The sequence below is a fragment of the Tessaracoccus lapidicaptus genome (assembly GCF_001693815.1).
Classification (GTDB): Bacteria; Actinomycetota; Actinomycetes; order Propionibacteriales; family Propionibacteriaceae; genus Arachnia; species Arachnia lapidicapta.
The window spans coordinates 226,433-283,525 of record NZ_MBQD01000020.1 but is presented as its reverse complement, the minus strand read 5'-3'; the positions used below and the strand labels follow the sequence as shown (position 1 = coordinate 283,525).

52 protein-coding genes (2 of these 52 only partly in view) are annotated in these 57,093 nt (G+C 71.7%); 3 read left to right on the top strand and 49 right to left on the bottom strand.

What is annotated here, in order from left to right; translation table 11 throughout:
- A protein-coding gene (locus tag BCR15_RS06600; protein WP_068751386.1) for a proteasome assembly chaperone family protein crosses the window boundary here: on the top strand, window positions 1–696 show its 3' portion. Its footprint begins 141 nt before the window's first position; 696 of the gene's 837 nt are visible here — the last part of the coding sequence; the start codon falls outside the window, past its left edge; its stop codon occupies window positions 694–696.
- A 14-nt stretch (window positions 697–710) separates the two neighbouring features.
- Here the strand turns inward: BCR15_RS06600 and rpe are convergent, their stop codons facing one another.
- The 24 genes from rpe to BCR15_RS06480 form a co-directional block, all read right to left on the bottom strand.
- A complete protein-coding gene (gene rpe, locus BCR15_RS06595) occupies window positions 711–1,364 on the bottom strand; it encodes a ribulose-phosphate 3-epimerase (protein WP_068751385.1) in 654 nt (217 codons plus the stop codon).
- Between the two features lie 21 nt (window positions 1,365–1,385).
- A complete protein-coding gene (locus BCR15_RS06590) occupies window positions 1,386–2,690 on the bottom strand; it encodes an RsmB/NOP family class I SAM-dependent RNA methyltransferase (protein ID WP_228383409.1) in 1,305 nt (434 codons plus the stop codon).
- Entirely contained in the window at window positions 2,687–3,598 is a 912-nt protein-coding gene (fmt, locus tag BCR15_RS06585) for a methionyl-tRNA formyltransferase (RefSeq protein WP_068751383.1), read from the bottom strand. The genes BCR15_RS06590 and fmt overlap by 4 nt, the downstream gene beginning before the upstream one ends.
- Window positions 3,595–5,529, bottom strand: coding sequence for a primosomal protein N' family DNA-binding protein (locus BCR15_RS06580; RefSeq protein ID WP_068751382.1), 1,935 nt, complete (start codon window positions 5,527–5,529; stop codon window positions 3,595–3,597). The genes fmt and BCR15_RS06580 overlap by 4 nt, the downstream gene beginning before the upstream one ends.
- Window positions 5,530–5,531: 2 nt before the next feature.
- On the bottom strand, window positions 5,532–6,719 hold the full coding sequence (metK, locus tag BCR15_RS06575) for a methionine adenosyltransferase (RefSeq protein ID WP_068751381.1): 1,188 nt from the start codon (window positions 6,717–6,719) through the stop codon (window positions 5,532–5,534).
- Between the two features lie 93 nt (window positions 6,720–6,812).
- Entirely contained in the window at window positions 6,813–7,166 is a 354-nt protein-coding gene (rpoZ, locus tag BCR15_RS06570) for a DNA-directed RNA polymerase subunit omega (protein ID WP_068751492.1), read from the bottom strand.
- A gap of 29 nt (window positions 7,167–7,195) precedes the next feature.
- Window positions 7,196–7,750 carry a guanylate kinase gene (gmk, locus tag BCR15_RS06565; RefSeq protein ID WP_068751380.1) on the bottom strand — a complete coding sequence of 185 codons (555 nt, stop codon included), beginning with the start codon at window positions 7,748–7,750 and terminating at the stop codon, window positions 7,196–7,198.
- A gap of 25 nt (window positions 7,751–7,775) precedes the next feature.
- Complete coding sequence (gene mihF, locus BCR15_RS06560) at window positions 7,776–8,087, bottom strand: integration host factor, actinobacterial type (protein ID WP_078919565.1); 312 nt, start codon at window positions 8,085–8,087, stop codon at window positions 7,776–7,778.
- A gap of 92 nt (window positions 8,088–8,179) precedes the next feature.
- Window positions 8,180–8,989, bottom strand: coding sequence for an orotidine-5'-phosphate decarboxylase (pyrF, locus tag BCR15_RS06555; RefSeq protein WP_068751378.1), 810 nt, complete (start codon window positions 8,987–8,989; stop codon window positions 8,180–8,182).
- On the bottom strand, window positions 8,986–10,038 hold the full coding sequence (locus BCR15_RS06550) for a quinone-dependent dihydroorotate dehydrogenase (RefSeq protein ID WP_078919566.1): 1,053 nt from the start codon (window positions 10,036–10,038) through the stop codon (window positions 8,986–8,988). Before BCR15_RS06550 ends, pyrF begins: the two co-directional genes overlap by 4 nt.
- Window positions 10,035–13,337 (bottom strand): carbamoyl-phosphate synthase large subunit, encoded by a 3,303-nt coding sequence (gene carB, locus BCR15_RS06545; protein ID WP_068751377.1) that lies wholly within the window; start codon window positions 13,335–13,337, stop codon window positions 10,035–10,037. Before carB ends, BCR15_RS06550 begins: the two co-directional genes overlap by 4 nt.
- Entirely contained in the window at window positions 13,337–14,461 is a 1,125-nt protein-coding gene (gene carA / locus BCR15_RS06540) for a glutamine-hydrolyzing carbamoyl-phosphate synthase small subunit (RefSeq protein ID WP_068751376.1), read from the bottom strand. The genes carB and carA overlap by 1 nt, the downstream gene beginning before the upstream one ends.
- Before the next feature lie 19 nt (window positions 14,462–14,480).
- Entirely contained in the window at window positions 14,481–14,906 is a 426-nt protein-coding gene (gene nusB, locus BCR15_RS06535) for a transcription antitermination factor NusB (RefSeq protein WP_068751375.1), read from the bottom strand.
- Window positions 14,907–15,470 (bottom strand): elongation factor P, encoded by a 564-nt coding sequence (gene efp, locus BCR15_RS06530; protein ID WP_068751374.1) that lies wholly within the window; start codon window positions 15,468–15,470, stop codon window positions 14,907–14,909.
- A gap of 110 nt (window positions 15,471–15,580) precedes the next feature.
- The gene (aroB, locus tag BCR15_RS06525) at window positions 15,581–16,660 is read right to left on the bottom strand and encodes a 3-dehydroquinate synthase (RefSeq protein ID WP_068751373.1); all 1,080 of its coding nucleotides are present in this window, start codon (window positions 16,658–16,660) and stop codon (window positions 15,581–15,583) included.
- Window positions 16,657–17,154, bottom strand: a complete 498-nt coding sequence (locus BCR15_RS06520) for a shikimate kinase (RefSeq protein ID WP_068751372.1) — start codon at window positions 17,152–17,154, stop codon at window positions 16,657–16,659. The genes aroB and BCR15_RS06520 overlap by 4 nt, the downstream gene beginning before the upstream one ends.
- Window positions 17,151–18,347: a chorismate synthase gene (aroC, locus tag BCR15_RS06515; protein WP_068751371.1), complete on the bottom strand. Its 1,197-nt coding sequence runs from the start codon at window positions 18,345–18,347 to the stop codon at window positions 17,151–17,153. The genes BCR15_RS06520 and aroC overlap by 4 nt, the downstream gene beginning before the upstream one ends.
- Window positions 18,348–18,360: 13 nt before the next feature.
- On the bottom strand, window positions 18,361–19,176 hold the full coding sequence (locus BCR15_RS06510) for a shikimate dehydrogenase (protein WP_068751489.1): 816 nt from the start codon (window positions 19,174–19,176) through the stop codon (window positions 18,361–18,363).
- Entirely contained in the window at window positions 19,170–20,285 is a 1,116-nt protein-coding gene (gene mltG, locus BCR15_RS06505; protein ID WP_078919567.1) for an endolytic transglycosylase MltG, read from the bottom strand. Before mltG ends, BCR15_RS06510 begins: the two co-directional genes overlap by 7 nt.
- Entirely contained in the window at window positions 20,282–20,743 is a 462-nt protein-coding gene (gene ruvX / locus BCR15_RS06500) for a Holliday junction resolvase RuvX (RefSeq protein ID WP_068751370.1), read from the bottom strand. The genes mltG and ruvX overlap by 4 nt, the downstream gene beginning before the upstream one ends.
- Entirely contained in the window at window positions 20,736–23,387 is a 2,652-nt protein-coding gene (gene alaS / locus BCR15_RS06495; protein ID WP_068751369.1) for an alanine--tRNA ligase, read from the bottom strand. The genes ruvX and alaS overlap by 8 nt, the downstream gene beginning before the upstream one ends.
- A 25-nt stretch (window positions 23,388–23,412) precedes the next feature.
- A complete protein-coding gene (locus BCR15_RS06490) occupies window positions 23,413–23,646 on the bottom strand; it encodes a DUF6167 family protein (protein ID WP_068751368.1) in 234 nt (77 codons plus the stop codon).
- The gene (locus BCR15_RS06485; RefSeq protein WP_068751367.1) at window positions 23,643–24,017 is read right to left on the bottom strand and encodes a DUF948 domain-containing protein; all 375 of its coding nucleotides are present in this window, start codon (window positions 24,015–24,017) and stop codon (window positions 23,643–23,645) included. The genes BCR15_RS06490 and BCR15_RS06485 overlap by 4 nt, the downstream gene beginning before the upstream one ends.
- Before the next feature lie 33 nt (window positions 24,018–24,050).
- Window positions 24,051–25,421 (bottom strand): replication-associated recombination protein A, encoded by a 1,371-nt coding sequence (locus BCR15_RS06480; protein WP_228383410.1) that lies wholly within the window; start codon window positions 25,419–25,421, stop codon window positions 24,051–24,053.
- Between the two features lie 61 nt (window positions 25,422–25,482).
- Between BCR15_RS06480 and BCR15_RS06475 the strand changes: the two genes are divergently transcribed.
- Window positions 25,483–26,706 (top strand): multidrug effflux MFS transporter, encoded by a 1,224-nt coding sequence (locus BCR15_RS06475; RefSeq protein ID WP_068751365.1) that lies wholly within the window; start codon window positions 25,483–25,485, stop codon window positions 26,704–26,706.
- A gap of 182 nt (window positions 26,707–26,888) precedes the next feature.
- Here the strand turns inward: BCR15_RS06475 and aspS are convergent, their stop codons facing one another.
- The 3 genes from aspS to BCR15_RS06460 all read right to left on the bottom strand — a co-directional run bounded on the left by aspS (window position 26,889) and on the right by BCR15_RS06460 (window position 30,769).
- Window positions 26,889–28,676, bottom strand: coding sequence for an aspartate--tRNA ligase (aspS, locus tag BCR15_RS06470; protein WP_068751364.1), 1,788 nt, complete (start codon window positions 28,674–28,676; stop codon window positions 26,889–26,891).
- Between the two features lie 79 nt (window positions 28,677–28,755).
- Window positions 28,756–30,090, bottom strand: a complete 1,335-nt coding sequence (gene hisS, locus BCR15_RS06465; RefSeq protein WP_068751488.1) for a histidine--tRNA ligase — start codon at window positions 30,088–30,090, stop codon at window positions 28,756–28,758.
- 19 nt (window positions 30,091–30,109) lie between these two features.
- Window positions 30,110–30,769 carry an MBL fold metallo-hydrolase gene (locus tag BCR15_RS06460; RefSeq protein ID WP_068751363.1) on the bottom strand — a complete coding sequence of 220 codons (660 nt, stop codon included), beginning with the start codon at window positions 30,767–30,769 and terminating at the stop codon, window positions 30,110–30,112.
- A 30-nt stretch (window positions 30,770–30,799) separates the two neighbouring features.
- On the opposite strand from BCR15_RS06460, the gene BCR15_RS06455 reads away from it, so the two are divergent.
- Window positions 30,800–32,044: a DUF349 domain-containing protein gene (locus BCR15_RS06455; RefSeq protein WP_068751362.1), complete on the top strand. Its 1,245-nt coding sequence runs from the start codon at window positions 30,800–30,802 to the stop codon at window positions 32,042–32,044.
- A gap of 2 nt (window positions 32,045–32,046) precedes the next feature.
- Here BCR15_RS06455 and BCR15_RS06450 read toward each other — a convergent pair whose 3' ends face one another.
- The 22 genes in view from BCR15_RS06450 to dnaE are tightly spaced (at most 59 nt apart) and all read right to left on the bottom strand, a layout consistent with a single transcriptional unit that may run on beyond the window.
- On the bottom strand, window positions 32,047–34,320 hold the full coding sequence (locus tag BCR15_RS06450; protein WP_068751361.1) for a RelA/SpoT family protein: 2,274 nt from the start codon (window positions 34,318–34,320) through the stop codon (window positions 32,047–32,049).
- Window positions 34,321–34,357: 37 nt separating this feature from the next.
- Window positions 34,358–35,446 (bottom strand): potassium channel family protein, encoded by a 1,089-nt coding sequence (locus tag BCR15_RS06445; RefSeq protein ID WP_068751360.1) that lies wholly within the window; start codon window positions 35,444–35,446, stop codon window positions 34,358–34,360.
- Window positions 35,447–35,450: 4 nt separating this feature from the next.
- Window positions 35,451–35,984, bottom strand: coding sequence for an adenine phosphoribosyltransferase (locus BCR15_RS06440; RefSeq protein ID WP_068751359.1), 534 nt, complete (start codon window positions 35,982–35,984; stop codon window positions 35,451–35,453).
- Window positions 35,981–37,129 (bottom strand): protein translocase subunit SecF, encoded by a 1,149-nt coding sequence (gene secF, locus BCR15_RS06435; RefSeq protein ID WP_068751358.1) that lies wholly within the window; start codon window positions 37,127–37,129, stop codon window positions 35,981–35,983. The genes BCR15_RS06440 and secF overlap by 4 nt, the downstream gene beginning before the upstream one ends.
- The gene (gene secD / locus BCR15_RS06430; protein WP_408647364.1) at window positions 37,129–38,742 is read right to left on the bottom strand and encodes a protein translocase subunit SecD; all 1,614 of its coding nucleotides are present in this window, start codon (window positions 38,740–38,742) and stop codon (window positions 37,129–37,131) included. Before secD ends, secF begins: the two co-directional genes overlap by 1 nt.
- 2 nt (window positions 38,743–38,744) lie before the next feature.
- The gene (yajC, locus tag BCR15_RS06425) at window positions 38,745–39,149 is read right to left on the bottom strand and encodes a preprotein translocase subunit YajC (protein ID WP_068751357.1); all 405 of its coding nucleotides are present in this window, start codon (window positions 39,147–39,149) and stop codon (window positions 38,745–38,747) included.
- A gap of 29 nt (window positions 39,150–39,178) precedes the next feature.
- Entirely contained in the window at window positions 39,179–40,006 is an 828-nt protein-coding gene (locus tag BCR15_RS06420; RefSeq protein ID WP_068751356.1) for an HAD-IIA family hydrolase, read from the bottom strand.
- 26 nt (window positions 40,007–40,032) lie between these two features.
- Window positions 40,033–41,052, bottom strand: a complete 1,020-nt coding sequence (ruvB, locus tag BCR15_RS06415) for a Holliday junction branch migration DNA helicase RuvB (RefSeq protein ID WP_068751355.1) — start codon at window positions 41,050–41,052, stop codon at window positions 40,033–40,035.
- Window positions 41,052–41,657 carry a Holliday junction branch migration protein RuvA gene (gene ruvA / locus BCR15_RS06410; RefSeq protein WP_068751354.1) on the bottom strand — a complete coding sequence of 202 codons (606 nt, stop codon included), beginning with the start codon at window positions 41,655–41,657 and terminating at the stop codon, window positions 41,052–41,054. Before ruvA ends, ruvB begins: the two co-directional genes overlap by 1 nt.
- Window positions 41,654–42,166: a crossover junction endodeoxyribonuclease RuvC gene (ruvC, locus tag BCR15_RS06405; protein WP_197971776.1), complete on the bottom strand. Its 513-nt coding sequence runs from the start codon at window positions 42,164–42,166 to the stop codon at window positions 41,654–41,656. The genes ruvA and ruvC overlap by 4 nt, the downstream gene beginning before the upstream one ends.
- A gap of 20 nt (window positions 42,167–42,186) precedes the next feature.
- Complete coding sequence (locus BCR15_RS06400) at window positions 42,187–42,960, bottom strand: YebC/PmpR family DNA-binding transcriptional regulator (RefSeq protein ID WP_068751352.1); 774 nt, start codon at window positions 42,958–42,960, stop codon at window positions 42,187–42,189.
- Window positions 42,961–43,017: 57 nt separating this feature from the next.
- Entirely contained in the window at window positions 43,018–43,947 is a 930-nt protein-coding gene (locus BCR15_RS06395; protein WP_141680053.1) for a GNAT family N-acetyltransferase, read from the bottom strand.
- 20 nt (window positions 43,948–43,967) lie between these two features.
- Window positions 43,968–44,762: a hypothetical protein gene (locus BCR15_RS06390; RefSeq protein WP_068751350.1), complete on the bottom strand. Its 795-nt coding sequence runs from the start codon at window positions 44,760–44,762 to the stop codon at window positions 43,968–43,970.
- Entirely contained in the window at window positions 44,759–46,279 is a 1,521-nt protein-coding gene (locus tag BCR15_RS06385) for a lactate racemase domain-containing protein (RefSeq protein WP_068751349.1), read from the bottom strand. Before BCR15_RS06385 ends, BCR15_RS06390 begins: the two co-directional genes overlap by 4 nt.
- Before the next feature lie 16 nt (window positions 46,280–46,295).
- Window positions 46,296–48,644, bottom strand: a complete 2,349-nt coding sequence (locus BCR15_RS06380; protein ID WP_078919569.1) for an HAD-IB family hydrolase — start codon at window positions 48,642–48,644, stop codon at window positions 46,296–46,298.
- Window positions 48,637–49,374: a bifunctional 1-(5-phosphoribosyl)-5-((5-phosphoribosylamino)methylideneamino)imidazole-4-carboxamide isomerase/phosphoribosylanthranilate isomerase PriA gene (gene priA, locus BCR15_RS06375; RefSeq protein ID WP_068751348.1), complete on the bottom strand. Its 738-nt coding sequence runs from the start codon at window positions 49,372–49,374 to the stop codon at window positions 48,637–48,639. The genes BCR15_RS06380 and priA overlap by 8 nt, the downstream gene beginning before the upstream one ends.
- A 59-nt stretch (window positions 49,375–49,433) precedes the next feature.
- The gene (hisH, locus tag BCR15_RS06370) at window positions 49,434–50,045 is read right to left on the bottom strand and encodes an imidazole glycerol phosphate synthase subunit HisH (RefSeq protein ID WP_068751485.1); all 612 of its coding nucleotides are present in this window, start codon (window positions 50,043–50,045) and stop codon (window positions 49,434–49,436) included.
- Window positions 50,042–50,650: an imidazoleglycerol-phosphate dehydratase HisB gene (gene hisB, locus BCR15_RS06365; protein WP_068751347.1), complete on the bottom strand. Its 609-nt coding sequence runs from the start codon at window positions 50,648–50,650 to the stop codon at window positions 50,042–50,044. The genes hisH and hisB overlap by 4 nt, the downstream gene beginning before the upstream one ends.
- Complete coding sequence (locus tag BCR15_RS06360; RefSeq protein ID WP_068751346.1) at window positions 50,647–51,738, bottom strand: histidinol-phosphate transaminase; 1,092 nt, start codon at window positions 51,736–51,738, stop codon at window positions 50,647–50,649. Before BCR15_RS06360 ends, hisB begins: the two co-directional genes overlap by 4 nt.
- A complete protein-coding gene (gene hisD, locus BCR15_RS06355; RefSeq protein WP_068751345.1) occupies window positions 51,735–53,036 on the bottom strand; it encodes a histidinol dehydrogenase in 1,302 nt (433 codons plus the stop codon). The genes BCR15_RS06360 and hisD overlap by 4 nt, the downstream gene beginning before the upstream one ends.
- 11 nt (window positions 53,037–53,047) lie before the next feature.
- Window positions 53,048–53,617, bottom strand: a complete 570-nt coding sequence (locus BCR15_RS06350) for a hypothetical protein (RefSeq protein WP_078919570.1) — start codon at window positions 53,615–53,617, stop codon at window positions 53,048–53,050.
- On the bottom strand, window positions 53,614–57,093 hold the 3' portion of the coding sequence (gene dnaE / locus BCR15_RS06345) for a DNA polymerase III subunit alpha (protein ID WP_068751344.1). It continues 66 nt past the right edge of the window; only the last 3,480 of its 3,546 coding nucleotides appear in the window; its start codon lies off the right edge, out of view; its stop codon occupies window positions 53,614–53,616. Before dnaE ends, BCR15_RS06350 begins: the two co-directional genes overlap by 4 nt.

Sequence of the window (57,093 nt, the reverse complement as noted above, 5' to 3'; positions counted from 1 at the left end):
GACGACGAGCGCTTCTACGACTTCCAGGCCACCCGCCCCATGCTCCATCGCGCCGCCGACGGCCCGTGGGTGGAGTGGCCCGGGGTGCGGATCCGGGTCGTCAACCACCCCGATCGCGACCTGGTCGTCATGATCGGACCCGAGCCGAACCTGCTGTGGCGCACGTTCGCGGCCGAGCTGATCGGCCACGTGCAGCGCGTCGAGCCGGACATCGTGGTGTTCCTGGGGGCGATGCTGAGCGACACGCCGCATTCCCGCCCCCTCCCCGTCGGGCTCTACACGTCGGACCCGGGGGTCGAGCAGCGCCTGTCGATCCAGCCCAACGACTACACGGGCCCCACCGGCATGATCGGCGTGGCCAGCCAGCTCATGCTCCACGCCCGCATCCCTGCGGCCTCGCTGTGGGTGTCGGTGCCGCACTACGTGGCCGCTCCCCCGAATCCGAAGGCCCAGGAGGCGCTGCTCACCGAACTCGAGGGCGTGCTGCGGGTCGCCTTGGACCACAAGTCGATCCCCGAGGAGGCGGAGCGTTGGTCGACCGCGGTCGATCAGCTGAGCCAGCAGGACCCGGACATCGCGGAGTACATCGAACAGCTTGAGGAGGCGCGGGACCAGGAAGAGGTCCAGGAGGCCACCGGCGACACCATCGCGGCCGAGCTGGAGAAGTTCCTGCGCCGCCGGGGCCACGAAGGCTGAGGCGGCGCCCGGGCTCAGTGCCGGTGGGCGGCGAGCGCCGTGTCGCGCAGGGCGGTGACCATGGCGTCGGCGTCGTCGGCGCTGTAGACGGCCGAACCGGCGACGAAGGTGTCGGCACCGGCCTCCGCGCAGCGCCCGATCGTCTCGAGGCTCACGCCGCCGTCGACCTGCAGCCAGATGGGGCGGCTTCCGATCAGCGCGCGGATCCGGCGGATCTTCGGCAGGACGAGATCGAGGAACTTCTGTCCCCCGAAGCCCGGCTCGACCGTCATGAGCAGCACCATGTCGAGCTCGCCGAGCACGTCCTCGTACGGCTCGATGGGGGTGACGGGCTTCAGCGCCATCGACGCCCGGGCGCCCGTGCGGCGCAGCTCGCGGGCCAGGCGCACCGGGGCCTTGGCGGCCTCGACGTGGAAGGTCACCGACTCGGCGCCCGCCTCGGCGAAGGCCGGCGCCCACCGGTCCGGGTCCTCGATCATGAGGTGGATGTCGAGCATCTGATCCGTGCAGCGGCGCAGCGACTCCACCACGGGCAGCCCGATGGTCAGGTTGGGCACGAAGTGGTTGTCCATGACGTCCACGTGCACGGCGTCGGCGCTCGGGATGCGGGCGATCTCGGCGGCGAGGTTGGCGAAGTCCGCGTTGAGGATGCTCGGTGTGATGCGCATGGCCGTCACCCTATCGCCCGCTCAGCGGGTGAGGAGGGCGAGGTACATCGCGTCGGTGCCGTGCCGGTGCGGCCAGAGCTGGACGTCGTCGCCGAGTGCGCAGTCAGGGACCTCCGGCAGCAGATCCGGGGCGTGGAGGCGGCGCGCGTCGGGCATCTCGGCCAGCACGTCGTCGACCACCTCGACCGTCTCCGCGCGGTGCGGCGAGCAGGTGACGTACGCCACCACCCCGCCGGGCCGCAGCGACTCCACGGCGTGCCGGAGCAGGGAGCGCTGCAACCCGCCGAGCGCCGTCACGTCGTCGGGTGAGCGCCGCCAGCGGGACTCGGGGCGCCGGCGCAGCGCCCCCAGGCCGGTGCACGGCGCGTCGACCATGATCCGGGCGAAGGCGGCGTCCCACGCCGGGGCGGTCCCGTCGGCGGTGATGGTGACGGTGCCGTCCGGGTAGGCGGACAGCGCCTGCCGCACCAGGCGCGCCCGGTGTTCCTGCGCCTCGCTGGCCAGCAGCCAGCGTCCGTCCCGACGCGCCAGACCTGCCAGGAGGGCGGCCTTCCCGCCGGGCCCGGCGCACATGTCGAGCCACGGCCCCTCGGGCGCGTCGGCCCGGGCCAGCGCCCAGGCCACCAGCTGCGACCCCTCGTCCTGGACGCCCGCGCGGCCATCCCGGACGAGCGGTTGCTCGCCGGGCGGCCGGGTCGATGTGGCGCCGAACGGGGAGAACGGAGTCGGGGTCGCGTCGAGCAGGTCGGCCACCTCGGCGAGGCCCGGACGCACGACCAGCGTCGGCGTGGGGTTGACGTTGTTGGCCGCCAACGCGGCCGGCAGTTCCTCGGTGGGCAGCAGGGCGGCGTACGCGTCCACGATCCATCGCGGATGATGGCCGCGCAGGGCCAGGGCCTCGCGCTCGTCCGCGCCCGACGCGAGGTGGTCCGTCCACTCGTCGAGGGTGCGCGCGGCGACCTTGCGCAGGATGGCGTTGACGACGCCGGTCACCCGTTGTCCGACCGTGCCGCGCGCCAACTCCACCGTGGTCCCGACCGCGGCGTGTCGTTTCACGTCCATGCCCAGCAGCTGGTGGGTCCCGAGGCGGAGGAGGTCGACGACGGCGGGCTGCAGCGAGCCCAGCGCACGGCCGCCGGCGGCCTCGATGATCCGGTCGTAGGTCCCCATGAGGCGGCAGGTCCCGGCGACGAGCTCGGTGACGAGCGCCGCGTCACGGGAGTCGAGGCCGGCCACGGCCAGCCGCTTGGCGAGCGCGAGATTGGCGTAGGCACCCTCGCCGGTGACCTGGCGCAGGACGTCGAACGCGACGCGACGCGCGCTCACGACAGCACCGTCCCGGTGGGCAGGGCACGCGCCCAGTCGGCGGCCGGCATGCGGCGCTTGCCCGCGGCCTGGACCTCGAGCAGTTCGAGGGTCCCCTCGCCGGTGCCGACCGCGACGGCGGACCGCGTGACAGCGAGCTCGCCGGGGGCCAGCTCGGCGGGTTCCGCCGCCCGGGCCCGGAACACCTTGAGCCGCTGGCCGGAGACCTCACACCAGGCGCCCGGGTCGGGCGAGCAGGCGAGGATGTGCCGGCGCAGCTCATCCGCGGGCCGGGCCCAGTCGATGCGCGCCTCCTCGACGGTGATCTTCGGAGCGACGGTGACGCCATCGGCCGGCTGGGGGGTGGGCTCCCGCCCCTCCGCGACCATGTCCATCGTCGCCACCAGCTGTGCCGCCCCCGAGTCGGCGAGCATCGCCAACACCTCCCCGGCGGTCGCCTCAGGCAGCGGGCGGGACTCCATGCTGTAGACGTCCCCGGCATCGAGCTCCCGGACGATCCGGAAGCACGCCGTGCCGATCAGGTCGTCGCCGGCCATGATCGCCCGCTGCACGGGCGCGGCCCCGCGCCACCGCGGCAGGAGGGAAAAGTGCAGGTTGATCCAGCCGTGGGCCGGAATGTCGAGTGCGGTCTGCGGCAGCAGGGCGCCGTAGGCCACGACGGCGCAGGCTTCCGGGGCGATCTCGCGCAGGCGGTCCTGGAATCCGGGGTCGCGCGGGTGGGCAGGGGTGAGCACCTCGAGCCCCAACTCCATGGCCCGGGCGGCGACCGGGGAGGGAGTCAGGCGGCGGCCGCGGCCGGCCGGCGCGTCCGGCCGGGTGACGACGGCCACGACCTCGTGAGCCGAGCGCAGCAGTGCCTCCAGCGACGGCAGCGCCACCTCGGGCGTGCCGGCGAACACGATCCTCATCTGTCCTCCAATGCCTCAGGGTCCACGTGGATCCCGAGCAGTCCCCGCTCCTTGCGCGCGGACCGGATGGCCGCCGCGCTCTTCACCCGGGCCGTCAGGTCCCTGGCCTGTGCCATGGGGACACGCAGCAGCGCCGCCCACCGGTCGGGGCCGACCTCGGTGGGTCCGAGGATATCCACCCCGGCCCAGTCGTCGTTGTCGAGGAAGTCACGCAGGGCCTCGGGCTGGCCGACGAGACGAACCAGCTTGACGGCCGGGGTGAGGCCGGCGTCGGCGCGGTCGGCGAGCTCCCGCTCGGCGAACCCGACGGGGTCCGCGCGGACCAGGGCCTGGACCGCCGGATGCTGCGGCGGCCCCACGATCAGCACCGACCCGCCGTCGCGCGGGCCCCGGGCCAGGGCGGCCGCGTTGGTCCATCGGCGCACCGCCTCCTCCGCGGCGCGGAGCTCGGCGCGTGCCAGCGTCACCTCGCCGTCGAGGATCAGCACGCCCGCATAACCGGTGGGCGCCGCCGGTTCGGCGCCCGGGGTCGCGACGACGATCGCCGGCTCGTCGGGCACCTCGTCGCGGATGCGATCGGCTGAGCTGTTGACCGCCAAGACCCCGGGGAAGGCGCGGGCCAGCTCCTCCGCGGTGCGGGCCGCGCCGGGGAGGGGCGCCCGGAGGGTACCGGTGTGGCAGTGCGGGCACGTCCAACGCACCGGGCGATGGCCGCAGACCGCGCACTGCGGCTCGCCCTTGGCCCGGGCACGCAGCGGGCCCCCGCATGCGCCGCACACCGCCCGGTTGAGGCACCGGGCACAGTCGAGGGCCGCGTCATAGCCGGCCATCGGCACCTGGACGAGCACCGGGCCGGTGGCGAGATGGTCGCGCAGGAACCGGAACGCTACCGAGGGCACCCTGAGCGCGATGGCGGCGGGGTCCCGCTCGCGGTCCCGATCGTCGACGGCCCTGGCGGGTGCGATGAGACGCCGCGCCTCGGCCGGCGGCAGCGACAGGTCCCGCAGCCAGCCGCGCGCCACCAGCGCCTGGGCGTCGGTGCTGCGCGCGTGGGCGGCGAGCAGGAGCGCGGTGTTCTGCCGGGCCGCCCGGACGACGGCGACCGCGCGGCTGTGCGGGTGCGGGGCCCGGAGCTCGGCGTGGGCGTCGTGACCGTCGTCGATGACGGCGATGAGTCCCGGGTTCGCCACGGGCGCGTAGGCGGCGCTGCGGGTGCCCACGACGATGCGCGCCTGCCCGCGGCTCGCGGCGAGGAACGTGCGGTAGCGGGCGGAGCGCCCGTTCTCGGCCGCCAGCGCCCCGACCGCCCCATGCCCGAAGACCTGCCGGAACCGCCCCAGGACGTGAGCCAACTCGCGGGCGGTGGGGACGACCACCACGACGGACCTGCCCGAGCGCAGGGTGGCGTCGGCCGCCTCGATCACGCCGCCGACGAGGTCGCCGGGGCCGTTGCACACCGGCGCGACCTGCCAGGCCACCCGTGGCGCGTTGCCCGCGGCGAGGGTGCGCAGCAGGGCGTCGCCGTCCGGGTATGCCGGCAGGACCGTCGCGTCCGGGGCGGCGCGGGGGGCGGGCCATTCGCGCTGCGGCGCCTTCTCCGTCGCGGCATGCCGGGGCGGGACGGCGAGGCGCGCCACGTCGGACCAGGAGCCCGCGTAATGATCGGCGACGGCGCGGATCAGCCCGTGCAGTTCCGCCGACAGAAGCGGCTCGGACGACACGACGCGGTGCAGCTTCGCCAGGGAGGCGAGGTCGCTGCCGTCGGCCAGCTCGATGAGCCAGCCGTCGCGCATCGTGCCGGCGAACGGGACCTTCACCCTGGCGCCTGGCACGGCGGCCTCCGCCAGGGAGTCGGGGACCTCGTAGTCGAACAGGCGGTCCAGATGCGCCAGCGGAACGTCCACGGCGACCCGCGCCACCCGCGGGGACATCGTCAGGCCCGCACCGCCGCCGCGAGCGCGTCGGCCCGGTCGGTGCGCTCCCAGGTGGCGACCGGCAGTTCCCTGCCGAAGTGCCCGTAGACCGTCACGTCGCTGTAGATGGGGCGCAGCAGGTCCAGGTCCCGAATGATCGCGCCCGGGCGCAGGTCGAAGGTCGCCAGCACCGCGTCGCGGATCCGGTCCTCGGGCACGGCGGCGGTGCCGAACGTGTCCAGGTAGAAGCCGACGGGGTGCGCCGTCCCGATGGCGTACGCGACCTGCACCTCGCAGCGCTCGGCGAGACCGGCTGCCACGACGTTCTTGGCCACCCAGCGCATGGCGTACGCGGCCGAGCGGTCCACCTTCGACGGGTCCTTGCCCGAGAAGGCGCCGCCGCCGTGGCGGGCCATGCCGCCGTAGGTGTCGACGATGATCTTGCGCCCGGTGAGACCAGCGTCGCCCATGGGCCCGCCGATGACGAACTTGCCGGTGGGGTTCACCAGGAGCCGCCGCGGGGCGTGGAACCCGTACCGCTCGAGCACCGGGCTGATGACCTCGCGTTCGATGTCGGGCTGGATGCGCTCGGGGCCGACGTCGGCGCTGTGCTGCGACGACACCACGACGGTGTCGATTCCCACGGGGCGGCCGTCGTCGCCGTACTCCACGGTCACCTGGGTCTTGCCGTCGGGGCGCAGGTAGTCCAGCACGCCGGTCTTGCGGACCTCGGTGAGTCGCTCCGCCAGCCGGTGCGCCAGGTCGATGGGCAGGGGCATCAGCGTCGGCGTCTCCGTGCAGGCGTAGCCGAACATCAGGCCCTGGTCGCCGGCGCCCTGGAGGCTGAGCGAGTCCTCCTCCGAGCCGAGGCGGTGTTCGTAGGCGTCGTCGACGCCCTGCGCGATGTCGGGAGACTGGCTGCCGATGGCGACGGTCACGCCGCACGACGCCCCGTCGAAGCCCTTACGCGACGAGTCGTAGCCGATCTCGAGGATGCGACGCCGCGCCAGGTTGGCCACATCGACGTATCCCGTGGTGGAGACCTCGCCCGCGACGACGACGAGGCCGGTGGTGACGAGCGTCTCGACGGCGACGCGCGCCCCGGGATCCTGCTCCAGGAGGCCGTCGAGGACGGCGTCGGAGATGGAGTCGGCGATCTTGTCCGGGTGGCCCTCGGTGACGGACTCGGAGGTGAACAGACGGCTCATGGGAGCACTCCTAGCGCGGCGACAAGCCGCATCGTGGGTTGGTCATGGCGGCAACAAGCCGCCCCCGTGGGTGTGAGAGCGCGAGCGGCGATCTCAGGACGCGGAGTCGGGCTCCGGCGTGTCGGCGAAGGGATCGACGAAGGTGAACGCCGGGTCGGCGTCGGCGGCGGTCCGCTCGGCGGCCTCCTGCTCCGGGTCGATCTGCGTGTACTGCAGCAGACCCTCGTTCATCTCGCGCAGCGCGATCGACAGCGGCTTCTCCTCCGGTGCCGCGGGCACGAGCGGGCCGACGTTCTCCAGGAGGCCCTCGCCCAGCTGGGAGTAGTACGCGTTGATCTGCCGCGCGCGCTTGGCGGCGAACAGCACCAGGCGGTACTTGGAATCGATGTTCTCGAGCAGCGAATCGATCGGCGGGTAGGTGATGCCCTCTGGCTGAGTGTTCAAGATGATCCTTCGAAAGAGTCCGGGCGGCCCGGTCACAGGCCCATCAAGCTTACCAAAGCCGCGACGGTTTCCTCGATGTCGGCGTTCTCCACGACGAAATCGGCCTCGTGCTGGGCCTCCAGCTCGAGACGGGCGGTGGTGAGGCGCCGCTCCTGGGTGGCCTCGTCCTCGGTTCCGCGACCGCGGAGGCGTGACACGAGTTCGTCCCACGACGGGGGCGCGAGGAACACCAGGCGGGCGGACGGGAGGTTGCGCTTGACCTGACGCGCGCCCTGCAGGTCGATCTCCAGGACGACGGGACGCCCGTGTGCGACCGCGGCCAGCACCGGCCCACGGGGCGTGCCGTAGTAGTGCGTGCCGTGGACGACGGCCCACTCGAGGAGTTCCCCGGCTTCGATGAGGCGCCGGAACTCGTCGACGTCGACGAAGTGGTAGCTGACCCCGTCGATCTCACCCGGCCGCGGCGGCCGGGTGGTCATGGACACGGAGTAGAACGGGTCCGGGTACAACTCGCGCAGCCGGGCACACACGGTGCCTTTGCCGACCGCGCTCGGGCCGGAGATCACCCAGACGTCTGAGGAGGTCACCCGCCCGAGCTTAGGGAGAGATCAGTCAGCTGAACAACTCGTTGAGCCGGTCGATCTGATGGCGGCCGAGGCCGCGGATCCGCCGGTTCGGAGCGATCTGGAGGTTCTCCATGATCTCTGTGGCGCGGGTGACGCCCACCCGCGGCATCGCGCGGAGGAGGTCGATGACCTTGATCCGCGACAGGGTGTCGTCGCCCACGGCTCTGCCCAGCGCGTCCGTGAACGACACCGTGCCGTTCTTGACCTGTTCCTTCAGCTCGGCGCGGGCGCGTCGCGCCTGCGTCGCCGCCTCGCGGGCCGACTCGAGCTGAGCGCTGCTCAATTGAGGAATCGCCATGGGAGGTCCCTTCACCCTCTGACTGTCCACCCCTGGTGGGGTTGGGTGAAATGTACCGCGAACTGCGCCGTAGCTTGGGGATACGCGTCGATTCAGTCCAGAGCGGCCACGGCGTCGAGCAGCCGGCCGGCCCTCGCGGCCAGCTCGGCGGCTCCCGCGCCGATCACCTCGCGGCTCGCGGTGGGCAGAACCAGCCGCAGCGCGGGGCCGAACACATCGGCCAGGCCCTCGACCGTGCCGCCCTGCGCGCCGATGCCGGGCACCAGGATGGACCCGTTGAACGCGCCCAGGTCGCAGCCCAGGCTGGCGTGGGTGCCCCCGACGACGAGGCCGAGCGCATTGTCGGATGTGTCGTTGAGCCCCGCGCAGGTGTCGACGACGTGCTGGGCCACCGTCGACCGGCCGCTGGTGGCCAGCTGTACCGGGGCGCCCTCCGGGTTGGAGGTCCGCGCCAGCACGTAGAGGCCCTGTCCGCCGGCCACGGCCGCCTCGATCGCAGGAGTCAACGCCCCCACCCCCAGGTAGGGGCTCACCGTGATCGCGTCGGCCCGCAGCGGCGCGTCGTGGCCGAGGAACGCCGCTGCGTAGCCGGCCATGGAGGATCCGATGTCGCCGCGCTTGACGTCGAGGAGGCTCAACGCGCCGGCGGCACGGATGTCGGCGAGCACCGACTCCAGCACCGCGACACCGCGGGACCCGAACGCCTCGAAGAAGGCCGACTGCGGCTTGAAGACCGCGATCCGCTCCCCCAGCGCCTCGACGATGCCGCGGGCGCAGCGCTCGAGACCCGACACGTCGTGGGGTAGGCCCCAGGCGTCGAGGACGGCGGGCATGGGGTCGATCCCCACGCAGAGCCGTCCCCTGTCGGCGGTGGCGGCGGCGAGCCTGGTCGCGTAGCTCATCGGGACCTCCTCAGGTCGTGCAGGCCGCGCACGAGCGCGACGCCCTCGTAGATGAAGCCGGTGTAGAGCTGGATGAGGCTGGCGCCCGCGTCGAACAGGCGGGCGCCGTCGCGCGGGCTCATGACGCCCCCGACCCCGATCACCGGCAGGTCGGTGCCCGCGGCGAGGTGCTCGACGAAGGCGAGGGAGCGGGCGGTGAGCGGCGCCCCGCTCAGGCCCCCGGCCTCGCCCGCGAGCGCGGCGTCGGCGGGGGCGAGCCCGTCCCGGCTCAGGGTGGTGTTGGTGGCGATGATCCCGGCCGCGGCGGAGCTGTTCAGGACAGCGATCGTCTCGGCGAGGTCGGAGCCTTCGAGGTCCGGGGCGAGTTTGACGAAGATGGGCACGGGCCGCGGCGACAGCCGCGTCGCCTCGTCGGTGAGCTGTCCGAGGAGCGAGGCGAGCTCCCGGGCCGCCTGGAGGGACCTGAGCCCCGGCGTGTTGGGGCTGGACACGTTGACCGCCACGTAGTCGGCGTAGGGCGCCAGCAGCCGCAGCGACGTCAGGTAGTCGTCGGTGGCGCCCTCGAGCGGCACCGCCTTGGTCTTGCCGATCGAGATCCCCAGCGGGATGCCGAGCGCCGAGGTGCCCCGCTCGACGCCCTTCGCGCGCAGCGTGGCCGCGAGGGCGGCGGCGCCGGCGTTGTTGAAGCCCATCCGGTTGACGATGCCCCGCGACGCGACCGCCCGGAACACCCGCGGCTTGGGGTTGCCGGGCTGCGCCTGCGCCGTCACGGTGCCGAGCTCCGCGAACCCGAACCCGAACCGCACCCATGCCTGCGCCGCGTGCCCGTCCTTGTCCAGGCCCGCGGCCACGCCGACCCGGTTCGGGAACCGGACCCCCGCGACCGTGACCGGATCCACCACGGTGGGCCGGCCGCCCGCCGGGACCCGCGCCAACGCGCCGATCATGGCCTCGTGCACGCGCTCGGGGTCCCCGCCCGCGTAACGGAACAGCCCGGCGCGCAGGCCGTGGTATCCCGCCCGGAGGGCGCGCGTGCCCAGGCCGGTCACCGGCGCGCCCAGTCCTGGAGCGACCGGACCTCGAGCTCCCCGCGCTGCAGCGCCTCGATGCCCTGGGTGGCCGCGGCCAGCCCGGGCACCGTCGTGATGACGGGGATGTCGGCGAGCACCGCCGCCGTGCGGATGAGGTAGCCGTCCTCGCGGGTGGTGGCGCCCGACGCGGACCCCTCGGGCGTGTTGAAGATCAGGTCGATGCCGCCCGAGATGATGAGCTCCACGATGCTCGGCTGGTCGTCGTCCTCGCGCACCTCGGAGAGCTTGCGCACCTCCTCGGCCGCGACGCCGTTGCGGCGCAGCACCGAGGCGGTGCCCCGGGTGGCCAGCACCTGGAAGCCGAGGTCGACCAGCCGCTTGATCGGCCAGATCGCGTGCCGCTTGTCGCGGTCGGCGATGGACACGAACAGCTTGCCGGAGGTGGGCAGCGGGCCGCCGCCAGCGTCCTGGGACTTGGCGTAGGCGGTGCCGAAGTTGTCCGACAGCCCCATCACCTCGCCCGTGGAGCGCATCTCGGGGCCGAGCAGGGTGTCGACGAAGGCGCCGGTGGCGGTGCGGAACCGGTTGAAGGGCATCACCGCCTCCTTGACGGCCACGGGGGCCCCGGGGCGCGGGGTGGACCCGTCGCCGGTGGCCCGCAGCGCGCCCGACGCCCGCAGGTCACGGATGCTGCGCCCGAGCATGATGAGTGCCGCGGCCTTCGCCAGGGCGGTGTCCGTGGCCTTCGACACGAACGGCACGGTGCGCGACGCGCGCGGATTGGCCTCGAGGACGTAGAGGGTGTCGCTGTGCAGCGCGAACTGGATGTTCAGCAGCCCCCGCACGCCGACGCCCTCGGCGATGGCCCGCGTGAAGTGCCGGATCTGCTCGATCACGGCGTCACCGAGGGTGATCGGGGGCAGCGCGCAGGCGGAGTCGCCCGAGTGGATGCCCGCCTCCTCGATGTGCTCCATGATGCCGCCGATGTAGAGCTCCTCGCCGTCGAACAGGGCGTCGACGTCGATCTCCACGGCGTCGTCGAGGAAGCGGTCGACCAGCACGGGCTGGTCCTCGCTCACCTCGGTGGCCTTGGCGACGTAGGTCTCGAGCGCCTCGTCGGAGTAGACGATCTGCATGCCGCGCCCACCCAGGACGTAGCTCGGACGCACCAGCACCGGGTACCCGATCTCGCCGGCGATCGCCTTGGCCTCCTCGGCGGTCGTGGCCATGCCGTGCTTGGGGGCCGGCAGCCCGGCCCGCGCGAGGACGCGCCCGAACGCGCCGCGCTCCTCGGCCAGGTTGATCGCCTCCGGGGACGTGCCGACGATCGGCACGCCCGCGTCCTTGAGCGTCTGAGCGAGCTTGAGCGGCGTCTGGCCGCCGAGCTGGCAGATGACGCCCGCGACCGGGCCCGCCTGCAACTCGGCGTGGTAGATCTCCAGCACGTCCTCGGCAGTCAGGGGCTCGAAGTACAGCCGGTCGGAGGTGTCGTAGTCGGTGGAGACCGTCTCCGGGTTGCAGTTGACCATGACGGTCTCGTAGCCGGCCTCGCGCAGCGCCATGGTCGCGTGCACGCACGAGTAGTCGAACTCGATGCCCTGCCCGATGCGGTTGGGGCCCGAGCCCAGGATCAGGACGGCCTCCTTCGTGCGCGCCGGCACCTCCGTCTCCTCGTCGTAGGACGAGTACATGTAGGGGGTGGCGGCGGCGAACTCGGCGGCGCACGTGTCGACCGACTTGTAGACCGGGCGGATGCCCAGCGCCCAGCGGACCCCGCGCACCACCTCGGTGGTGAGGTTGCGCAGGGCCGCGATCTGGGCGTCGGACAGGCCATGGCGCTTCGCGCGCCGCAGCAGCTCGGCCGTCAGGTCCGGCGCGTCGTGCACCTCGCGGGCCATGTCGAGGATGATGCCCATCTGGTCGAGGAACCAGGGATCGATTCCGGTGGCCTCGAACACCTGCTCGGTCGTGGCCCCGGCCCGCATGGCCTGCATGACCAGCTGGATGCGGCCGTCGTGCGGCACCGACGCACGCTCGAGCAGGTCGGCGACCGGCTGGAGCGGTGCGGTGAAGTCGAACGGGGCGCGCGGGTCCTCGAGCGAGCGCAGCGCCTTGCCCAGCGCCTCGGTGAAGTTGCGTCCGATGCCCATGGCCTCGCCGACGGACTTCATGTGCGTGGTGAGTGTGGGGTCCGCGGCGGGGAACTTCTCGAACGCGAAGCGGGGCACCTTGACGATCACGTAGTCGAGGCTGGGCTCGAAGCTGGCGGGCGTCTCGCGGGTGATGTCGTTGGGGATCTCGTCGAGCGTGTAGCCGACGGCGACCTTGGCGGCGATCTTCGCGATCGGGAAGCCGGTGGCCTTCGACGCCAGCGCCGAGGAGCGCGACACGCGCGGGTTCATCTCGATGACGATCATGCGGCCGTCGTCGGGGTTGATGGCGAACTGGATGTTGCAGCCTCCGGTGTCGACCCCCACCGCGCGGATGATGCCGATGCCGACGTCACGCATGCGCTGGTATTCGCGGTCGGTGAGCGTCATGGCGGGCGCCACCGTGATCGAGTCGCCGGTGTGGACGCCCATGGGGTCGAAGTTCTCGATGGAGCAGATGATGACGACGTTGTCCGCCTTGTCGCGCATCACCTCCAGCTCGTACTCCTTCCATCCCAGGATCGACTCCTCGATGAGGACCTCGGTCACCGGCGACGCCGACAGCCCGGCCCCCGCGATCTGCCGCAGCTCGGCCTCGTCGTGCGCGAAGCCGGACCCGACGCCGCCCATCGTGAAGCTGGGGCGGACCACGACGGGATAGCCGAGGTCGGTGGCGGCCGCGAGGACCTCGTCCATGGAGTGGCAGATCCGCGACCGGGCCACCTCCGGGTTGCCCCCGGCGATGTCCGTCATGGACAGCACGATGTCCTTGAACTGCTCGCGGTCCTCGCCGCGGCGGATGGCCTCGACGGAGGCGCCGATCAGCTCGACGCCGTAGCGGGCGAGCACCCCGTTCTCGTGCAGGGAGATGGCGGTGTTGAGCGCCGTCTGACCGCCGAGCGTCGCGAGGACGGCGTCGGGGCGCTCCTTGGCGATGACCCGCTCGACGAACTCCGGCGTGATGGGCTCGACGTAGGTCGCGTCCGCGAAGTCGGGATCGGTCATGATCGTGGCGGGGTTGGAGTTGACCAGGACGACGCGGAAGCCCTCCTCGCGCAGCACGCGGCAGGCCTGCGTGCCGGAGTAGTCGAACTCGCAGGCCTGGCCGATGACGATCGGTCCGGACCCGATCACCAGGATCGAGGAGATGTCGGTGCGACGGGGCATCAGGCGTCCTTTCCGGCCATGACGTCGACGAAGCGGTCGAACAGGTAGTTGGCGTCGTGGGGGCCGGCCGCTGCCTCGGGGTGGTACTGGACCGAGAATCCGACCAGGTGGCCGTCACGGCGCAGCTCCAGACCCTCGACGACGTCGTCGTTGAGGCACACGTGGCTGACGGTGACCTCGCCGAACGGCGTCGGGGCGGCGGCGTCGAGCGGGGCGTCGACGGCGAACCCGTGGTTGTGGGCCGTGACCTCGACCTTGCCGGTGGTGCGGTCGATGACGGGCTGGTTGATCCCGCGGTGCCCGAACTTCAGCTTGTAGGTGCCCAGGCCCAGCGCGCGGCCGAACAGCTGGTTGCCGAAACAGATGCCGAAGTACGGGATCCCGGCGGTCAGAACCTCCCGCAGGACGGCGACCGGGCCGTCCGCGGTGGCGGGGTCGCCGGGTCCGTTGCTGAAGAACACGCCGTCGGGCTCGAGGGCGGCGATCTGCTCGAACGTGGCGTGCGCCGGCACGACGTGCACGTCGAGGCCGCGGGCGGACAGCTGGGTCGGGGTCATGGACTTGATGCCCAGGTCGACCGCGACCACCGTGAAGCGCCGCTCCCCCACCGCCGGCACCAGGTACGGCTCGGCCGTCGTCACGTCGGCCGTGAGGTCCTGGCCGGCCATCAACGGCTGCTGGAGGACGCGAGCGAGGAGCTCGTCGGTGTTGGTGGTCTCGGTGGAGATGCCGACCCGCATGGCGCCCCGGTCGCGGATGTGCCGCGTGAGCGCCCGGGTGTCGATGTCGCTGATGCCCACGACGCCCTGCGTGGCCAGTTCGGCGTCGAGGCTGCGGGCCGAGCGCCAGTTGGACGGCCGCGGCGACGGGTCGCGGACGATGTACCCGGCCACCCAGATGCGCGAGGACTCGTCGTCCTCGTCGTTCCAGCCGGTGTTGCCGATGTGGGGGGCGGTGGCCAGGACCACCTGGCCGCGGTAGCTGGGGTCGGTCAGGGTCTCCTGGTAGCCGGACATGCCGGTGGAGAACACCAGTTCGCCGAAGGTCTCGCCGGCGGCGCCGAAGGATCGGCCACGAAATACGCGCCCGTCCTCCAATACCAGAATCGCAGGAAGGGAACTCATGCGCACCTCGCTAGATAGGTCAGTTCGTCGTGGGCTTGTCGGCCAGGGCCTTGGCCAGGAGGCCGTTGAGGAAGGCCGCTGATTCGTCCGTGGACAGGTCCGCGGCGAGCCGGATCGCCTCGGCGATCACGGCCCCCGGCGGGACGTCGGAGTGGTCGATCTCGAAAATGGCGATGCGGGCCAGGTTGCGGTCGATCGCGGGCATGCGCTCAAGCGGCCAGGCGGGCGGCGCGGCGGCCGCGATCCTGCGGTCGATCTCCGCGCCGTGCTCGGCGACGCCCAGCACGATGCGGGTCGTCAGTTCGCGCGTGGGCGAGCCCAGGTAGGAGCGCTGCTCCGCGAACGTCTCGTTCACCGAAGCCCCGCGCAGCTCGGCCTGGTACAGGATGTCCAGGGCGGCCTTGCGGGCCTTCGTCTGAGTCGTGTAGCCGTGACGCTGGTCCATCTACGAGCTGACGCGGCCCTGGTAGGAACCGTCGCGGGTGTCGACCTTGATGCGCTCGCCGGTGGTGATGAACAGCGGGACCTGGATCTCCTTGCCGGTCTCCAGCGTCGCGGGCTTGGTGCCGCCGGTGGAGCGGTCGCCCTGCAGGCCGGGCTCGGTGTAGGTGACCTCGAGCTCGACGGAGGCCGGCAGCTCGATGAACAGCGGGTTGCCCTCGTGCGTGGCGACGATGGCGGTCTGGTTCTCCAGCATGTAGTCCTTGGCGTCGCCGACGGTGTCGGCGGAGACGTGGAACTGCTCGAACGAGGTGTTGTCCATGAAGACGTAGTCGTCGCCGTCGAGGTAGAGGTACTGCATCTCGCGGCGGTCTACGGTCGCCGTGTCGACCTTGGTGTCCGAGTTGAACGTCTTGTCGATGATCTTCCCGGTCAGCACGTGCTTGAGCTTCGACCGGACGACCGTGTTGCCCTTGCCCGGCTTGTGGTGCTGGAACCACAGAACCTGCCAGAGCTGACCGTCGAGGTCGAGCACCATTCCGTTCTTCAGGTCGTTGGTTGACGCCATGCAGGGGTCTCCTCGTTCGAGTGTCGTGGGGGCGCTGTCCGGCCAACGCGGCAGTCTACCCGAGCCCGCCGTGTTCTCCTATCCGCGACCGAGGCGCGGAATCGCCCCGGTCAGGTGGTGGCGAGCTCGCGGTAGGCGCGCTCGAGGACGGTCTCGTCGGGGGCGTCCAGGATCACGGGGGCGCCCAGGGCGGAGAGCCCGACGAGCCGAAGCCGGTCCCCGCGGGCCTTCTTGTCGAGGCTCATGAGGGCGCGTAGCTCCGGGTAGGCCCCGCCGGGGTAGGTCAGCGGTAGTCCGAGCCCGCCCAGGAGGTGGTCGTGCAGCGCGACGGCCGACTCGTCGAGTCCGAGCAGGTCGCGCGAGACGCGGGCCATCCAGGCCATGCCCACGCTGATGGCGTCGCCGTGCCGCCAGGTGTAGCCGGCGTGGGCCTCGATCGCGTGCCCGAGGGTGTGGCCGTAGTTGAGGGCCTCCCGTCCGACCCGGGAACCCGACGAGGTGGCCTCGCGGAAATCCGCGGCGACGACCGTGGCCTTGACGGCGACCGCCCGTTCGACGAGCTCGGCGAACCTGCGTCCGGTCGTGTCCGTGCTGTCGGCGAGGTCACCCGACGCCAGGTCCAGGATGCGCGCGTCGGCGATGAAGCCGCACTTGACGACCTCGGCCAGCCCCGCCCGCACGTCCCGGTCGGGCAGAGTGTCGAGGAGCGCCAGGTCGCACAGCACCGCGCGGGGTTCGTAGAAGGCGCCGACGAGGTTCTTGCCGGCAGGCAGGTTGATGCCGGTCTTGCCGCCGACGGCTGCGTCGACCATCGCCAGGACGGTGGTCGGGACGCTGATGTAGGCGACGCCGCGCAGCCAGGTGGCCGCGACGAAGCCGGCCAGATCCGTGGTGGTGCCGCCGCCGAGTCCGATGACGACGTCGTTGCGCGTGAGGCCCGCGTCCGCCATCGCGTTCCAGCACGCGCTGAGGACCTCGGGGGTCTTCGCGCGCTCCGCATCGGGAACCTCGACGAGGGTGACGGGCCGGTCGAGGCCGGCGGCCACCGCGCGCGCCACCGGCGCCACGGCGGGGGCGTGGACGAGCGCGACGCGGTGAGCGTCGCCGAGCAGACCGGGCAGACGGTCGAGGGCTCCCCGCTCGATGTGCACGTCGTAGGGGCCGAGGGCCGAGTGGACGCGGACGCTCATCCGACAGTCCGCTCCGACGCCAGCTGGTCGGCGACCTCGGAGCTGCCGCGGCCGTCGGTGTCGACCACCTGCGTGGCGAGCGCCTCGTACACCGGGGTGCGTTCGCGCAGCAGTTCGATGAGCCGGCCGCGGACGTTGCCCAGCAGCAGCGGCCGCACCGTGTTCATGCCGACCCGGCGCGTCGCCTGCCCGATGGACACCTTGAGCCAGATCACCTCGTGCCCCGTGAGGGCGTCGCGGACGGCGGGGTTCATCACGGCGCCGCCGCCGAGCGACACCACGTCGTAGGTCTCGAGCAGCTCGACGGTGGCCTCCTGCTCCAGCTGCCGGAAGTAGGCCTCGCCCTCCTCGGCGAAGATCTCCGCGACGGGCTTGCCGACGACCTCCTCGATGCGCTGATCGACATCGACGAACGTGCGCCCCAGCTTGCGGGCCAGCCGCTTCCCCACGGAGGTCTTGCCGGCGCCCGGGGCTCCGATCAGAACGATGCTCATCGGCCGATCCTCAGACCGCGCGCCGCGACATCGGCGAGGTAGGACTCCGCGTTGCGCCGGGTCTCGGCCACCGAGTCGCCGCCGAACTTCTCGAGCACCGCCTCCGCCAGCACCAGCGCCACCATGGCCTCGGCGACCACGCCGGCCGCCGGCACCGCGCAGACGTCGGAGCGCTGGTGGTGCGCGGCGGCGGGCTCGCCGGTCGCGGTGTCGACGGTGCGCAGCGCGCGTGGCACGGTCGCGATGGGCTTCATCGCCGCGCGCACGCGCAGCACCTCGCCCGTCGACATGCCGCCCTCGGTGCCGCCGGCGTGGTGGGTCGCCCGCGCGATGCCCCGCTCGCCGGGCAGGATCTCGTCGTGCGCCGCGGAGCCGCGCCGGCGGGCCAGCTCGAAGCCGTCGCCCAGCTCGACGCCCTTGATGGCCTGAATGCCCATGAGCGCCCCGGCCAGGCGGGCGTCGAGGCGCCGGTCCCCCTGCGTGTGGGACCCGAGGCCGGGCGGCAGCCCCCACGCGACCACCTCGACGACGCCGCCCAGCGTGTCGCCGTCGCGGTGGCAGGCCTCCACCTCGGCCTGCATGGCCACCGAGGCGTCGGCGTCGAAGCACCGCACGGGGTCGGCGTCGATGGCGGGCAGGTCGCCCAGCGTCGGCAGGTCGCCGCGGGTCGCGCGGACGGGGCCGAGTTCGACGACGTGGCTGAGGACCTCGATGCCGAGGGCCTGCTGGAGGAACGCCTGGGCCACGGTTCCCAGCGCCACGCGCGCGGCGGTCTCGCGGGCCGAGGCCCGTTCGAGGATCGGGCGCGCCTCGTCGAAGTCGTACTTCTGCATGCCGGCGAGGTCCGCATGGCCCGGGCGCGGCCGGGTCAGCGGGGCGTTGCGCGCCAGCGCGGCCAGCTCCTCGGCATCGACCTCCTCGGGCGCCATGACGCGCTCCCACTTCGGCCACTCGGTGTTGCCCACCATGATCGCGATGGGCGAGCCGAGCGTCTCGCCGTGCCGGAAGCCCGCCAGCAGGGTGACCTCGTCGGCCTCGAACTTCATCCGGGCGCCGCGTCCCACACCGAGGCGGCGGCGCGCGAGGTTCGCGGAGACCTCCGCGGCGCCGACGCGGACGTGGGCCGGCATGCCTTCCATCGTCGCGATGAGCGCACGCCCGTGGGACTCTCCGGCGGTCAGGTATCGAAGCATGGGCGTCATTGTGTCAGAGTCGCGAGCGGCGGCTGAGCTCCTGTTCGGCCGCGGACCGGCAGCCCTCGAACGTCACCTGGTGCCCGGTCATGAGGAAGAACTGGTCGACCGCCTGCCCGGCGAGCAGGTCCAGCCCGTTGAGGGCCGGGGTGCCGGCCGCGTCCGCCGCGCGGGCCAACGGAGTCGGCCACGGATCGTAGACGACGTCGAACACGACACCGGCCGCAGCGGCCAGCCGCGTCGCGTGCGGGGCGGTGGCGGCGGCCGGCACGGTGTTGGCCACGAGATCGACGGCGAGCAGCGGCTCCTCGAGGCCGCGCGCCTCGGCGACGACACCCAGCACCGCGGCCAGTTCCAGGAGCGCCTCGGCACGCTGGGGCACGCGCGCCAACACCACCAGGTCACGCAGCCCCAGCCCGGCCAGCGCCAAGAGGATCGAGCGGGCCGTCGCGCCGTTGCCCACGACGGCGGCCGACCGGATGTCGGCGAGGCGGTGTGCCCGCCAGGCCCGGACGAACCCCGGCACGTCGGTGTTGTAGACCCTCGGCGTCGGACCGAAAATGAGCGTGTTCCCCGCGCCGAGGAGCCGCGTGGGCTCGTCCGGATCGCCGTGGGCGAGGATGGCGTCCTTGTGCGGCGCCGTGACGCTGAGGCCCGCCCATGCCGGATCGGCGGCGCAGCCGCGCACGAAGTCGTCGAGACCCTCGGCAGGGACCGTGTGCGCGTCGTAGACCCAGTCCAGGCCGTGGGCCGCGTAGCCGGCGCGGTGGATCGCCGGTGACAGCGAGTGACCCGCCGGATCCCCGACGACTCCGGCCCGTCTCAGCATCGCCCGGCGTTGGCCTGACACCACTGCTGGAACAGGGCCACGTTGGCGTTGTGTTCCTCGATGGTGGCGGCGAAGCGGGTCTCGCCGGTGTCGAGGTCCACGGTGACGAAGAACAGCGCGTCGCTGTCCGCCGGCATGAGGGCCGCCTCGAGCGCGGTGCGGCCCGGGTTGCTGATCGGTCCCGGGGGAAGGCCGGGGTACTTGTAGGTGTTGTACGGCGAGTCGACGGCGCGCTCCTCGGCCGTGGTGGTGACCGTGTCGAACCGCCCGACCGCGTAGTGCACGGTGGAGTCCATCTGGAGCGGCATCTCGGCGGCCAACCGGTTGTAGATGACGGCGGCCACCTTCGGCTGATCCTCGGGCTCGCTGACCTCGCTCGCGATGATGGAGGCGATGGTCACGACGTCCAGGGGCTCCACCTGCATCTCCGCGGCACGGCCCTCGAGCCCCATGTCCTCGGCGACCCGGCCGAACTGCTTGACCTGGGTTGCCAGGATGTCGGACGCCTTCGGGGGTTCGCCGACCGCGTACTTGGCCGGGAACAGGAAGCCCTCGAGCTTGCCCTGGGCGTATTCGGGCAGGGCGTAGATGCTCGTGTCGGAGGCCGCGGCGGTGACATCGGCGACTGCCAGCCCCGTCTTGTCGGCGATGATGTCGGCCTGCTCCGCCGCCGTGGTGCCCTCGGGGAAGGTCACCCACAGCCGCTCCTGGTTCGCGGGGTCCAGGAGCATGTCGAACGCCGTCTCGGCCGGCAGCTCGGTGCGGAGGTTGAACCGCCCGGCCTGCAGCTTGTCCGAGTCGCCGCTCTGCTGGGCCACGTTCCGGAAGGTGCGCGTGGACTTCACGACGCCGGCCTCGACGAGGATGTCGCCGATCTGCGTGACGCTGGCCCCGCGCGGGATCACCACCTGGACCGGGTCCTTGCCCTCGCCCAGGTAGTCCTCTTCGGTGCGCCACGCGAGGTAGGCGTCGTTGACCTTGGAGTAGACGAACCACCCACCCCCGATCAGCACCGCGAGAGACAGCAGCACCGCGAACGTGCTGCGCGCGTAGTACCCGATCTTCCGCCAGTCGAGCCGGGAATCGTTGTCGAACAACGTGGGACTCACGTTTCCTCCTTCGCCGCGGGTTCACCGACAGGGGCGCCCTCGCGCTCCTCGCCGTCGAGCGCCCGTTGCAGGATCTCGACGGCGGCCGCCTGATCGATCACACTGCGCTGCTGCCTGGCGCGCCGGCCGGCGGAGCCCAGACTACGTGACGCCGACGCGGTGCTCATCCGCTCGTCGACCAGCCGGACCTCGACGGGCGTCACCCGAGCGGCCAGCTGGGCGGCCTTGGCCAGGACGAACTCCGCCGCGTGGGATCGGGCGCCGCCGAGGGTGAGCGGCAGGCCGACGTACACGACGTCCGGGTCGTACTCGGCGACGAGCTCCGCCAGCCGGACCAGTTCCCCGGCCCCGGCCGGGACCGTCTCGACGGGGTACGCGAACGACACCCCGGGGTTGCAGGCCGCGACGCCGATGCGCGCCTTGCCCCAGTCGATGCCGAGGCGCGCGCGGTCAGGCACGCGCCGCCAGAGCGTCGCGGACGGCCCGCAGCGCCTGCGGGGCCGCCGACGCGTCAGTGCCGCCGCCCTGAGCGAGGTCGTCCTTGCCGCCGCCCTTGCCGCCCAGTTCCGCGCAGGCCACCGAGATCAGTTGGCCGGCGCGGAGCCCGAGGCCGCGGGCGGCCTCGTTCGTCGCGACGAGCGCCGTCGGCTTGTCGGCTCCGCCGATGAGCGCCACGACAGCCGGGTCTGAGCCGAGCCGTTCGCGCAGGTCCAGGGCGAGCGTCCGCAGGTCGTTGCCCGTGACACCGGGCACGGTGATGCCCAGGTACCGGACCCCGGCCACGTCGACGGCATCGCCGACCATCCCCGCGGCCGAGGCCAGCAGCCGTTCCGCGTTGAGGGCGGCGATCCGCTTCTCGGCGTCCTTGAGCTGCGCCACGAGCCGCTCGACGCGCCCGACCAGCTGGTCGGGCTGAACGCGCAGCGTGTCGGTCAGCTCCGCGACCAGTGCGCGCTCCGCGGCGAATCGCTGGAAGGCGTCGCCGGCCACCAGGGCCTCTACGCGGCGCACACCGGATCCGATCGAGGCCTCCGTGATGAGGTTGAGCACCCCGATCTCCGCGGTCGTCCCCACATGCGTGCCGCCGCAGAGCTCGCGGGACCAGGGCCCGGCGAGTTCCACCATCCGCACCACGGGCGGGTACTTCTCCCCGAACATGGCCATCGCGCCCAGCGCCTTGGCCTCCTCGAGCTTCATCTGCTGCGCGGTCACCGTGAAGTTGTCGACGATGGCCTGGTTCGCGCGCGCCTCCACCTCGGCGCGCATCTGGTCCGACAGCGCCTGGGGCGAGGAGAAGTCGAAGCGCATGTAGCCGGGCTTGTTGTAGGAGCCCGCCTGCGTCGCGGTGGGGCCGACCAGCTCGCGCAGCGCAGCGTGCACGATGTGCGTCGCGGTGTGCGCCTGCGCGGCTCCGTGGCGCGCGATGGGGTCGACGTGCGCCTCGGCCCCTGCCCCGGCCGCGAGCTCACCGAACACCTCGACCCGGTGCACGACCAGGCCGGGAACCGGGCGCTGCACGTCCAGGACCTCGAGCGTGAAGCCGTCGCCGACGATGCGCCCGCGGTCGGCGTCCTGGCCGCCCGCCTCGGCGTAGAACGGGGTCTCCTCCAGCACGATCTCGACGGTGCTGCCGTCGGCCGCGCGGTCCACCACGGTGCCGTCGGCGATGATGCCGCGGACGCGGGTGGCCGCGTCGAGGTCGGTGTAGCCGAGGAAGGGGACCTCGCCGCGCTCACGCAGCTCGCGGTACGCCTCCATCGAGGCCGCGCCACCCTTCTTGGCCTTCGCGTCGGCGCGGGCGCGCTCCTTCTGCTCGCGCATGAGCTCGTCGAACTTGCCCCGATCCACGGTGAGGCCCTGCTCGGCGGCCATCTCCATGGTGAGGTCGATCGGGAAGCCGTAGGTGTCGTGCAGCTGGAACGCCTGGTCGCCGGCGAGCGCGGGGGTCGCCGCCGACTTCGCCTGCGCGACCGCCGTGTCGAACATCACGGTGCCGGCCTGCAGCGTGCGGCGGAAGGACTCCTCCTCGGCCGCCGCGGCCTGCGACACGCGCGCCCAGTTGTCGTCGATGTCCGGGTAGGACACGCGCATGAGGTCACGCGACACCGGCAGCAGTTCGCTGAGGACGGGGTCTTGCACGCCGAGGAGCCGCATCGAGCGGACGACGCGGCGCAGCAGGCGACGCAGCACGTAGCCGCGGGCCTCGTTGCCGGGCGTGACGCCGTCGGTCATCAGCATGAGCGACGAACGGACGTGGTCGGCGACGACGCGGAACCGCACGTCGTCGGTGGGGTCAGCGCCGTAACGCCGGCCGGAGAGCTCCGACGCCTTCGCGATGACGGGGAACACCTCGTCGATCTCGTACATGTTGGCCACGCCCTGCTTGAGCAGCGCGACGCGCTCCAGACCGGACCCGGTGTCGATGTTCTGGCTGGGCAGCGGCCGCAGGACGTCGAAGTCGTCCTTGGCGCGCACCGCCGAGAGCTCCTCCTGCTGGAACACGAGGTTCCAGATCTCGAGGAAGCGGTCCTCGTCGACCACAGGTCCGCCGTCACGGCCGAACTCGGGGCCACGGTCGATGTAGATCTCGGAGCAGGGACCGCCGGGGCCGGGGACGCCCATGTGCCAGTAGTTGTCCTTCAGGCCGCGTTCCTGGATGCGGTGCCGGGGAATCCCGACCTGCTGCCACAGGTCGATGGTCTCCTGGTCCCCATGCAGAGCGGTGACCCACACGGACTCAGGGTCGAAGCCCCAGCCGCCGTCGTCCTCGGAACCCGTCACCAGGTCCCAGGCGTAGCGGATGGCGCCTTCCTTGAAGTAGTCGCCGAAGGCGAAGTTCCCGAGCATCTGGAAGAAGGTGCCGTGGCGGGTGGTCTTGCCGACCTCGTCGATGTCCAGGGTGCGCACGCACTTCTGCGAGGACACGGCGCGCCTGAATGGCGCCGGCTCGTCGCCGAGGAAGTACGGCTTGAACGGCACCATGCCGGCGTTGACGAACAACAGCGTCGGGTCGTTGTAGAGCAGGGAGGCGCTCGGCACGACGGTGTGGTCGCGGGCGGCGAAGAAGTCGACGAAACGGCTCCGGATCTCGGAGGTCTTCATGCGGATAGGTCCTCGGGGAAGTGGATCAACGGGTGGCGGTGGGGAGGTTGAGCTCGCGGCGCAGCTCGGCCTCGCGGTCGGCGGCGGCGGCGCGGAAGGTGGCGACGAAGTCCCCGAAGCTCGCGGCGGCGCGGTGCCCCTGCTCGACGACCTGATCCTGCACGCCGCGGGGCGTGACCTGGTACAGCAACTGCTTGCCGCGCAGCACGACGAAGACGGCCAGCCCTGCGCCGACGAGGAGCCAGAACAGCCTGCTCACTTCTTCTTCCGTCCCTGGAAGGCCTTGCGGACCCCGTAGGTGAAGGCGGCCGTCTTCACCAGCGGACCGCCGAGCGTCGCGGCGAACAGCGTGGACATCTGCGCAGCGTTCTCGGTCACGACGGTGGCGTGGCCGGAGGCCCGGCTGACGTCGTCGGTCACGACACTCAGCTTGGCCAGCTCGTCGTTGGTGGCGACGACGGTGCCCTTCAGCTCCTGGAGGACGGGGACGGCGTTGTGACCGAGGTCACGCACGGCCAGCCGCACCTCCTCGAGCACCCGGCCCAGCTTGAGCAGCGGTCCGGCCATCAGGGCGACGAGCACGCACAGTGCGATCGCGGCGATGAGCCCGGCGATCTCTCCAACGGTCATGGGGGTCCTCCTCCAACTTCGGACGCCGTAACTCTAGCCGACGGCCCCACCGTCGAGGAGGCGGCGCAGCGTCGCGACCCGGTCCGCGATGGCGGCCTCCTGGCCGTGGTCGGTGGGCCGGTAGTAGCGCGTGCCCTCCAGATCGTCGGGGAGGTAGGTCTGGGCGACGACGCCGTGGTCGAAGTCGTGGGGGTAGCGGTAGCCCTGTCCGTGGCCCAGCTTGGCGGCCCCGGCGTAGTGGGCGTCGCGGAGATGCGGGGGGACGAGTCCGCCCTTGCCACGCCGGACGTCGGCGACGGCCTCGTCCAGCGCGAGATAGGCGGCGTTGGACTTCGGGGCGGTGGCCGCGGCGACCGTGGCGTGGGCCAAGGTGATCCGCGCCTCCGGCATGCCCAGAAGTTGCACGGCCTGCGCCGCGGCGACACAGGTCTGCAGCACCCCGCTGGCGGCCATGCCGATGTCCTCCGAGGCCGAGATCATGAGGCGCCGCGCGATGAATCGCGGGTCCTCCCCCGCCTCGAGCATGCGGGCGAGATAGTGCAGGGCGGCGTCGACGTCGGAGCCGCGGATCGACTTGATGAAGGCCGAGATGATGTCGTAGTGCTGGTCGCCGTCGCGGTCGTAGCGCACCGCCGCGCGGTCGGCCGAGGACTCGACCGCCGCCTGGTCGATGACGCCGGTGCCCAGTGCCTCGGCGGCAGCGGCCGACTCCTCGAGGTAGGTCAACGCGCGGCGCGCGTCGCCGCCCGACAGCCTGACGATGAGGTCGCGGGCGGCTGGCTCGAGGCTGAACTGATCCCCCGACGCCCGGCGCACTCCCCGGTCGTCGGTGAGCGCGCGCTCCAGAAGGCCGACCAGGTCGGCCTCGGTCAGCGGCTGCAGCCGCAGGAGGAGGGACCGCGACAGCAGGGGCGAGATGACCGAGAACGACGGGTTCTCGGTGGTGGCGGCGATGAGGGTCACGAGCCGGTTCTCGACCGCGGGGAGCAGGACGTCCTGCTGCGCCTTCGAGAAGCGGTGGACCTCGTCGACGAACAGGACGGTCGCCTGGCCGCGTGCCAGCTCGCGACGGGCGGCCTCGATCTCGGCGCGGACCTCCTTGACGCCCGCGGTCACGGCGGAGAGCTCGACGAACCGGCGGTTCGTGGCACGGGAGACGACGGAGGCGATCGTCGTCTTCCCCACCCCCGGCGGCCCCCACAGGAACACCGACATGGGCTGGCCGTCCGCCAGGCGCCGCAGAGGCGACCCGGGCGCGAGCAGGTGCTGCTGGCCGACGATCTCATCGAGTGAGCGCGGCCGCATCCGCACCGCGAGCGGCGCCTGGGGGTTGGCGGCGTCGCCGAGGGATCCCCCGCGCGTCGGGGGCGTGGGGTCCGGGGTGCCGAACAGGTCCGTGCTCACCGGTCCCACTCTAACCACCCCCGGTTTGTTTGAAACCGAAACCATCCTAGGATGGTGGGTTGTGGCATCCCACCTCGGCAACCAGTTCTCGCGACGCCGCCGCATCGCCATCATCATCACTCTCGGGATGTTGACCGGTCTCGGCCCGTTCACCATCGACCTCTACCTTCCGGCCTTTCCGGCGCTCAAGGCCGACCTGCTGCTCTCTGACGCGCAGGTCCAGCTGACGTTGTCGGCCACCACGCTCGGGTTCGCCACCGGTCAGCTGCTCGTCGGGCCGCTGAGCGACCGCCTCGGGCGGCGCATCCCGCTGATCGCGTGCTCCATCCTGCACGTGGTCTCCTCTGTGCTCGTCGCGGTGGCGCCGACGGTGGAGTTCCTCACGGCCATGCGCCTGCTGCAGGGCGTCGGCGCGGCCGGCGGCGCCGTCGTGGCCATGGCCATGGCTCGCGACCTCTTCAGCGGCCGGCCCCTGGTGGTCATGCTGTCGCGGCTGGCGCTGATCTCCGGGCTCGCGCCGATCGTCGCTCCCATCGTGGGGTCGTGGATGGTGAGCTTCATGCCCTGGCGCGGGGTGTTCTGGGGCCTGGCGGCCTACGGCACGGTCGTCATCGTCCTCATCATCGTCATGACGGTCGAGACCCGTCCCCCGGCGGAGCGGACGCGCGGCGGACTGGGGCCCATCGGGCGCGCGTTCCGGGCCGTGTTCTCGGACCGGCTGGCGGTCGGGGCGATCCTCATCGCGGCGTTCAGCTTCGGCGCGCTGTTCTCCTATGTCGCCAGCTCGTCGGTGCTGCTGCAGGAGGTCTACGGCCTCTCCCCCAGTGGCTTCGGCACCGTCTTCGCGATCTGCTCATTCGGGGTCTTCGTCGGCGTCCAGTTGGGCAGCCGGCTCGCGCAGCGGTGGGGGCCGCAGTGGGTGCTGGTGCTCGCGACGTCGCTGATGGTGACGGCCGGGCTGGCGGTGTTCGTCGTCAACGCCGCGGACGTCGGCTACGTGCCGCTGGTGCCGGCCCTGTGGCTGTTGACGTTCGGATTCGGGCTGTCGGCGCCGTGCGGCCAGATCTTCCTGCTGCACAACCACCGCCAGCACTCGGGCACGGCGGCGTCGCTCATGGGCGCGGTGACGCAGATCGTGGGCTCCACCGTCGGACCGCTCATCGGCCTGGTGCCGATGACGAGCGCCGTGCCGATGGGCACCGGCATTCTGGTGTGCGCGCTGCTGGCGACTGCGGCGCTGTGGCTGGTGCTGCGCCCCCGGTCGGTGCCGAACCTGCTCGGCTGACGCAGCCGGGCACCGACACGAATGTGCCGCCCGGGCGCTCCTCGCGCCCGCCTACGCGCTCGAGGGCGCTGTTCCACGGCGTGTCGTGCCAGTGGGCCCGGCCCCGGCGCCCGACACCGAACAGAACCTACGCCCGGGGTCAGCGCCCGGCACCGGACTGGACCGGCGCCGGGCGCCGGCCGCTACTTGGCCGCGTCCTTCGGCTCGGGCTTGGCGTCCACGCCCGCCTCCTTGCGCTGCTGCGCGGAGATCGGCGCCGGCGCCTGCGTCAGCGGGTCGTAGCCGCCGCCGCTCTTGGGGAACGCGATGACGTCGCGGATCGACTCGGAGCGGCTCAGCAGCGCCACGATGCGGTCCCAGCCGAACGCGATGCCGCCGTGCGGCGGGGCGCCGAACTGGAACGCGTCGAGGAGGAAGCCGAACTTCTCCTGCGCCTCCTCGGCGCCGATGCCCATGACCTTGAACACGCGCTCCTGCACGTCGCGGCGGTGGATACGGATCGACCCGCCACCGATCTCGTTGCCGTTGCACACAATGTCGTAGGCGTAGGCCAGCGCGCCGCCGGGATCAGTGTCGAACGTGTCGAGGCACTCGGGCTTCGGCGACGTGAACGCGTGGTGCACGGCCGTCCAGGCGCCCTCACCGACGGCGACGTCACCCTCGGCCTTGGCGTCCGAGGCGGGCTTGAACAGCGGCGCGTCGACGACCCAGAGGAAGCTCCAGGCGTCCTCGTCGATGAGCCCGCAGCGCTCGCCGATCTCGTTGCGTGCCGCGCCGAGGAGCGCCTGGGAGGCTGCCCGGGCGCCGGCGGCGAAGAAGATGCAGTCGCCCGGCTTCGCGCCGGTGGCGGCGGCCAGGCCGGCGCGCTCCGCGTCGGACAGGTTCTTCGCGACGGGACCGCCCAGCTCGCCGGCGTCGTCGAGGGTGACGTAGGCCAGCCCCTTGGCGCCGCGCTGCTTGGCCCATTCCTGCCAGGCGTCGAAGGTGCGTCGCGGCTGGGACCCGCCGCCGGGCATGACGATGGCGCCGACGTAGGGGGCTTGGAACACGCGGAACGTGGTGTCGGCGAAGTACGAGGTGAGTTCGCTGATCTCCAGGTCGAAGCGCAGGTCCGGCTTGTCGGAGCCGTAGCGGTCCATCGCGTCGAGATACGTGATGCGCGGGAACGGCGTGCTGAGCTCCACGCCGATGAGCGCCCAGATCTCGCGGATCAGTTCCTCGCCGAGCTCGATGACGTCGTCCTGGTCCACGAAGCTCATCTCGACGTCGAGCTGGGTGAACTCGGGCTGGCGGTCGGCGCGGAAGTCCTCGTCGCGGTAGCAGCGGGCGATCTGGTAATAGCGCTCCATGCCGGCGACCATGAGCAGCTGCTTGAACAGCTGCGGCGACTGGGGCAGCGCGTACCAGGACCCCGGGGCGAGGCGGGCCGGGACGATGAAGTCCCGGGCACCCTCCGGGGTGGAGCGGGTCAGCGTCGGGGTCTCGATCTCGACGAAGTCGCGGGCGTGCAGGACGCGCCGGGCGGCCTGGTTCACCTGCGAGCGCAGGCGGATCGCCGCGCCCGGTGCCGGGCGGCGCAGGTCGAGGTAGCGGTACTTGAGCCGCGCCTCCTCGCCGACGTTCACGCGCTCGTCGATCTGGAACGGGAGCGGGGCCGACGTGTTGAGCACCTCCAGCTCGGCGATCGCGACCTCGATCTCGCCGGTGGGCAGGTCGGGGTTCTCGTTGCCCTCGGGGCGGACCTCGACGACGCCGGTGACCTTGATGCAGTACTCGTTGCGGAGGTCGTGCGCACCGGTCGCGGCCAGCAACTCGTCGCGGATCACGACCTGCACACGCCCCGAGGCGTCCCGCAGGTCGATGAAGGCGAGCCCGCCGTGGTCGCGGCGCTTGGCGACCCATCCGGCGAGGACGACGGTCTGGCCTGCGTGCTCGCGGCGGAGCGTTCCGGCATCGTGGGTGCGGATCACGGTGTTCCTTTCTGATCGGCTGCATAGACGGTGCAGCTCGGACGAGCCATGCTAGCCGCGCGGGGCGGGCGCACGTGAATCAGTCGGCCGGTCCCACGACCGGGACCAGGTCCGCGGCGGGGGGCTCCCACGTGTCCGGGGACGCGGGCTGCTGATCCCCGGATCGGATGTCCTTGACGGAGTCGTCGTAGCCGGCCCCGAACCAGACGAAGGGGATGCCGCGCCGCTCCGCGTAGCGGATCTGCCGGCCGAACTTGTCGGCCTTGGGCGCCACCTCGACGGCAATGCCGCGAGCGCGCAGTGCCCCCGCGACAGCGATGGCCCGCTCGCGCGACTCCTCGTCGTCGACGGCGACCAGCACGGCGCTCGGCACGCTGCGCGAGGCCACCAGGCGGCCGCGACCGATGAGCGGCGCGAGGATCCGGGTGATGCCGAACGAGTAGCCGACGCCCGGGAAGGTCACCTTGCCGTCGCTGGCGAGGGAGTCGTAGCGCCCGCCCGAGGCCACGGAGCCGAGCTTCTCGGATCCGACGAGGAACGTCTCGTAGACGGTGCCGGTGTAGTAGTCGAGGCCGCGGGCGATCCGGAGGTCGGCGACGACCCTGCCCGGGGCCTGGCGGCCGGCCACCCGCATGAGGCCGGCGAGTTCGTCGAGTCCCTGGTCGAGGAGTTCGTGCTGGACACCGAGGGCCCGGACCCGGTCCACGACCGACTCGTCCTCGGTGGCGATGCCGGCCAGCTCCACGCAGGCGCGGGCCTGGGCGGCGGTGAGACCCAGCTCTCCGGTGAGGAGCTCGACGACCGCGTCGGGGCCGATCTTGTCGTACTTGTCGACCCGCTGCAGCACGGCGGCGGGGTCCTCGATGCCGAGGCCGCGGTAGAAGCCCTCGGAGAGCTTGCGGTTGTTGACGCGCAGGCTCACGGGGGGCAGGCCGAGGTCGCGGCGCAGCGTCTCGAACACGTCGAGTGCCACCAGCGGGATCTCGACGTCGTGGTGCGCCGCGAGCGCGCCCTGCCCGACGATGTCGATGTCGGCCTGCGTGAACTCGCGGTAGCGGCCCTCCTGCGGGCGCTCCCCGCGCCACACCTTCTGGATCTGGTACCGGCGGAAGGGGAAGGCCAGGTGCCCGGAGTTCTCCAGCACGTAGCGGGCGAAGGGGACGGTGAGGTCGAAGTGCAGCCCCAGTTCGTCGGCGTCGCCGGCCTCGGCGTGCAGCCGCCGGACGACGTAGATCTCCTTCTCGATCTCGCCCTTGCGCGCCAGCTGGTCCAGCGGCTCGACGGCGCGGGTCTCGATGGGCGCGAAGCCGTGCAGCTCGAAGGTGGTGCGCACGACGTCGAGCACGCGGTTCTCGACGATGCGTCCCGCGGGGAGGAACTCGGGAAATCCGCTCAGCGGCTTGGGGCGGGGCACGTGCGACCTCACTTTGGCGTCAACGAAGGTAACTGTTGGTGTCGAGTTCCTCGGCGAGGGTGGTGGGCCGGCCGTGCCCCGGCAGGAGCACGACGTCGGCGGGGAACCGCTCGACGATGTTCCGCAGCGAGCGGCGCATCTCGGTCATGCTACCGCCGGGCAGATCCGTGCGGCCGATGGTGCCCGCGAAGATGACGTCGCCGGTGAAGACGACGCGGGTGTCGGCCGAGGTGACGTCGAGCAGCGTCGATCCGGGCGTGTGTCCGGGGGCGGCGAACGGGCTGACGTAGAGGCCAGCGAGCTCGATGTCCCCGGTCAGGTCGCGGACGTCGGCGACGGGGGGCAGCGTGTCGGTGCCCGTGAGTTGGCGCATGAGCGCGGTCCCCTGCGGGCCGAGGCCGTCGCCCGGCCGTTCCAGCAGGTGACGGTCGGCGGCAGCGATGTGCAGCGGGATCTTCCAGCGGGCCGCCAGCAGGTGGGCGTCGCCGACGTGGTCCAGGTGGCCGTGCGTCGCGAGCAGCGCGACGGGCGTGACGCCCCGCTCCTCGACGTAGCGCGCGACTGGCCCCGCGGCCGTGATCCCGGGGTCCACGATGACGCACTGCGTCGCCTTCTCGTCGGCGAGAACGACGTAGCAGTTGGCCTGCCAGGGCGATACCGGTATGGGCTGGATGAGCACGACCCCACCCTATCCCGCTAGATTTGGCGCATGAGCGAACCGCAAGCGCCCTCCGACTTCGGCCGCGTCGATCCTGACGGCACGGTCTACGTCACGGTGGGTGACACCGAACGAAGTGTCGGGCAGATCCCCGACTCCACCCCCGACGAGGCCATGGCCTTCTACGTCCGCCGCTACGAGAACCTGGCCGCCGAGGTCGGCCTGCTCGAGGCGCGCGTCGCCGCCCAGGCGATGTCGCCCGAAGAGGCGCGCACGGCCATCGCCACGGCCCGCACCAACGTCATGGAGGCCAACGCCGTCGGCGACCTGCAGGCCCTGGCCGCCCGCCTCGACGCCCTGAGCGAGGTGCTGCCCGCCCAGATCGAGGCTCGCAAGGCCCAGCGCGCGGAGCAGAACGCCGCCACCGTCGCCGCGAAGGAGACCATGGTCGCCGAGGCGGAGACCCTGGCCGCCGGCGAGGACTGGCGCGGCGGCGTCGACCGGTTCCGGGTGCTGCTCGACGAGTGGAAGGCGCTCCCCCGGGTCGACCGGGCCACGGACAACGAGCTGTGGCACCGCTTCTCGTCCGCGCGCACGCAGTACACGCGGCGCCGCAAGGCCCACTTCTCGGACCTGAACCAGCGCCGCGACACCGCCAAGGCCGCCAAGGAGGCGATCATCGCCGAGGCGGAGCCGCTCGCGGAGTCGACGGACTGGGGCGCCACCTCGGCCGCCTTCCGGGACCTCATGCAGCGCTGGAAGGCCGCGGGCAGCGCCCGCCGCGGCGAGGACGACGCCCTGTGGACCCGCTTCCGCGGGTTGCAGGACAGGTTCTTCGAGGCGCGGACCGCCGCGCAGAGCGCCGTCGACGGCGAGCAGGCCGAGAACCTGGCCGCCAAGCAGGCGCTGGTCGACCAGGTGGAGCGCGACCTCGAGGGCGTGACCGACGTGGAGGCCGCCAAGGCCACGCACCGCGAGTTCCTGGCGAAGTACAACGAGGTGGGCCACGTGCCGCGCGCCGCCATGCGCGACCTCGACGGCCGCGTCCGCGCCATCGGCGACAAGGTGTCGGCGATGGAGGCCGAGGAGTGGAAGCGCACGGACCCCGAGGCGCGCAAGCGTGCCGAGGACACCGTGGCGATGTTCGAGGCTCAGATCGCCAAGCTCCAGGCGGACCTGGCGGCGGCCGAGTCGAAGGGCGACGCCCGGAAGGCCAAGGACGCCGCGAGGTCCATCGAGACCTACCAGAGCTGGCTGGACCAGGCCCGGGCCACCCTGGCCGACTTCACGCGCTGAGGCTAGCCGACGACGCGGAACACGTCGTAGACGCCGGGGACCCGGCGCACCTGACTGATCACATGCTGCAGGTGCGTCGGGTCCGCTGCTTCGAAGGTCATGCGCCCGCTGAACTGCCGCTGCTTGTTGGTGGTGATGTTGACCGACAGGATGTCGACGTGCTGTTCGGACAGCACCGACGACACGTCCGACAGCAGCCGTGACCGGTCGATGCCCTCGACCTGGATGGTGACGAGGAAGGTCGCTCCCGGCTCGCGCGCCGACCAGGCCACGTCGACGATGCGCTCAGGTTCCTTCTTGATCAACGCCGGGACGTTGGTGCAGTCCGCGCGGTGGACCGACACGCCCTCGCTGCGCGTGACGAAGCCGATGATCTCGTCGCCCGGCAGCGGGTAGCAGCACTTGGCGAACTTGGCCGCGACCGAGTCGTCGCCGTCGACCAGCACATGGGCCCCGTCGCGCACGGGCCGGCGGCGCTGCTTGACGACGATGTCCTCGGTGACCGTGTCGACGGTCTCCTCCTCGCCGCCGTGCAGCACGATGAGCTTCTCGACCACGCCCTGGGCGCCGAGGTGCCCCTCACCGATGGCGTTGTAGAGCGACGAGACGTCCTTAAAGCCCAGCTCGTTGGCCACCGCGGTGAGGTTCTCCAGCGTGAGCAGGCGCTGCATCGGCAGCCCGGTGCGCCGCAGGTCCTTGGCGAGGGCCTCCTTGCCCTGCTCGATGGCCTCGTCCCGGCGCTCCCGGGAGAAGTACTGGCGGATCTTCTGCCGCGCCCGCGACGAGACGACGAACCCGAGCCAGTCCCGGCTCGGGCCCGCGCCCTCGGCCTTGGAGGTGAGGATCTCGACCTTGTCCCCCTGCACAAGCCGGGTGCTGAGCGACACCAGCCGGCCGTTGACGCGGGCGCCGATGCAGCGGTACCCGACCTCCGTGTGGACGGCGAACGCGAAGTCGACGGGCGTGGCGCCGACCGGCAGCGCCATCACCTCCCCCTTCGGGGTGAAGACGTAGATCTCGTCGGCGTTGATCTCGAACATCACGGAGTCGAGGAACTCGCTGGGATCCTCGGTCTCCTTCGACATGACGCCCAGCTGGTGCATGGCCCGCAGCCCGGCCTCCTCGGGCGTGACGCCGTGCTTGAGGTCCTCCTTGTACTTCCAGTGCGCCGCGACACCGTACTCGGCGCGTCGGTGCATCTCGTGCGTGCGGATCTGCAGCTCGACGGGCTCGTTGTTGGCGCCCAGCACGGTGGTGTGGAGCGACTGGTACATGTTGAACTTCGGGCCGGCGATGTAGTCCTTGAACCGGCCCGGGATGGGCTTCCACGCGGCGTGCGCCACGCCGAGGACGGCGTAGCAGGTGGGCGTGTCCTCGACCAGGACTCGCAGCCCGATGAGGTCGTAGATCTCCTTGAAGTCGCGGCCGCGCACCATCATCTTCTGGTAGATCGAGTAGTAGTGCTTGGGGCGGCCGTAGACGGTCGCGGTGATCTTGGCGTCGGTCAGCAGCGTCTGGAACTGGCCGATGAGCTCGCGCAGGTACCGCTCGCGGTAGGGGGCCTGCTGCGCCACCATGTCGACGATCTCGGCGTAGATCTTCGGCTCGATGATCGCGAACGACAGGTCCTCGAGTTCCCACTTGATGGTGTTCATGCCCAGGCGGTGGGCCAGGGGCGCGAAGATGTTCAAGGTCTCGGTGGCGATCCGCACCTGCTTGTCGGGGCGCAGGAACCCGAGGGTGCGCATGTTGTGGAGCCGGTCGGCGAGCTTGATGACCAGGACGCGCACCTCCTCGGAGGTCGCCATGATCATCTTGCGGATGGTCTCGGCCTTGGCGGTCTCGCCGTAGGTGAGCTTGTCGAGCTTCGTGACGCCGTCGACCATGCGGGCGACCTCGTCGGAGAAGTCCTCGCGCAGCTGCTCCAGCGTGTAGGGGGTGTCCTCGACGGTGTCGTGGAGCAGCGCAGCCACCAGGACGGGCTCGGTCATGCCGAGCTCGGCGAGGATCGTGGCGACGGCGAGCGGATGCGTGATGTACGGATCCCCCGACTTGCGCTTCTGCCCCTCGTGGCAGCGCTCCGCGACGCGGTAGGCGCGTTCGATGATGTCGAGGTCAGCCTTGGGGTGGTTCGACCGGACGATCCGGAACAGCGGGTCCAGCACGGCGCTCTTGGAGCGGACGGCCCCCAGCCGGGCGAGGCGGTGCCGCATCCGCAGCCGGGGCTGTTCGGGGCCGGTGACCAGTCGTGACACTCCGGTCAGCTCATCGGTCATGTCCGGCCTCCCCTCACACGAGCGCTGTCAACCAATCCTAGCTGTCCGGGTCGAAGGCGCCGAGGATGTGTTTGGCGTCGCGAACCGGCGGCTGCGCGCGGCGCACGACGATGAGCTCGTCGCCGATCTCGACGCGTGCTGCGGTCTGGTCGTAGAACCGGCGCAGCGTGCCGTTGCGGATGATGCCGATGACGCGCTCCCCCTGCACCGCCGACGGCGGCTGCCCGGCCTCGTGGGGTTCGGCGAGACGCTGGTGCACCTCGAGCCCCTCGGCGCCGGTCAGCATGTCCTGCATGATCGTGCCCAGCTCGGGGCCGAGCGCCGACAGGCCCAGCAGGCGGCCCACCGTCTCCGAGGACGTGACGACCGACGAGGCCCCCGACTGCCGCACGAGCGGCACGTTCTCGTGCTCGCGCACCGCGACGACGACGCCGGCCGTGGGGTTGAGCTGCCGGACGGTCAGGGTGGTGAGGATGGCCGTGTCGTCGCGGTCGAGCGAGATGATCACCTGTTTGGCCTTGCTGATCTCCGCCCGGCGGAGCAGCTCGCGCCGGGTGGCGTCGCCCTGGAAGGCCGCCAGCCCGTCGAAGTTGGCGTCCGCGACAGCGCTGGCGTGCTGGTCGATGACGAGGATCTTCTCCGGCGACTCGCCCTGCCGGCGCAGCGTGTTGACCGCGCTGCGGCCCTTCGTGCCGTACCCGATGACGACGACGTGGTTGCGCATCTTTCTCCTCCAGAACAGGTCCGCGATGCTGCGGCTGCCCTCCTTCGTCAGCACCTCGATGGTGGTGCCGACGAGCAGGACCAGGAAGCCGATGCGCAGCGGCGTGACGACGAGCACGTTCATGAGGCGGGCATGGGCGGCCACCGGGGTGATGTCGCCGTAGCCGGTCGTGGTCATCGTGACGGTCGAGTAGTACAACGCGTCGAGCAGCTGCACGCCGTCGCCGGCCGTGTTGTCGATGTACGCGTCGCGGTCCAGCCACACGATGAACGTGTTGAGCATGAGGATGAGCAGCGCCAGCGCCGTCCGCCGGGCGAGCTCCTTGAACGGCGACAGGGAGATCCGGGGCAGGCTGACCAGCGAGAGGACACCCTCGCGGCCGCCCGGCTCCAGTTTCGCCATGAGCTCAGACTGTCAGGACCGCGGTCACGTTGTCGACGCCCAGTTCGGCGAGCCGCGCGCGGCCCTCCAGGAAACTGAGCTCCATCAGCACCGCGACGTGCACCAGTTCGGCGCCCATCTGCCGCAGCAGGGCCGCCGTCGCGCCGACGGTGCCGCCGGTGGCGAGCACGTCATCGATCACCAGCACCCGTGCCCCGGGCCGGATGGCGTCGCGGTGCACGGTCAGGGTCTCGAAACCGTATTCCAGCTCGAAGGACTCGCTGATGGTCTCCCCCGGCAGCTTCCCCGGCTTGCGGACGGGGACGAACCCCGCGCCGAGGGCCAGCGCGACAGGGGCGGCGAAGATGAACCCGCGCGCCTCCATGCCGACCACCACGTCGATGTCGCGGGGTGCCGCCTCCACCAGGGCGGTGACGGCGGCCTCGAAGCCCGCCGGCGACGCGAGCAGCGGCGTGATGTCCTTGAACATCACCCCCGGGCGCGGGAAGTCGGGGACGTCGGCGATCAGGCCGGCGATCAGCTGCTGGCGGTCGGTCATCGCGTGCCCTTCTTCCGGCGATCGGCGCGCGACCCTCCGGTGCGGCGCTCGTGGCGGACCGTCGGCGCCGCGACCGTCGGGGCGGCGTCGTCGACGGTGGTGAGCGTGGCGGCGGCCGCCAGCGGCTCGGCCGCGGCGTCGAGCCTCGCCCGGCCGGTTCGGGCGGCGGAGCGGGCCTGGCGCCGGGCGATCCGGGCGCGGTGCTCGGTCATGCCGGGCTCCCGCTCCCGCAGCCAGGCCAGCAGCGGCGCGGCGATGAACAGCGACGAGTACGCGCCGGCGATCATGCCGACGAGCAACGCCAGGCCGAGGTCGGCCAGCGGGCCGCTCTGCAGCGTCGCGCCGGCGATGAACAGTGCCAGCACGGGCAGCACGCCGATGACGGTCGTGTTCAGCGAGCGCACCAGGACCTGGTTGACGGCGAGGTTCGACTGCTCGGAGTACGTGTGGTTGGTGTGCTCGATGCCAGCGACGTTCTCGCGGATCTTGTCGAACACCACCACGGTGTCGTACAGCGAATAGCCCAGGATGGTGAGGACGCCGATGACGGTCGACGGGGTGACGGTGAACCCGACGGCCGCGTAGACGCCGACCGTGACCAGCAGGTCGTGGAAGACCGCCACGATCGCCGCGACCGACATCTTCCAGTCCCGGAAGTACACGGCGATGAGCGCCATGACGAGCACGATGAACACCACCAGCGCGATGGTGCCCTGCCTCGTGATCTGGTCGCCCCAGGACGGGCTGATGGCGTTGTAGGTGACGTCCTCGGCCGCCACCCCAGCGATCTCCGCCACGTCCGCACGCACCTGGTTGGTCTCGTCCGGGGTCAGCGACCGGGTCTGGACGCGGATGGCGTCGTCGCCGAGCGTGAACACCTGCGCGTCAAGCTCCTCGACCTCGATGTCCCCGACCCGCTCGCGCACCTCGTCGACGGTGCCCTGCTGGATCGACATCGGGGCCTGGAAGTCCGTGCCGCCGCTGAACTCGATGCCCAGCGTCAGGCCCCGGATGAGGAGCAGCACCAGCGAGACGCCGATGACCACCGCGGAGATGAGGAACCAGCGCCGCCGGTTGCCCATGAAGTCGTAGCTGAGCTGGCCCGTGTAGAGCCGCTCGGCGATGCCGAGCCTGCGGGCGGTCATCAGGCCTCCTGGGGGATGGTCGGGGCGGCGGCGGGCCGGCGCGGGCGGCGCCCGAGCAGCGACTCGCGGGTCACGCCCATGTGCGCGGCGTCGAGCCCCGACCAGCGGTGCCCCTCGCCGTAGAAGCGCGTGCGGCCGAGCAGCTCGACCAGCGGCTTGGTGAAGAAGAACACGACGGCCAGGTCGATCAGGGTGGTCAGGCCCAGCGTGAACGCGAAGCCCTTCACCGCGCCGACCGCGAGGACGAACAGCACGACCGCCGACAGCAGCGACACCGCGTCGGAGATGACGATGGTGCCGCGGGCCTTGCGCCACCCCGCCACGAGCGCGGACTTGAGGCTGCGCCCCTCACGGATCTCGTCGCGGATCCGCTCGAAGTAGATGATGAACGAGTCCGCCGTCACCGCGATACCGACGATGGCGCCGGCGATGCCGGGCAGGTTGAGGGCGAAGCCCACCACCTCGCCGAGCAGCACCATGGACGCGTACGTGGCCGAGGCCGCGATCGCCAGGGAGGCCACGACGACGATGCCCATACCGCGGTAGTACAGGAAGCTGTAGGCCATCACGACCGCCAGCCCGATGAGGCCGGCGATGATTCCCACGCGCAGCTGCTCGCCGCCCAGCGTGGCCGACACGGTCTCCACCTGGGACGGCTCGAAGGACAGCGGCAGGGAGCCGAACTTCAGCACGTTGGCGAGGCCGGCCGCGCTGTCGGCGGTGAAGCCGCCGCGGATGATGGCCTCGCCGTTGGTGATGCGCGCCTCGGCCGTCGCGGCGGACTCGACCTTGCCGTCGAGGACGATCGCGAACATGTCGCGCGGCTGGGCGGCGCCGAGGAGGGCGCCGGTGAGCTCCGACATGTTGGCGGTGCCCTCGGCGTCGAAGCTGAGGGTCACGGCGTAGCCGAGTTCGCCCTGCGGGATGCCGAAGGACGCCGTCGTGAGGTCCTGTCCGCGGACGGCGACCGGGCCGAGCAGGAACTTCTGCAGGCCGTCGGTGTCGCACGCGACGAGGGCGGTGGTGGGGGTTTCGGTCTGCTCGTCGCCGCACGTGTAGGCCTCGAAGGCCACGAGGTCGTCCTCGGTGGGCTGGTAGGCCAGGACCTCGGCGATGGGCAATTGGTCGACGGGCTCGCCGGGGGTGGCGCTGGGCGACGGGGCGGGGCTCGGCGGCGCGGTCGGCAGGCCGGGCAGCGCCGACTCCGACGGCTCCGGGGACGCCGACGGATCGGTCCCCGTGGCGGCACCCACGTACAGCACGGGCCGGAAGGACAGCTGCGCGGTGGCGCCGACCAGCTGCACCAGGTCGTCCCGCTCGACGTTGGGGGCCGACACGATGATGTTGCGTTCGCCCTGGACGACGACCGACGCCTCGCCGACGCCGAGGCCGTCGACGCGCTGCTGGATGATGTCGCGCGCGAGTTCGAGCGACTCCATCGTGACGGTCTCGTTCTCGGCCGTGAGCGTGATGGTCTGGCCGCCGCGCAGGTCGAGGCCGAGTTTGGGTGCCCAGGTCCCGGTGGCCGCCATGATGGCGTACAGCCCGGCGATGATGAGCAGGAAGACAGCGAGGACGACGCCGGGGCGCCCCCTCTTGGCGGTGGTGGCCACGGTTACTTGGTGTCCTCCGGGCGCGCCTGGGCGTCGGGGCCCTGGAAGAAGCTGTCGTCGGCCGTGGACTCCGGCAGCGCCGTCGGGTCGGCCTCGTCGACCGGCTCGTCCAGCACGGCGTCGCCGTCGGCGTCGGTGAACTCGAACTCCTCCTCGTCGGCGGTGATGGCGCGCGCCACGTTGCCCTTGAGGACGGTGACCTCGACGCCGGGCGCGAGTTCGACGATGATCTGCCGCTCCCCGACGTTGGTGATGGTGCCGAACAGTCCGGAGGTGAGGAGCACGCGGGCACCCGGCGCGAGGCTCGACTGCATCTCCTGGTGCTGCTTCATGCGCTTCTGCTGCGGGCGGATCATGAGGAAGTACATGACCGCGAACAGCGCGATCATCATGAGGATCAGGTCCATAATTTCTCCGAACGTCGGTGGGCCACCGCTCAGGATAGCGGAGGCTCAGGATGGTGCCCGCGCGCCTCGCCCGGCGGGACGGCACCGTCGAGGAACTGGTGCACGCCGTCGAGGATCTCCACGGGCCGGTAGGGGAACTGGGTGATGGACGAGACGGTAGAGATGCCGGTGAGCACCAGGACGGTGTGCAGCCCGGCCTCCATGCCCGCGACGATGTCGGTGTCCATGCGGTCGCCGATCATGCCCGTCTCCTCCGAGTGCGCGCCGATCTTGTTGAGCGCGGAGCGGAACATCATGGGGTTGGGCTTGCCGACGACGTAGGGCTCGCGGCCCGTGGCCTTCGTGATGAGGGCCGCGACCGCCCCGGTGGCCGGCACCACCCCGGTGGGGGTGGGGCCCGTGGCGTCCGGGTTGGTGGCGATGAACCGCGCGCCGGCGTCGATCAGCCGGATGGCGGTGGTGATCGCCTCGAACGAGTAGGTGCGGGTGTCGCCGATGACGACGAAGTCCGGGCTGCGGTCCGACAGGACCATGCCGGCGTCGTGCAGGGCCGTCGACAGCCCGGCCTCCCCCACCATGAAGCACGACCCGCCGGGCTTCTGCTCCGCCAGGAACTTCGCCGTGGCCATCGCGGAGGTCCAGATCCGTTCCTCGGGCACGTTGAGCCCGGAGTCGCGCAGCCGCGCCGACAGGTCGCGCGGGGTGTAGGTGGCGTTGTTGGTGAGCACGAGGAACGGCGTGCCGGTGGCCACCCAGTGGTCGATGAGCTCCTGCGCGCCGGGCAGGGCCCGGTTGTCGTGCACCAGCACGCCGTCCATGTCCGTCAGCCAGGCCTTGATCTCCGCACGCGTCCGCATGCGCCCAACGCTACCGGCGGCGGGCCTCAGTCGAACAACGCGGGATTCGTCGACGGTGCCGTCATGCCCAGGTGCGCGTACGCCGCCCTGGTCGCGACGCGGCCCCGCGGGGTGCGCACGAGCATGCCCTCGCGGATGAGGAACGGCTCGGCGACCTCGGAGACGGTCTCGACCTCCTCGCCGACGCTCAGCGCCAGCGTGGACAGGCCGACGGGGCCGCCGTCGAACAGCCGGCACAGGGCGTCGAGCACGGCCCGGTCCAGGCGATCGAGCCCGCGCTCGTCGACCTCGTAGAGCTCCAGCGCCGCCCGCGACACGCCGCGGTCGACGCGGGCATGGCCCCTGACCTGCGCGAAGTCGCGGACGCGGCGCAGCAGGCGGTTCGCGATGCGCGGGGTGCCGCGCGAGCGCCGGGCGATCTCGCCCTGGGCGTCGGCGTCGATGGGGACGCCTAGCTTGCCGGCCGACGCCGCGACGATGCCCGTGAGATCACCGACGGCGTAGAAGTCCAGCTGGGCCGTGAATCCGAACCGGTCCCGCAGCGGGCCGGGCAGCAGCCCGGCGCGGGTGGTGGCGCCCACCAGCGTGAAGGGCGGCAGCTCGATGGGGATGGCCGTGGCGCCGGGACCCTTCCCAACGATGACGTCGACGCGGAAGTCCTCCATGGCGAGGTAGAGCATCTCCTCCGCCGGCCGGGACAGGCGGTGGATCTCGTCGAGGAACAGCACGTCGCCGTCGGCCAGCCCGGACAGGATGGCCGCGAGGTCGCCGGCGTGCTGGATGGCGGGCCCCGACGAGATGCGCAGGCCGGTGCCGAGCTCCGCGGCGATGATCATGGCGAGGGTGGTCTTGCCCAGTCCGGGCGGGCCGGACAGGAGGACGTGGTCGGGCGCCGTGCCGCGGTGCCGGGCGGCGTCGAGGACGAGACCCAGTTGCTCGCGCACCCGTGGCTGCCCCTCGAACTCGGCCAGCCGCTTGGGGCGCAGCGCGGACTCGTAGTCGCGGTCCTCGACGTCGGCCGTCGGGTCCAGCTCGGAGTGTTCCACTACCGCCTCGCCAGCGAGTTGAGCGCCGCCCGCAGCAGCAGCGCCATGGAGATGTCGGGATCCGCGTCGACCAGGTGGGCCACGGCGTCGCACGCCGCGTCGGCGTCCCGGGCGGACCACCCGAGGCCCTGCAGGCCCTCCGCCACCTGGGCCCGCCACGCGTCCTGCGCTGCCACGGGCGCCGGGCCGCCGGGAGCGTCCTCGAGGACCAGCACGCGGTCCTTGAGTTCGATGACGAGCTTCTGGGCGCCCTTCCGGCCGATGCCCGGCACCGAGCACAGTCGGTTGAGGTCCTCGGCGAGCACTGCGCGTTTCAGCTCGCCGGGGGCCAGGACCGACACGATCGCCAGCGCGAGCTTCGGCCCGACGCCGGAGGCGGTCTGCGCGAGCTCGAACGCCTCGCGCTCGGCGGGCTCGGCGAACCCGAACAGCGTCATAGAGTCCTCGCGCACGACCAGCGCGGTGTGGAGCGTCGCGACCTCCCCGGGCCGGAGGCCTGCGGCGGTCTGCGGGGTGGTGGCGACGAGGAAGCCGACGCCGCCCACATCGACGACCGCCGAGGTGGCCCCGGCGGTCAGGACGGTCCCCGTGAGCTGCGCGATCATCGGCTCCCCCTGGCTGCCGCGACGGCCGCGGCGTAGCGATTGGTGGCGCCGCCGCGCCAGGCATGACACACCGCGACCGCGAGGGCGTCGGCGGCGTCCGCGGGGCGCGGGGCCTCTGTCAGCTTGAGGATGCGCGTGACCATCTGCGCGACCTGCGCCTTGTCCGCCGAGCCCGATCCGGTCACGGCGGCCTTGACCTCCGACGGGGTGTGGAAGGTGACGGTGAGGCCGCGCCTGGCGCCCGTGAGGGCCGCGACCCCCGCCGCCTGCGCCGTGTCCATGACGGAGCTCTTGTTGTGCTGCGAGAACACGCGCTCGATGGCCACCGCGTCGGGGCGGTAGTCGTCGAACCAGGCCAGCAGGCCCTCCTCCAACGCCAGCAGGCGCTGCGCCAGGTCCAGCGTGACGGCGGTGCGCACCACCCCGACCGCCACGAGCTGCGGGGGGCGGCCGACGCTGCCGTCGACGACACCCACGCCGCAGCGCGTGAGTCCGGGGTCGATGCCGATGATCCGCATTCGTCGGCCGGTCAGTCCTCGGACTCGAGGGCCTCGGCGACCTCCTGGGTGAAGTCCAGGTTCGTGTACACGTTCTGGACGTCGTCGGAGTCCTCGAGGGCGTCGATGATCCGCAGAACCTTCTGGGCGACCTCGAGCTGGTCGACCTCCTGGTCGAAGGACGCGACGAACTGCACCTCGGAGGAGTCGTAGTCCAGGCCGGCGGCCTCGATGGCCTTGCGGACCTCGACGGTGTCGTTGGGGTCGCACACGGCCTCCCACACGTCGCCGTCGTCGTCGACCTCTTCCAGGCCGGCCTCGAGCGCGGCCTCCAGCAGCTCGTCGTCGCTGATGTCGCGGCCGCCCTGCTGCTTGGGGACGGTGACGACGCCCTTGCGGGAGAACAGCCGCTGCACCGAGCCGACGTCGGCCATGGTCCCGCCGTTGCGGGTCACCGCGACGCGCACGTCGGAGGCCGAACGGTTGCGGTTGTCGGTGAGGCACTCGATGAGCATGGCCACGCCGGCCGGCCCGTAGGCCTCGTACATGATCGTCTCGTAGTCGGCGCCCCCGGACTCGGCACCCGACCCGCGCTTGACGGCGCGGTCGATGTTGTCGTTGGGCACCGAGGACTTCTTCGCCTTCTGGATGGCGTCGTACAGCGTCGGGTTCCCCGCCGGGTCCCCGCCGCCGAGCCGGGCCGCGACCTCGACGTTCTTGATCAACTTCGCGAAGAGCTTGCCGCGCTTCGCGTCGATGACCGCCTTCTTGTGCTTGGTCGTCGCCCACTTGGAATGGCCACTCATCCGTCGCCCACCTTCTCGTCCGTGCTGGTCAATGCTGCCCGACAGCTTATCGCGGGCTCAGGGGACCACCTTCGTGAGCAGGGCCACCGCGTCGCGTGTCGTCCAGCCGAGTTCGGCGCAGAGGCGCTTGACCCCCACTCCGTCAGGGGTGTCGATGCCGATACCGGCCTCGACACAGCCCTCGTCACGCATGGCGCCCAGGCAGCGGCTCATCAACTCCAGCGCGATGTGGCGGCCGCGGAAGTCGGGATGCACACCGAAGCGCTCGATCCAGCCGACCGGCGGCCGGCCGTCCTCCGCCTCGGCGGTGCCGCTCATGGCGTAGCCGACGACGCGGCCGCCCGCCACAGCCAAGTAGGACCAGCCGGGCCGGAAGTCGGGGTCCTCCAGGCGGTCGGTCCACACCTCAGCCGGCACCTCCTTGCCCATGCCCGCGAAACACACGTTGTGCAGGCACCGCACGTCGTCGGAGCGGTCGGGCGTGAAGCGGACGAACTCGATGCCGTCGACGGGGCGCGACGGGATGGGCCGCGTCAGGTCACGGTGCAGGTCGTAGGAGTATCGCTCGGCGGCAAACCCCAGGCGGGTGGCGACCCGCTCGAGACCGGGCCGGCCCATCTCGGCGTAGCAGCCCAGCCACAGCGGAACCCCGGGGCGGTGCTCGTCGCGCCACGCGGTGGCCTGCGTCACCTGCCACGACAGCAGCGCCGTGCCGATGTGCAGGTGCCGATGCGTGGGGTGCACGCCGCCCATCACGTACATGCGCAGCGGGTCGAGCTCGGCGAGGTACACCACGCCGTAGGCGGACATGGACTGGTAGTGGTCGAACCCGCCGACGGCGGACACGACCATGAGGTCGCGGTCCGTGATCCCCGCCGCGACGCCGGTGAGGACCGAGTCCTCGAGCGCGTCGAGCTGGCCGCGGAAGTGGTCGAGCTCCGCTGCGTCGTCCGGTCCGAGGAGGCGCCACGACAGGTGCGGCTCCACGTAGACATCCATGAGTCCGGTTACCGCCAGATCCGTTGGTCGGTCGTCTCGGTCGGGGCCGCCTGGTCCCAGAGCCGTCGCCAGCGGGGCGCGGCGGGGGCGCCCGAGCCGGTCACGCCGCCGGGCCGGCGGCGCTGCACGGTCCACCAGGAGAGGTCGCCCTCCTGCACGAGCTCCTCGACGCTCGCCTGCAACTCGGCGGTGGCCTGGGTCAGCGACCGGCCCCGCGAGTAGATCGGTGCGCCGAAGCGGATCGAGACCTTCGGACGGGTGCGCAGCGCGAGCTTGAGGATGTCCTTCAGCTTGAACGTGCCGACGACCCCGACGGGCACGATCGGCACGCCGTGCTGGTTGGCGAGGTCCGCCGCCACGGTGGAGAACTCCCCCACCAGGCGCCGCCCGACCGGTTCGTCGGCGAACACGACGATGTTGCGCCCCCGGGCCAGCGCGCGCGACGGCGCGATCATGGTCGGCCGGAGGCGCGCCGGCAGTGCCCACTGCAGCACCTGGTAATCGAGCGCGCCCTGTTCGTTGGCCGCGAAGATGATCGGCTGCTGCAGTCCGGCGAGCGAGTCGGCCGAGACCAGTTCGACGTCGAGACGAAGCCCCAGCAGGCGCAGCAGCAGGTGCCGGCCGGACAGGGTGGCCCGCAGGTTCAGTTGCGGGCGCTCGACGGCGGGGCGCGGCGGGGCGCCGCCCGGGCGGGACCGGCGCAGGCTCTGCCCGAGCGCCATCGCCACGTCCGCGGGCCACGTCAGCCGCGGCGTGCGGCGTTCCCGTCGGGGCTGGGCCCAGGAGGGCAGCCGCCGGGTCATCGCACGTCGCCCAGGGCCAGGCCCGGGCCGTGGAGCACCGTGATGGCGGGGGCCGCTCCGACGGAGTTCGACGCGATCTCCAGCGCGTCGGCGTACGTGCTCGCGGCGCGGTGACCCAGCAGCGCCGCGCTGCGCCGGTCGCCGCCGACCCAGATGACGTCCGAGAGACGGGCCGCGGCGCGGGCAGTGGCGTACCACTCGTGGAACACGCGCAGCGGGTGCTCGGCGAACTGCTTGCGGTACAGGTCGAGGTACCACTCGTCGTCGATCGCGCGGGCCTCGTAGGTGGCCGCGATCTCCGCCGGGTCGGTCGTGGCCGCGAGGACCGTCGCGAAGAAGTCGGCCGCGGCGGACTGGCGGCGGTTCGAGAACCGGCGCCGCAGCGGGTGGAACGCGATCACCGCGCCGCCGTCGCGCACCGCCGAGGTCCCCAGGTGCGCGCCCGCCCGGGTGACCAGGGCGTGGTGCGCGGCGCTCAGCGGCGACCCGACCGGATCGCCCTCGTCGATGGACGCGCCCCACACGGAGGTGACCAGCACGTCGGCCTGTGCGCCGATCTCGACGGCGTTGGCGGCCCGCCACACCAGCCGCGAGTCGGCGAACACGCGGCGGTACTCGCCGCCCAGCACGTCGACGACCGCGTAGTCGGCGCGGGGGTTGCCGTGCAGGAGTTGCGCGCCCTGCCTGGGCAGCGCCGCGACGATCTGCCGGCTGCCGGCGAAGGCCAGGCGGTCTGCCAGGGTCCACTCCCACTCGCGCTTGGAGGCGAACCGCAGCGGCCGGCCCAGCAGGGGCTGGCCGAGGACGGCGACGAGCGCGAAGGTGGTCACGGCCTCGTGGACGACGGCCTCGACGCGCCCGCAGAACGCGTCGTCGCGGTCGACGCCGCCCATGCGCGACAGCGTCTCCACGTCGGTGAGCCCTGCCACCATGGGGCAGTCGGACGCCGCGTCGGTGCGCGCGGAGACCAGGACGACGAGATCCGACTCCGCGACACGGCGGTTCAGGCGCACGGGGTGCCCGTCAGCGTCCCCGACGGCCACCAGGTCGGACGAGGTCACGTCGTGGCTGGACACGAGGGAGTCGGGCAGGAACGACGTCGCGACGCGGTCGCCGAGGACCTCGGTGATGCGTGCCGCGTTCCACTGCTGACGCAGGCCGGTGGCGATGACGATCTCGACGTCGTCGACCCCGGCCCGGGCCGCGGTCTCGAGGACCCGCTCGACCAGCGCGCGGCGGACGTCGAAATCGGGCCGCGGCAGGGGTCGGTCGGTGTCCACGACGACGACGGTGAGGCGCGTCTCGGGTTTCAGCTGCGCCGCCAGCGGGTGGGTGCCGGCCGGGGCCGTCAGCGCGGCGTCGATGAGCCCCACGGGGTCCGTGGAGGCCACCGCGTCGGCCGGGTAGACCACCGAGGTGCCGAGCCCGAACCGCTCCAGTCGGAGGTCCGATCCGGCCATCGTGAGCAGCGGCGGGGTCTTGTCGTCGACCTCCAGCACGAATCCGGGACGAGACATCAGGCTTCCTTTCCGTTCACGACATCCTCCAGCGCGGCAGCGGCGACATGGCGGGCCACTCGATGATGGACCATCCCTTGGCGCGGGCCGCGCGCATGAGGCCGATGTCGGGGCTGACCGCCACCGGGTTGCCGACGGTGTTGAGCATGGGCAGATCGACGTGGCTGTCGGCATAGCCGTAGGACTGGCCGAGGTCGATGCCGTGCAGCGTGGCGTAGTGGTGCAGCCACGCCGCGCGGGATTCGCCGACCATCGGAGGGCCGCTGAGGAACCCCGTGCAGCGCCCCGAGGCGTCGGTGGCGAGGTCTGCGGCGACGATGGTGTCGAAGAGGCCCTCGAAGGGCCTGGTCAGCGGCCGGATGACACCGGTCATGAGGATGGTGGTGTGCCCGGCGTCGCGGTGCTCGCGGATCCGGCGGATGGCGTCGGGCGACATCCGGTCGAGGATCTGCGGCGCGAGCGTCTCGTCGACGTACTCCTCCAGGGCGGCGAGGTCGGCGCCGGCGTAGCGGCGGTAGATCGAGCGCAGGAAGCGCCCGCGGTCCCGGCGTTCGGCGCCCAGGTACAGCGGCAGCTGCGCGGCGACGCGCGCGACCTCAGCGGCCCGGCGGGCGGGGCTGAGCTCCGGCAGGCGGGCCCACAGATAGGTCTCGACGACGTTGGTGGCCATGACGGTGCCGTCGAGGTCGAACGCGGCCAGGACCGTTCCCGGCTCGGCCGGCTTGAGGTCCTTGAACGTCGCCGCGCGGGCCTGCCGCCGTTTGCGGGCGGCTTCGAGGCGGCGTACCGGGTTCGTGATGGCCGGGATGTGCACCTCTTCCATGTAGTGGCGCCAGTCGATGGCGGCGGAGTCGAAGCCGAAGATCTCCTTGTCGTCGGGGTGCAGCGAGGTGTGCAGGGCCAACGCGCGGTCGTCGACGAAGTGCAGCTCGGACTGCAGGTACTCCCCGTAGAGCGTGAAGTACTTGGTGAGGAACTCCAGCTGCTTGGCGCCCTTGTCCAGTTGCTGCGCCCAGCGCCGCGTGGTCTTGCTGCGCGGCGCGAAGCTGAGCAGCTTGTTGCCGGCCTTGATGCCGAGGTTGCCGACCCACATGAGCTTCTCGATCGGCTCCGGGCCCGGGAACGTCCAGGTGGCCAGCGGCGTGGAGCCCTGGCCGGTGGTGTACGGATGCTCGGCGAAGTAGCGGCGCACGTGCTCGTAGATGCCGCGGAAGGTGAGCGGGTTCCGGGCGCCGGAGCTGCCGTGGTAGTACTCGACGCGTCCCACCTCGGGGGTCGTGGCGCACACCGCGAGGATGGCGTTGACGATGTAGTCGCACGGGATGATGTCGATGACCGCGTCCGGCGAGGCCGGAAACTCCGGCAGCTGGCCGCGGCCGTAGGCGAGGATGATCGGGTCCGCCATCTTGAACCCCTCGATCCACCCGGGGTACGGGTAGCGCAACGAGGACTCGACGATGGCGGGCCGGTGGATGGACACCCGGAAGTCGCGCCCAAGGTCGGCGACGACGCGCTCCCCCAGCGCCTTCGCGAACGTGTAGACGTCGGTCCAGCCGAGCGAGCGGGCGCGTTCGGTGCCGGCGGCGATGAGCTCGTTCTTCACCCACTCCTGGCGGCGGCGCTCGGTGTCCTCCGACGTGGTGAGGTAGCCGGCCTTCGCGTGCAGCTCCTCCGCCTGGCGCCGCAGCACCGTCAGCTGGCCGGCGTCGCGGGAGCGCGCCTCGATGTGGTCCTTCATGGCCAGCGCCGCGACCGTCTCGGCCTCGTAGTCGACGTCGTGCACGTGGGCGGCCTCGGGGATGGCCCCCCGGCGGCGGCCCGCGGTGTAGGCCGTGGACACGTGCACGTAGTGCGGGATCTTGACCAGGGTGCCGTCCTCGTCGGAGCACGCCTCCCGCAGCTTCGTCAGCAGCGCCTTGGTACCGATGACGTTGGTCATGAACGCCTGGTCGATCGGCGGGTCGAACGACACGTCTCCGGCGCAGTGCAGCAGCACGTCGAGGTCGCGCGGCAGGTCCGGCACGTTGGGCAGGTCGCCCTCGATGACCTCGACCCGCGCCGCCATGAGCGCCTCGACCCCGCCCGCGGCCTCGACGATGGGCTTGAAGATCTTCTTGCCCAGGAGGCCTGCCACCCGCTGGTGGGCGGTGACGGACCCCTTGGGCCGCACCAGGACGGCGGTCGTCGTGCCCGGGCACTCGCCCAGGACCTTCCACAGCAGCTGTTCGCCGATGAAGCCGGTCACGCCCGTCATGACGATCTTCTTGCCGCCCAGCAGGTCCGCGATGCGGCCCTCGAGAGGCGGCGGCAGGTGCATGGTCCGGGGCGTGACGTCCCCGAAGGTGCTGGCCGGCGGCTTAGGCATCGACGTCGCCCCCGGCGACGGCGAGGGCCTCCTCCAGCGTGAAGCGCCCGACGTAGAGGGCCGTGCCGATGATGGCGCCCTCGACGCCGTCGTCGACCAGCGTGCGCAGGGTCCGCAGATCGTCGAGGGTGGCGATGCCGCCGGAGGCGATGACCTTCTGTCCGCTGCGGCGGGCCACGGCGGTGAGCAACTCGAGGTTGGGGCCGCTGAGCATGCCGTCGGACTGCACGTCGGTGACGACGAAGCGCTCGCAGCCGGCGGCGACGAGTCGGTCCAGCGTCTCCGGCCAGGGGCCGCCCTCGGTGGTCCAGCCGCGGGCGGCGAGGTTCTCGCCGCGCACGTCCAGCCCGATGGCGACCCGGTCGCCGTACTCGCCGATGATCCGCTCACACCACTGCGGGTTCTCGAGCGCGGCGGTGCCGATGTTCACGCGGCGGGCGCCGGTGGCGAGGGCGCGTTCGAGGGAGGCGTCGTCGCGGATGCCGCCGGAGAGCTCGACGTTGAGGTCGAGCCGGCCGACGATGCCCCGCAGCAGCTCCGCGTTGGATCCCCGGCCGAACGCGGCGTCGAGGTCCACGAGGTGCAGCCACTCGGCGCCGCCGCGCTGCCAGCGCAGGGCCGCCTCGAGCGGGTCGCCGAACTCCTTCTGGGTCCCCGCGATCCCCTGGACCAGCTGGACGGCCTGGCCGTCCTGCACGTCGACGGCGGGCAACAACTGCAACTTCTCCACGACGCCCAACCCTAGCCCAAAGCCGCCGGGCCGCCCCCCGTCGGCCGAGGAGCCGACGGCTACCAGGAGCGGAGCCAGTTCGCGATGAGGGCGGCGCCGGCCGCCCCGGACTTCTCCGGGTGGAACTGGGTCGACGACACCGGCCCCCGCTCCACGGCGGCGACGAACGTCGCGCCCTCGTGCGTGGCCGTGGTCACGACCGCGTCGTCGGGCCCGTGGAGGGCGGCGTAGCTGTGCACGAAGTAGAACCGCTCGCGCTCGAGGCCCGCGAACAGGCGGCTGCCCTCGCCGACGTCGACGGTGTTCCACCCCATGTGTGGCAGGCGCCGGGCGTCCAGCTGGACGACGCGCCCCGGGTACAGCCCGAGGCCGGCGGTGTCGACGCCGTGCTCGGTGCCGCCCTCGAACAGCACCTGGTGGCCGACGCAGATCCCGAACAGCGGGCGGCCGGCCTCGACCCACTCTGCGATGAGCTCGACTCCCCCGGCGGCGGTCAGCCCCGCCATGCAGGCCGCGAACGCGCCGACGCCGGGCACCACGAGCGCGTCGCACCGCCGCAGCTCGGCCAGGTCGGCCGTGACGACGAGGTCCGCCCCCGCGCCCGCGAACGCCCGCGCGGCGGAGTGCAGGTTGCCCGAGCCGTAGTCGAGCAGCCCGACCCTGCCGCTCAGAGCGCACCCTTGGTGCTCGGCACGCCGGTGACGCGCGGGTCGATCTCCACGGCCTCGCGCAGCGCGCGGGCCAGGGCCTTGAACTGCGCCTCGACGATGTGGTGCGGGTCGCGGCCCCGCAGCAGCGTCAGGTGGATGCACAGCCCCGCGTTGAGCGCGAGCGCCTCGACGACGTGGTAGGTCATGGACCCGGCGTAGGGCACGCCCGAGCCGCCGATGAGGGCGTAGACCTGGCCGTCGGGCTCGCCGCTGCACGCCACGTAGGGGCGCCCCGCCACGTCGACGACGCAGTCGGCGACCGCCTCGTCGAGCGGGACGACGGCGTGGCCGAAGCGGCGGATGCCGGACTTGTCGCCGAGCGCCTGCCGCAGCGCCTGGCCGATGCAGATGGCGGTGTCCTCGATCGTGTGGTGCCCGTCGATGTGGAGGTCGCCGGTGGCCTCGACCGTGAGGTCGATCAGCGAGTGCCGGGCCAGGGCCGTGAGCATGTGGTCGTAGAAGCCGACGCCGGTCGAGATCGTCGAGGCTCCGGTGCCGTCGAGGTCGACGGTCACCGTGATGCTCGATTCGCTGGTGGTGCGGCTGACGGTCGCGGTACGGCTCACGGGGTGGTCCCTTCGATGGTGGGCAAGAGGTCGTCGAGGGCCGCGCGCAGCGCGGCCATCTCCTCGGGGGTGCCGGCCGAGACGCGCAGGTAGCCGTCGGGTCCGGTCTCGCGGATGAGGATGCCGCGGTCCAGCAGGTCCTGCCACACCTGGTGCCGGTCCGCGAACCGGCCGATGAGCGTGAAGTTGGCCTGCGAGTCGATCACGGCGTAGCCGCGCCCCTTGGCCCACGCCTCGAATCCGCGCGCCTCGGCGGCGAGTTGCCGCACCTGCGCCAGGAGCTCGTCGGCGTGCGCGAGCGCGACGCGGGCCACGGCCTGCGTCTGGGCGCTGAGGTGGTACGGCAGCCGCACGATGCGGCAGGCGTCGACGATGGCCGCGTCGGCGGCGAGGTAGCCAACCCGCCCGCCGGCCAGGGCGAACGCCTTGGACATGGTCCTGGACACGACGAGCCGGGGGTGCCGGTCGAGCAGTTCCAGGGCCGAGGGCCCGCTCGAGAACTCCTGGTAGGCCTCGTCGACGACGACGATCGCCTCGGTGCCGGAGCAGACCTCGTCGATGACGTCGAGGCCCACGACCGTCCCGGTCGGGTTGTTGGGCGTGGCGATGACGACCACGGTCGGCTCGGTCTCCCGGATCGCGTCGAGCACCAGGCCGGCGTCGAGCCCGAAGTCCGCACGGCGCGGGACGGTCACGAACTCGGTGCAGGTGTTGCGGGCGTACTCCGGGTACATCGAGTAGCTGGGCGTGAAGGTCAGCATGCGCCGCCCCGGCCCGCCGAACGCGGTGAGCAGGTGGGCCATGATCTCGTTGGATCCGTTCGCCGCCCAGACGCGGTCCGCGGTGAGGCCGTGCCCGAGGTAGCGGGCCAGGTCCGCGCGCAGCTGGGTCGCCTCCCGGTCCGGGTACCGGTTGAGGGTGCCGGCCGCCGTCACGAGTGCCGCGGCCATCTCGTGCCGGATGAGCGGCGACGGCGGGTACGGGTTCTCGTTGACGTTGAGCACGACCGGCACCTGGAGCTGCGGCGCGCCGTAGGGTTCCTGCCCGACCAGGTCCGCGCGCAGCGGCAGGTCCGCCAGCGTGATCATCGCGGCCGCCGCACGGTGATGGCCTGCGCGTGTCCCGGCAGGTCCTCCGCCAGCGCGAACCGCTCCACGCCGTCGGCGATGGCCAGCAGCGCGTCGGCGGTGTATCCGATGACGTGCACGGTCTTGATGAACGAGCGCACCGTCAGCCCCGAGGAGTGACAGGCGCAGCCGGCGGTGGGCAGGACGTGGGTCGAGCCCGCGGAGTAGTCGCCGAGCGACACCGGCGAGTGGTCGCCGACGAAGATGGCGCCGGCGTTGCGGATGCGGTTGGCCACCGCTTCGGCGTTGACCGTCTGGATCTCCAGGTGCTCGGCGGCGTAGGCGTCGGCGACGGCGACCGCCTGGTCGACGTCGCGCACCAGCACGACCGCGGACTGCTGACCCGTCAGGGCGGTGGTGATCCGCTCGACGTGCTTGGTGGCCGGCACCTGGCGCTGCAGCTCCTGCTGCACCGCCTCGGCGAGCGACACGGAGTCGGTGATGAGGACCGACGCGGCGAGCGGGTCGTGCTCGGCCTGGGAGATCAGGTCGGCGGCCACGTAGGCGGGCGTCGCGCTGTCGTCGGCGATGATGGCGATCTCGGTCGGGCCGGCCTCCGAGTCGATGCCGACCAGGCCGCGGACCAGCCGCTTGGCCGCCACGACGTAGATGTTCCCGGGGCCGGTGATCAGCGACACCGGCTCGCAGAGCCCGGGCACGCCGTGCGCGAACATGGCGATCGCCTGCGCGCCGCCCACCGCGAACACCTCCTCAACGCCCAGCAGGTGACACAGCGCCAGGATGTTCGGGTGCGGCAGGCCGCCGAACTCCCGCTGCGGCGGCGACGCCACGGCGATGGACCGGACGCCGGCGACCTGGGCCGGGACGACGTTCATGATGACGCTGGAGGCCAGCGGCGCCAGCCCGCCCGGCACGTACAGGCCAACGCGGTCGACGGGGATGTTGCGCAGGCCCACCCGGGCGCCGTCGGCGAGGATGGCGGGCGCGGGTGCCGCGTCGCGTTCCAGCTCCTCGGCCACCTGGCGGCGGCGGCGGATGGCCTCGGCGAAGGCCGCGGCGAGCTCGGGGTCGAGCTCCTCGGCGGCGCGGGCCAGGTCGGCGGCTGGGACGCGGAGCGACTCGGGCACGACCCCGTCGAAGCGCTCGGAGTATTCGCGCAGCGCGGCCTCCCCCCGCTGCGCCACGCCGGCGACGATGGGCTGGACCACGTGGACGGCGGCTTCCACGTCGAAGGACCCCCGGGGGAGGTGGTCGCGGTAGGGGCCGTCGAGGCCGGTCAGATCTAGAACCCTGAGCACGAGGGCCAAGTCTAGTCGGAGGAGTCCCGGGGGGCGTCGCCGCGGTCCACGCGCGGTTCCGGCCAGAAGGCCGCCAGCAGCATGATGGGCGTGATCGCGGCGAACGGGGCCACCAGGAGCGCCGACGCAGAGCGCAGCGCGAGGTCGACGTGGACGACGTCGCCCGCCTCCGCGCGGGCCAGGCGCTCGACGAACCCGCCCTCGGTCACGAGCAGCCCCACCCGCCAGGTCACCACCGCGGCGGCCAGCGACGCCAGCAGCGGCGCGACGATGACGACCCAGCCCTTGCGGTACAGCGACAGCCACCCCAGCACGCCCAAGACGAGGCCGACCGCACCGGTGATGAAGGTGTAGGCGACGTCCGTGACGACGATCGAGGTGTTGCCGCGTTCCGTGATGGTGGCCGTCATGTCGTCGCCGACGACGTAGCTCGGCAGCGGTGTCGCCCAGCTCCACAGCAGGCCGCCGACCACACCGAGGACGACGGCCACGAGCACGTTGGCCACGACGCGCCAGGCGGTGACGCCCCAGAGTTCCGCCAGCTGCCGCTGGCGGGTGACCACGAGCACATCGTCGCTCACGACTGATCCCTCCCCACGCCCACGCAGCTGGGGCCCAGCACGGCCTTGAGGTCCGCGAACAGCGCCGACGTCAGCTCGACGCGGAAGCCGTCGCCCAGCCGGAACGTCTTGACCTTGTCGCCGGTGCGCAGCTGCAGGTGCACCTCAGCCGCCCCCGGGTACTGGGCCAGGATCTCCTTGATGCGGTTGACCACGCCGGGCGTGCAGCGCACGGCCGGGAGTGTGAGGGCCAGCGGCCCGACGGCGCCCTCGGCGCTCATGTGGGGGGCGATGACGTTCTGCGCACGCATGCGCCCGCGGTCCTCGCCGGACTCGGCCACACCGTCGACCGCGACGATGGTGTCGGGCGCCAGGTGCTGCGCGACCTGGTCGTAGACGCGCGGGAAGACGGTCACCTCGATGGAGCTGGTGAGGTCCTCGAGCACCACCTGCGCCCAGATGTTGCCGGCCTTGTTGACCCGCCGGTTGACCGACGTGATGAGGCCGCAGAGCTTCGTGGGGCCGCGGTAGCCGTCGCCGGCCGCGACGGCGGCGATGGGCCGGTCGCTGTTGGTCTGCAGCACGTGCTCCAGCCCGTTGAGCGGGTGGTCCGAGACGTAGAGGCCGAGCATCTCGCGTTCGAACGCCAGGCGGGTGCGGCGGTCCCACTCGTCGACGTCCGGGACCTGCCCGTGCGCGGCCGACGACGCGGTGTCGCCGTCGCCCACGTCGAAGCCGAAGTCGAATCCGTCCTGGCCGTTCTCGGCGTTGCGCTTGACGTCGATGATCTGGTCGACGGCGCTCTCGAATACGCCCATGAGGGCGCGGCGGGTGTGGCCGAGCTCGTCGAACGCGCCCGCCTTGATCAGCGACTCGATGACGCGCTTGTTGCACATCAGCAGCGGCGCCTTGTCGAGGAAGTCGTGGAAGTCGGTGGCGGGGCCGAGCTTCTTGCGCTCCTCCACCCACGCCGTGACGACCTTGTCGCCCACGTTGCGCACGGCGCCCAGGCCGAAGCGGATGTGCTCGCCGACGGGGGTGAACATGACCTCGGAGGAGTTCACGTCCGGCGGCAGCACCGCGATCCCCATGTGGCGGCATTCGGCGAGATACATCGCCGACTTGTCCTTGTCGTCGCGCACCGACTGCAGCAGCGCGGCCATGTACTCGACCGGGTAGTTGGCCTTGAGGTAGGCCGTCCAGTAGGAGATGACTCCGTAGGCGGCGGTGTGGGCCTTGTTGAACGCGTAGTCGGAGAAGGGGACGAGGATCTCCCACAGCGCCTTGATCGCGCCGTCGGAGTAGCCGTTCGCCTTCATGCCCTCGGAGAAGGGCACGAACTCGGCGTCGAGCACCTCCTTCTTCTTTTTGCCCATGGCGCGGCGCAGCAGGTCCGCCTTGCCCAGGGAGTAGCCGGCCACCCGCTGGGCGATCTGCTGGACCTGCTCCTGGTAGACGATGAGCCCGTAGGTGGTCGACAGGATGTCCTCGAGCGGCTCGGCCAGCTCCGGGTGGATCGGCACGATCTCCTGCAGCCCGGTCTTGCGCAGCGCGTAGTTCGTGTGGGACTGCGCGCCCATCGGCCCCGGCCGGTACAGCGCGAGGGCGGCGGAGATGTCCTCGAAGTTGTCCGGCTGCATCTGGCGCAGCAGCGTGCGCATGCCGCCGCCGTCGAGTTGGAAGATGCCGAGGGTCTCCCCGCTGGCCAGGAGCTCGTAGGAGGCCTTGTCCGTCATGTCGTCGACGAGGGTGTCGAGGTCGAGGTCGAAGCCGCGGTTGAGTTTGATGTTGCGCACCGCGTCGTCGAGGACCGTGAGGTTGCGCAGCCCCAGGAAGTCCATCTTGATCAGGCCCAGCGACTCGCAGCCCGGGTAGTCGAACTGGGTGATGATGGCGCCGTCGGCCTCGCGCTTCATCAGGGGGATGATGTCGATGAGCGGGTCCGAGCTCATGATCACGCCGGCCGCGTGGACGCCCCACTGGCGCTTGAGTCCCTCCAAGCCCTTGGCGGTGTCGACGACGGTGCGCACGTCGGGCGACGACTGGTACAGCTCGCGGAACTCGTTGCCTTCGGCGTAGCGCTTGTGCGACTCGTTGAACAGCTCCGCCAGCGGCACGCCCTTGCCCATGACGTCGGCCGGCATGGCCTTGGTGATCTGCTCGCCGATCGCGAACGGCATGTCGAGGACGCGGGCGGCGTCCTTGACGGCGGCCTTGGCCTTGATGGAGCCGTAGGTGATGATCTGGGCGACCTTGTCCGAGCCGTACTTGTCGCTGACGTAGGCGATGACCTCGGCGCGGCGGCGGTCGTCGAAATCGATGTCGAAGTCCGGCATGGAGACGCGCTCGGGGTTGAGGAACCGCTCGAACAGGAGGCCGTGCTGCAGCGGGCACAGATCCGTGATCCGCAGCGCGTACGCGCAGATCGATCCCGCGCCCGAGCCGCGGCCCGGGCCCACCCGGATCCCGTTCTTCTTGGCCCAGTTGATGAAGTCCGCGACGACCAGGAAGTAGCCGGTGAAGCCCATCGACGCGATGATGGACGTCTCGAACTCGGCGCGCTGGCGCACCTCGTCGGTGATGTTGCCTCGGTAGCGCTCGTGGAGGCCCCGCTCGACCTCCTTGTGGAACCACGTGTCCTCGGTCTCGCCCTCGGGCACGGGATACTTCGGCATGTAGGTACCCATGCCCTCGTCGAACGAGGTCTCGATGCGCTCGGCGATCGCCAGGGTGTTGTCGCAGGCCTCGGGCAGGTCGCGGAACAGCGCCCGCATCTCCTCGGCGGACTTGAGGTAGTAGCCGTTCCCGTCGAAGCGGAAACGGTCCTGCTGCGCCTTGCGCGAGCCGGCGGAGACGCACAGCAGCGTGTCGTGCGCGTCGGCGTCGTCGGCGTGCACGTAGTGCAGGTCGTTGGTGGCCACGAGGGGCAGCTGCAGGTCCTTGGCCAGGCGCAGCAGGTCGTGGCGCACGCGGGTCTCGATGTCCAGGCCGTGGTCCATGAGCTCGACGTAGAAGTTCTCCGCGCCGAAGATGTCCCGGAACTCGGCGGCGGCCGCCCGCGCGTTGTCGTACTGCCCGAGCCGCAGGAACGTCTGGACCTCCCCCGAGGGGCAGCCCGTGGTGGCGATGAGGCCCTTGCCGTAGAGGTTCAGCAGCTCCCGGTCCGCGCGCGGCTTGTAGAAGAACCCCTCCAACGACGAGCGGGTGCTCAGCCGGAACAGGTTGTGCATGCCCTCGGGGTTGGCCGCCCACATGGTCATGTGGGTGTAGGCGCCCTTGGAGGCGACGTCGTCGCCCGTGCCGTCGCCGAACTGGACCCGCTTGCGCTCCGAGCGGTGCGTGCGCGGCGTGAGGTACGCCTCGAGCCCGATGATCGGCTTGACGTCATAGTTCTTGCTGGTCTTGTAGAACTCGTAGGCGCCGTAGAGGTTGCCGTGGTCCGTGATCGCCAGCGCGGGCATCCCCATGCGCTCGGCGTTGGCGAACAGGTCCTTGAC

Coding starts and splice junctions, on each gene's coding strand:
- rpe (WP_068751385.1), bottom strand. CDS start 1,364: ATGCGCATCACACCGAGCATCCTCAACGCGGACTTCGCCAACCTCGCC.
- fmt (WP_068751383.1), bottom strand. CDS start 3,598: ATGAGGATCGTGTTCGCCGGCACGCCCGAGGTGGCGCTGCCGTCGCTG.
- BCR15_RS06580 (WP_068751382.1), bottom strand. CDS start 5,529: ATGTCCCCGCGGGTGGCGCGGGTCGCCGTGGACGTTCCGCTGGCGCAT.
- metK (WP_068751381.1), bottom strand. CDS start 6,719: ATGAGCCGTCTGTTCACCTCCGAGTCCGTCACCGAGGGCCACCCGGAC.
- mihF (WP_078919565.1), bottom strand. CDS start 8,087: ATGGCGATTCCTCAATTGAGCAGCGCTCAGCTCGAGTCGGCCCGCGAG.
- pyrF (WP_068751378.1), bottom strand. CDS start 8,989: ATGAGCTACGCGACCAGGCTCGCCGCCGCCACCGCCGACAGGGGACGG.
- carB (WP_068751377.1), bottom strand. CDS start 13,337: ATGCCCCGTCGCACCGACATCTCCTCGATCCTGGTGATCGGGTCCGGA.
- carA (WP_068751376.1), bottom strand. CDS start 14,461: ATGAGTTCCCTTCCTGCGATTCTGGTATTGGAGGACGGGCGCGTATTT.
- nusB (WP_068751375.1), bottom strand. CDS start 14,906: ATGGACCAGCGTCACGGCTACACGACTCAGACGAAGGCCCGCAAGGCC.
- efp (WP_068751374.1), bottom strand. CDS start 15,470: ATGGCGTCAACCAACGACCTGAAGAACGGAATGGTGCTCGACCTCGAC.
- aroB (WP_068751373.1), bottom strand. CDS start 16,660: ATGAGCGTCCGCGTCCACTCGGCCCTCGGCCCCTACGACGTGCACATC.
- BCR15_RS06520 (WP_068751372.1), bottom strand. CDS start 17,154: ATGAGCATCGTTCTGATCGGAGCCCCGGGCGCCGGCAAGACCTCCGTG.
- aroC (WP_068751371.1), bottom strand. CDS start 18,347: ATGCTTCGATACCTGACCGCCGGAGAGTCCCACGGGCGTGCGCTCATC.
- BCR15_RS06510 (WP_068751489.1), bottom strand. CDS start 19,176: ATGCTGAGACGGGCCGGAGTCGTCGGGGATCCGGCGGGTCACTCGCTG.
- alaS (WP_068751369.1), bottom strand. CDS start 23,387: ATGAAGACCTCCGAGATCCGGAGCCGTTTCGTCGACTTCTTCGCCGCC.
- BCR15_RS06485 (WP_068751367.1), bottom strand. CDS start 24,017: ATGACCGTTGGAGAGATCGCCGGGCTCATCGCCGCGATCGCACTGTGC.
- BCR15_RS06455 (WP_068751362.1), top strand. CDS start 30,800: ATGAGCGAACCGCAAGCGCCCTCCGACTTCGGCCGCGTCGATCCTGAC.
- BCR15_RS06450 (WP_068751361.1), bottom strand. CDS start 34,320: ATGACCGATGAGCTGACCGGAGTGTCACGACTGGTCACCGGCCCCGAA.
- BCR15_RS06445 (WP_068751360.1), bottom strand. CDS start 35,446: ATGGCGAAACTGGAGCCGGGCGGCCGCGAGGGTGTCCTCTCGCTGGTC.
- BCR15_RS06440 (WP_068751359.1), bottom strand. CDS start 35,984: ATGACCGACCGCCAGCAGCTGATCGCCGGCCTGATCGCCGACGTCCCC.
- secF (WP_068751358.1), bottom strand. CDS start 37,129: ATGACCGCCCGCAGGCTCGGCATCGCCGAGCGGCTCTACACGGGCCAG.
- yajC (WP_068751357.1), bottom strand. CDS start 39,149: ATGGACCTGATCCTCATGATGATCGCGCTGTTCGCGGTCATGTACTTC.
- BCR15_RS06420 (WP_068751356.1), bottom strand. CDS start 40,006: ATGCGGACGCGTGCGGAGATCAAGGCCTGGCTGACGGACATGGACGGC.
- ruvA (WP_068751354.1), bottom strand. CDS start 41,657: ATGATCGCGCAGCTCACGGGGACCGTCCTGACCGCCGGGGCCACCTCG.
- BCR15_RS06400 (WP_068751352.1), bottom strand. CDS start 42,960: ATGAGTGGCCATTCCAAGTGGGCGACGACCAAGCACAAGAAGGCGGTC.
- BCR15_RS06390 (WP_068751350.1), bottom strand. CDS start 44,762: ATGACCCGGCGGCTGCCCTCCTGGGCCCAGCCCCGACGGGAACGCCGC.
- BCR15_RS06385 (WP_068751349.1), bottom strand. CDS start 46,279: ATGTCTCGTCCCGGATTCGTGCTGGAGGTCGACGACAAGACCCCGCCG.
- BCR15_RS06380 (WP_078919569.1), bottom strand. CDS start 48,644: ATGCCTAAGCCGCCGGCCAGCACCTTCGGGGACGTCACGCCCCGGACC.
- BCR15_RS06360 (WP_068751346.1), bottom strand. CDS start 51,738: ATGATCACGCTGGCGGACCTGCCGCTGCGCGCGGACCTGGTCGGGCAG.